51 protein-coding genes (1 of these 51 running past the window's edge) are annotated in these 56,405 nt (G+C 60.3%); 30 read left to right on the top strand and 21 right to left on the bottom strand.

All coding sequences use genetic code 11. The features are described 5' to 3' along the window. From GA0061102_RS03730 to GA0061102_RS03780, 11 genes are all read right to left on the bottom strand, one after another. A protein-coding gene (locus GA0061102_RS03730; protein WP_092844139.1) for a DUF1217 domain-containing protein crosses the window boundary here: on the bottom strand, nt 1-753 show its 5' portion. The gene continues 1,452 nt to the left of window position 1, outside the view; the window shows 753 of its 2,205 coding nt (coding positions 1-753); its start codon is at nt 751-753; the stop codon falls past the left edge of the window. Between the two features lie 331 nt (nt 754-1,084). Next, on the bottom strand, nt 1,085-2,821 hold the full coding sequence (locus GA0061102_RS03735; protein WP_092844141.1) for a pilus assembly protein TadG-related protein: 1,737 nt from the start codon (nt 2,819-2,821) through the stop codon (nt 1,085-1,087). After that, on the bottom strand, nt 2,821-3,243 hold the full coding sequence (locus GA0061102_RS03740; protein ID WP_092844143.1) for a TadE/TadG family type IV pilus assembly protein: 423 nt from the start codon (nt 3,241-3,243) through the stop codon (nt 2,821-2,823). The genes GA0061102_RS03735 and GA0061102_RS03740 overlap by 1 nt, the downstream gene beginning before the upstream one ends. Before the next feature lie 531 nt (nt 3,244-3,774). Beyond that, nucleotides 3,775-3,963: a hypothetical protein gene (locus GA0061102_RS03745; RefSeq protein WP_245297910.1), complete on the bottom strand. Its 189-nt coding sequence runs from the start codon at nt 3,961-3,963 to the stop codon at nt 3,775-3,777. A 94-nt stretch (nt 3,964-4,057) separates the two neighbouring features. Next, a complete protein-coding gene (locus GA0061102_RS03750) occupies nt 4,058-4,858 on the bottom strand; it encodes an ABC transporter permease (protein WP_092844147.1) in 801 nt (266 codons plus the stop codon). Then, a complete protein-coding gene (locus GA0061102_RS03755; RefSeq protein WP_092844149.1) occupies nt 4,855-5,709 on the bottom strand; it encodes an ABC transporter permease in 855 nt (284 codons plus the stop codon). Before GA0061102_RS03755 ends, GA0061102_RS03750 begins: the two co-directional genes overlap by 4 nt. A gap of 92 nt (nt 5,710-5,801) precedes the next feature. Further along, nucleotides 5,802-6,974, bottom strand: a complete 1,173-nt coding sequence (locus tag GA0061102_RS03760; RefSeq protein WP_092844151.1) for an ABC transporter substrate-binding protein — start codon at nt 6,972-6,974, stop codon at nt 5,802-5,804. A gap of 48 nt (nt 6,975-7,022) precedes the next feature. Further along, the gene (locus tag GA0061102_RS03765) at nt 7,023-8,120 is read right to left on the bottom strand and encodes an ABC transporter ATP-binding protein (protein ID WP_092844153.1); all 1,098 of its coding nucleotides are present in this window, start codon (nt 8,118-8,120) and stop codon (nt 7,023-7,025) included. A 1-nt stretch (nt 8,121) separates the two neighbouring features. Then, nucleotides 8,122-10,185 (bottom strand): hydantoinase/oxoprolinase family protein, encoded by a 2,064-nt coding sequence (locus tag GA0061102_RS03770; protein WP_092844155.1) that lies wholly within the window; start codon nt 10,183-10,185, stop codon nt 8,122-8,124. Next, nucleotides 10,182-11,879 (bottom strand): hydantoinase B/oxoprolinase family protein, encoded by a 1,698-nt coding sequence (locus tag GA0061102_RS03775; protein WP_092844157.1) that lies wholly within the window; start codon nt 11,877-11,879, stop codon nt 10,182-10,184. The genes GA0061102_RS03770 and GA0061102_RS03775 overlap by 4 nt, the downstream gene beginning before the upstream one ends. 93 nt (nt 11,880-11,972) lie before the next feature. After that, the gene (locus GA0061102_RS03780) at nt 11,973-14,573 is read right to left on the bottom strand and encodes a winged helix-turn-helix domain-containing protein (RefSeq protein WP_245297911.1); all 2,601 of its coding nucleotides are present in this window, start codon (nt 14,571-14,573) and stop codon (nt 11,973-11,975) included. Between the two features lie 448 nt (nt 14,574-15,021). On the opposite strand from GA0061102_RS03780, the gene GA0061102_RS03785 reads away from it, so the two are divergent. The 3 genes from GA0061102_RS03785 to GA0061102_RS03795 all read left to right on the top strand — a co-directional run bounded on the left by GA0061102_RS03785 (nt 15,022) and on the right by GA0061102_RS03795 (nt 17,090). Next, nucleotides 15,022-16,299, top strand: a complete 1,278-nt coding sequence (locus GA0061102_RS03785) for a peptidoglycan L,D-endopeptidase MepK (protein WP_092844264.1) — start codon at nt 15,022-15,024, stop codon at nt 16,297-16,299. A gap of 321 nt (nt 16,300-16,620) precedes the next feature. Then, the gene (locus GA0061102_RS33095) at nt 16,621-16,995 is read left to right on the top strand and encodes a hypothetical protein (RefSeq protein WP_167667868.1); all 375 of its coding nucleotides are present in this window, start codon (nt 16,621-16,623) and stop codon (nt 16,993-16,995) included. Further along, nucleotides 16,920-17,090, top strand: a complete 171-nt coding sequence (locus tag GA0061102_RS03795; RefSeq protein WP_092844161.1) for an ATP-binding protein — start codon at nt 16,920-16,922, stop codon at nt 17,088-17,090. The genes GA0061102_RS33095 and GA0061102_RS03795 overlap by 76 nt, the downstream gene beginning before the upstream one ends. Before the next feature lie 134 nt (nt 17,091-17,224). Here GA0061102_RS03795 and GA0061102_RS03800 read toward each other — a convergent pair whose 3' ends face one another. The 5 genes from GA0061102_RS03800 to GA0061102_RS33265 form a co-directional block, all read right to left on the bottom strand. Then, nucleotides 17,225-18,784, bottom strand: coding sequence for a D-aminopeptidase (locus GA0061102_RS03800; protein WP_092844163.1), 1,560 nt, complete (start codon nt 18,782-18,784; stop codon nt 17,225-17,227). Nucleotides 18,785-18,787: 3 nt separating this feature from the next. After that, nucleotides 18,788-19,297, bottom strand: coding sequence for a L,D-transpeptidase family protein (locus GA0061102_RS03805; protein WP_092844165.1), 510 nt, complete (start codon nt 19,295-19,297; stop codon nt 18,788-18,790). Between the two features lie 478 nt (nt 19,298-19,775). Beyond that, nucleotides 19,776-20,885 carry an HPP family protein gene (locus GA0061102_RS03815; RefSeq protein ID WP_092844266.1) on the bottom strand — a complete coding sequence of 370 codons (1,110 nt, stop codon included), beginning with the start codon at nt 20,883-20,885 and terminating at the stop codon, nt 19,776-19,778. Nucleotides 20,886-20,934: 49 nt separating this feature from the next. After that, on the bottom strand, nt 20,935-21,840 hold the full coding sequence (locus GA0061102_RS03820; RefSeq protein ID WP_092844167.1) for a LysR family transcriptional regulator: 906 nt from the start codon (nt 21,838-21,840) through the stop codon (nt 20,935-20,937). A gap of 213 nt (nt 21,841-22,053) precedes the next feature. Continuing rightward, a complete protein-coding gene (locus tag GA0061102_RS33265; protein WP_139115020.1) occupies nt 22,054-22,242 on the bottom strand; it encodes a hypothetical protein in 189 nt (62 codons plus the stop codon). A 260-nt stretch (nt 22,243-22,502) separates the two neighbouring features. On the opposite strand from GA0061102_RS33265, the gene GA0061102_RS32885 reads away from it, so the two are divergent. After that, nucleotides 22,503-22,673 carry a hypothetical protein gene (locus tag GA0061102_RS32885; protein ID WP_159432140.1) on the top strand — a complete coding sequence of 57 codons (171 nt, stop codon included), beginning with the start codon at nt 22,503-22,505 and terminating at the stop codon, nt 22,671-22,673. 51 nt (nt 22,674-22,724) lie between these two features. Here the strand turns inward: GA0061102_RS32885 and GA0061102_RS32510 are convergent, their stop codons facing one another. After that, on the bottom strand, nt 22,725-22,940 hold the full coding sequence (locus tag GA0061102_RS32510) for a hypothetical protein (protein ID WP_139115021.1): 216 nt from the start codon (nt 22,938-22,940) through the stop codon (nt 22,725-22,727). Nucleotides 22,941-23,312: 372 nt separating this feature from the next. Here GA0061102_RS32510 and GA0061102_RS03830 point away from each other — a divergent pair, with 372 nt between their 5' ends. The 13 genes from GA0061102_RS03830 (at nt 23,313) to GA0061102_RS03890 (ending at nt 36,962) form a co-directional block, all read left to right on the top strand. Then, entirely contained in the window at nt 23,313-23,750 is a 438-nt protein-coding gene (locus GA0061102_RS03830; RefSeq protein ID WP_092844171.1) for an SH3 domain-containing protein, read from the top strand. A gap of 269 nt (nt 23,751-24,019) precedes the next feature. Beyond that, nucleotides 24,020-25,399 carry a TolC family protein gene (locus GA0061102_RS03835; protein WP_245297912.1) on the top strand — a complete coding sequence of 460 codons (1,380 nt, stop codon included), beginning with the start codon at nt 24,020-24,022 and terminating at the stop codon, nt 25,397-25,399. A 2-nt stretch (nt 25,400-25,401) separates the two neighbouring features. Beyond that, the gene (locus GA0061102_RS03840) at nt 25,402-26,538 is read left to right on the top strand and encodes an FtsX-like permease family protein (RefSeq protein WP_092844175.1); all 1,137 of its coding nucleotides are present in this window, start codon (nt 25,402-25,404) and stop codon (nt 26,536-26,538) included. Nucleotides 26,539-26,542: 4 nt separating this feature from the next. Further along, the gene (locus GA0061102_RS33400) at nt 26,543-27,271 is read left to right on the top strand and encodes an ABC transporter ATP-binding protein (protein WP_092844177.1); all 729 of its coding nucleotides are present in this window, start codon (nt 26,543-26,545) and stop codon (nt 27,269-27,271) included. Continuing rightward, nucleotides 27,264-28,196, top strand: a complete 933-nt coding sequence (locus GA0061102_RS03850; protein WP_245297913.1) for an efflux RND transporter periplasmic adaptor subunit — start codon at nt 27,264-27,266, stop codon at nt 28,194-28,196. The genes GA0061102_RS33400 and GA0061102_RS03850 overlap by 8 nt, the downstream gene beginning before the upstream one ends. A 610-nt stretch (nt 28,197-28,806) precedes the next feature. Continuing rightward, on the top strand, nt 28,807-29,523 hold the full coding sequence (locus GA0061102_RS03855; protein ID WP_245297914.1) for a FadR/GntR family transcriptional regulator: 717 nt from the start codon (nt 28,807-28,809) through the stop codon (nt 29,521-29,523). Next, nucleotides 29,520-31,247 (top strand): IlvD/Edd family dehydratase, encoded by a 1,728-nt coding sequence (locus GA0061102_RS03860; protein WP_092844183.1) that lies wholly within the window; start codon nt 29,520-29,522, stop codon nt 31,245-31,247. Before GA0061102_RS03855 ends, GA0061102_RS03860 begins: the two co-directional genes overlap by 4 nt. 11 nt (nt 31,248-31,258) lie before the next feature. Continuing rightward, nucleotides 31,259-32,038: an SDR family NAD(P)-dependent oxidoreductase gene (locus GA0061102_RS03865; RefSeq protein ID WP_092844185.1), complete on the top strand. Its 780-nt coding sequence runs from the start codon at nt 31,259-31,261 to the stop codon at nt 32,036-32,038. 32 nt (nt 32,039-32,070) lie between these two features. Beyond that, a complete protein-coding gene (araD1, locus tag GA0061102_RS03870) occupies nt 32,071-33,069 on the top strand; it encodes an AraD1 family protein (protein WP_092844187.1) in 999 nt (332 codons plus the stop codon). A 52-nt stretch (nt 33,070-33,121) separates the two neighbouring features. Next, nucleotides 33,122-34,147 (top strand): ABC transporter substrate-binding protein, encoded by a 1,026-nt coding sequence (locus GA0061102_RS03875; RefSeq protein WP_092844189.1) that lies wholly within the window; start codon nt 33,122-33,124, stop codon nt 34,145-34,147. A gap of 75 nt (nt 34,148-34,222) precedes the next feature. Further along, nucleotides 34,223-35,314, top strand: coding sequence for an ABC transporter ATP-binding protein (locus tag GA0061102_RS03880; protein ID WP_092844191.1), 1,092 nt, complete (start codon nt 34,223-34,225; stop codon nt 35,312-35,314). Further along, complete coding sequence (locus GA0061102_RS03885; RefSeq protein ID WP_092844193.1) at nt 35,311-36,165, top strand: ABC transporter permease; 855 nt, start codon at nt 35,311-35,313, stop codon at nt 36,163-36,165. Before GA0061102_RS03880 ends, GA0061102_RS03885 begins: the two co-directional genes overlap by 4 nt. Then, the gene (locus tag GA0061102_RS03890) at nt 36,162-36,962 is read left to right on the top strand and encodes an ABC transporter permease (RefSeq protein ID WP_092844195.1); all 801 of its coding nucleotides are present in this window, start codon (nt 36,162-36,164) and stop codon (nt 36,960-36,962) included. The genes GA0061102_RS03885 and GA0061102_RS03890 overlap by 4 nt, the downstream gene beginning before the upstream one ends. 166 nt (nt 36,963-37,128) lie before the next feature. On the opposite strand, the gene GA0061102_RS03895 is transcribed toward GA0061102_RS03890, so the two are convergent. From GA0061102_RS03895 to GA0061102_RS03905, 3 genes are all read right to left on the bottom strand, one after another. Continuing rightward, complete coding sequence (locus tag GA0061102_RS03895; RefSeq protein WP_092844197.1) at nt 37,129-38,307, bottom strand: M20 aminoacylase family protein; 1,179 nt, start codon at nt 38,305-38,307, stop codon at nt 37,129-37,131. 12 nt (nt 38,308-38,319) lie between these two features. Beyond that, entirely contained in the window at nt 38,320-38,517 is a 198-nt protein-coding gene (locus tag GA0061102_RS03900) for an ABC transporter ATP-binding protein (protein ID WP_245297915.1), read from the bottom strand. An 88-nt stretch (nt 38,518-38,605) separates the two neighbouring features. Then, nucleotides 38,606-39,304 (bottom strand): GntR family transcriptional regulator, encoded by a 699-nt coding sequence (locus GA0061102_RS03905; protein WP_092844199.1) that lies wholly within the window; start codon nt 39,302-39,304, stop codon nt 38,606-38,608. Nucleotides 39,305-39,532: 228 nt separating this feature from the next. Here GA0061102_RS03905 and GA0061102_RS03910 point away from each other — a divergent pair, with 228 nt between their 5' ends. From GA0061102_RS03910 to GA0061102_RS03970, 13 genes are all read left to right on the top strand, one after another. Beyond that, on the top strand, nt 39,533-40,474 hold the full coding sequence (locus GA0061102_RS03910) for an ABC transporter permease (protein WP_092844201.1): 942 nt from the start codon (nt 39,533-39,535) through the stop codon (nt 40,472-40,474). Nucleotides 40,475-40,509: 35 nt separating this feature from the next. Further along, nucleotides 40,510-41,346, top strand: coding sequence for an ABC transporter permease (locus GA0061102_RS03915; protein ID WP_425348509.1), 837 nt, complete (start codon nt 40,510-40,512; stop codon nt 41,344-41,346). A gap of 3 nt (nt 41,347-41,349) precedes the next feature. Further along, on the top strand, nt 41,350-42,954 hold the full coding sequence (locus GA0061102_RS03920) for a dipeptide ABC transporter ATP-binding protein (protein WP_245297916.1): 1,605 nt from the start codon (nt 41,350-41,352) through the stop codon (nt 42,952-42,954). 25 nt (nt 42,955-42,979) lie between these two features. Continuing rightward, complete coding sequence (locus GA0061102_RS03925) at nt 42,980-44,575, top strand: ABC transporter substrate-binding protein (RefSeq protein ID WP_245297917.1); 1,596 nt, start codon at nt 42,980-42,982, stop codon at nt 44,573-44,575. Between the two features lie 132 nt (nt 44,576-44,707). Then, nucleotides 44,708-45,799: a M24 family metallopeptidase gene (locus tag GA0061102_RS03930; RefSeq protein ID WP_245297918.1), complete on the top strand. Its 1,092-nt coding sequence runs from the start codon at nt 44,708-44,710 to the stop codon at nt 45,797-45,799. 11 nt (nt 45,800-45,810) lie between these two features. After that, complete coding sequence (locus GA0061102_RS03935; protein WP_092844207.1) at nt 45,811-46,455, top strand: flavin reductase family protein; 645 nt, start codon at nt 45,811-45,813, stop codon at nt 46,453-46,455. Between the two features lie 26 nt (nt 46,456-46,481). Next, a complete protein-coding gene (locus GA0061102_RS03940; protein ID WP_092844209.1) occupies nt 46,482-46,955 on the top strand; it encodes a nucleoside deaminase in 474 nt (157 codons plus the stop codon). Nucleotides 46,956-46,958: 3 nt separating this feature from the next. Then, complete coding sequence (locus GA0061102_RS03945; protein ID WP_092844211.1) at nt 46,959-48,191, top strand: cyanate transporter; 1,233 nt, start codon at nt 46,959-46,961, stop codon at nt 48,189-48,191. Nucleotides 48,192-48,670: 479 nt separating this feature from the next. Beyond that, a complete protein-coding gene (locus GA0061102_RS03950) occupies nt 48,671-50,791 on the top strand; it encodes a carboxy terminal-processing peptidase (RefSeq protein WP_092844213.1) in 2,121 nt (706 codons plus the stop codon). Between the two features lie 240 nt (nt 50,792-51,031). After that, a complete protein-coding gene (locus GA0061102_RS03955; protein WP_092844215.1) occupies nt 51,032-51,889 on the top strand; it encodes a helix-turn-helix domain-containing protein in 858 nt (285 codons plus the stop codon). A 100-nt stretch (nt 51,890-51,989) separates the two neighbouring features. After that, nucleotides 51,990-52,862, top strand: coding sequence for an NmrA family NAD(P)-binding protein (locus GA0061102_RS03960; RefSeq protein ID WP_092844217.1), 873 nt, complete (start codon nt 51,990-51,992; stop codon nt 52,860-52,862). A 375-nt stretch (nt 52,863-53,237) separates the two neighbouring features. Continuing rightward, nucleotides 53,238-53,918: a redoxin domain-containing protein gene (locus GA0061102_RS03965; RefSeq protein ID WP_092844219.1), complete on the top strand. Its 681-nt coding sequence runs from the start codon at nt 53,238-53,240 to the stop codon at nt 53,916-53,918. Nucleotides 53,919-54,245: 327 nt separating this feature from the next. Further along, nucleotides 54,246-55,955: an IS66 family transposase gene (locus tag GA0061102_RS03970; RefSeq protein ID WP_092844222.1), complete on the top strand. Its 1,710-nt coding sequence runs from the start codon at nt 54,246-54,248 to the stop codon at nt 55,953-55,955. A gap of 2 nt (nt 55,956-55,957) precedes the next feature. Here GA0061102_RS03970 and GA0061102_RS03975 read toward each other — a convergent pair whose 3' ends face one another. Continuing rightward, on the bottom strand, nt 55,958-56,278 hold the full coding sequence (locus GA0061102_RS03975; protein ID WP_092844224.1) for a hypothetical protein: 321 nt from the start codon (nt 56,276-56,278) through the stop codon (nt 55,958-55,960). Between the last annotated feature and the right edge of the window lie 127 nt (nt 56,279-56,405).

Below are 56,405 nucleotides of genomic sequence, written 5' to 3' on the forward strand. Positions count from 1 at the left end.
CGTGTTATCGTAGCGGGATATCAGCGCCTCTTTCTGCTGTGCCGTTTGGGCGGTGGCGCCGGAAAGCGTGCCATCCGGCTTGAAGCCGAATTCCGAGGCGATCAGCTTGTATGTTGCCTGGGCCGAAGTCGACGAGAAATTGCTCGCTGTATTGACGAAGCTGTTGGGATCATTGAGATCGCTGGTCAGAACAGACTTCAGGAAGCTCTTCGATATATGGGTCGCATCGAGACCATGAGCGGTAAGCACATAATCCCGCATCCTGGTACTGTTGACGATATCATCGACATTCGTCGCCTTGTCGATCCACGAGCTGTAAAATGCGCTCTCCTTCTTCGCCAACGTCGCTTCGTTGGCGAAAGACCGCTCGTAAAGACCGATGGTATCGTTCTTCTGCGCGTCGCTTTGAGCCGCTGGCTTGGTGGAATTGGCGGTGAAATTGAAGGCAGCCGCGAATTGCCGATAGCGATTGTCGTTGAGCTTGTTTGCAAAGCTGCTGCTGTTGCTGAGATCGCTCGTCAGCACCTTCTTCATGAAGGCTTTGGCGTAGGTCATGTCCTCGAGGCCGTAGGCCTTCATCGCATAGCTGTATAGCTTTTGATCGGCGAGGAATTCGTCGACGTTTTTGATCTTGCCGATGTGAGTATCGTAATACTGCTGGTCACTTTTGACGCTGGCCTGCTTGGCGACACGCGCAAGCGTTGTCGCCATGTCCTTTGTCGCAGTCACGTAGCCGAGATACGTTGAAATCATGGATCGCCCCCACAGCGCGCAATTCACCAACACTAGCCCCGATGCACACAATCGCAACCAGACCTTGCGCGAGGCTAGATCGACAATCTCTGGGCCTGTTCGCTATACCGCTGGCTGTCTTAAGGCTGTCTAAAAGGCCGCATCTGCCGACAATGGAAGAATGCACCTGGCCGGCTCACATGGAGGCGCAAAATCCGAAGAGCAAGGTTTTCGGTTAAGAATCAACCGATCATGGCCTGCCCGGAGGTGCTGCCTCAGAGTGCATCCGAACTTGGCTCCGGCAGCAGCGCAGACTCACGGCCATGACTGGGTATATCCCTGAATTCCGCGATTACTGTACGAGGACCGGCTGCATGCAGCGGGCATCGGTGACTTGTATATCGGCCTGCCCGATGCCGATGCCGAGGAGCCCCAGCAGGTTGTAGAGGAGCTGGTCGAGGGGCGCAGTGACGGCGGAAAGCGTGTCAGCAACTCCCGACAGTACCCCGCTCGGCGTCCCGATCGTCAGGATGAGCAGCTGGATGCTGATGTTGGCGTTCTTCAAGAGGGACTGGACCAGGGATGTCGTGATATCCCTGGTCGAGACCGTTTTGATCGTACCGGCCGAGATTTCCGAGGGCTGATAGGTCAGCCGCGTGGGGCTCATGTTGGCGATGTCGATCTGGGCGCTTGCAAGGACCCTCAGCAGCAGGGAATCGATGATGGCTGCCTGCGTGACCCGCGGTTTAGTGCCGAAATTGACGAAGGCGGAGGTATCCACGTCTCCCAGCGCTATCTCGGCGACGCCAGGCACGGCATCAACGCCGACGACCGCATTGGGCATATTTCCACCCACACAGGTGATCGAAGCCAGCCTGGCCTCGGCGGGAGCAACCTCAACATAGAGCGGCACCCGGAGCTTCAGCCCCGCGATCGCAGACAATCCCGTCACCGAAACTTCGATGGCGGCACGCACCTGCGGCGTACGGATGGTGGTGCCCGGCGCGCCGACCGCAGCGGACGGTGTCTGCTGTGCCATCTCGCCGATCGCCAGCGTCAATTTGGCCGTGGCAAGACTGGGCAGTGCAACCCCGAGATCGACAGCAATCTGCTTTTGCTGATTGGCCGCCATTGCGGTCAGGGAGAGGAAGCTCATCAGGCTGATATTGGAGGTCAGGTTCGGTCCTGTGCCGATGATATTTTTGCCCTCGGGGCCGAGGTTCAAGATATCCTGGAGCTTGACGGTGAGCTTCGTCGTGCCGAGCGATTTGCCCAAGCTGTTGATAATGCGAATGACCGCGGGCGACAAGTTGGTTGACTTGCCGAGCGCACCTAGAAGCTTGTCGTAGGGGACATCGGTCGCCAGGAGATCGTTGTAGCTGCCCGCCGTGAGATTGAGATCGGTCGCCAGAAGATTGAGGTAGCTCAGGAGGTTTACGTTCGCAGAGATGAGCGACTGATAATCGACGAGATTCAGAGATATCTGCGTTCCTAGAAGAGAACCCAGGAGCTGGTTCAGAATGCCGCCATTGAGACTGGCGAGCCGTGATCCAATGGAAAACGCTGCCAAACGCTCGCTGGAGGCGGTGCCTGTGGCGCTTAGCGTCGGCGCTGTGGCAAAGGCGGAAGCGAAGGGCATCACGGCCTGTTGCGTGAGCGTCACTCTGACGGAATCATAGGGGGCGCTTCCTGATGAAGAAAAGCGGCTCTGGGGCGCGATCGATGCGTCAGCCGTGTAGGTTCCGAGAACCATGTTGGCGAGCGTTTCATATTGACCTGAATTGGCCGAAGCCGTCGAAATGGTCCCGTTGGACGTCAGATAGCTGGTGCCCGAAGCAAGAGCTGCAGTCGTTCCGTTGGACTGGAGATTGTTAAGAAGCGCGGTATTGGCGTTCGTAATATCGGAAGCGGCCGTGATTGCGCCGATGTCGCTGAGCTGCTGCAGGCGCTGCTGCTGCAGCGTCATCATGCCGTAGTCGATACCGAGACCAAGGCAATAAAGGATCAGGGGCGAGACAAGCGCCGTTGTGATGGCAACATTTCCCCTCCGGTCGCGGCAAAAGGCGAGCCGCCTGAGAAATTCTTTCATTACATTCCCCCGATCCTGATCGTGGAATAGCGGCGGATGGTCTGATCGGGCATGGCGAAGGTGTAGAGATTCCAGATCGGGAGGGCGGAGGCATCGTAGCTGGCGCTGACGGTAAACTGGTTCGCATTGGTCGGGTCGGTCGCGACCGTGACGGTCAGCTTGTCCTTCGTCAGGAATGCGTCGTTGATCGTCGAGCGATTGACGTAATCCTGAACGAGTTGCGTCCGCTCACTCGAAGAAATACCTGCGATCGCGGTGCGTGCAGCGTCGGCCGTAAGCTGCTGCAGGGAATGGGCGGCAGTGAGATAGATGGCAAAGGCAACGAGCGTTAGGAGCAGAAGGACAAAGAGCGGCGCGATGAGGGCAAACTCGACTGCGGCCGCGCCCCCTTCTGCCCTATTGAAATCAGAAACACGAGCCATGATCCTGTCTCCTCCAATCGACTGCTCATCCGTGATGATGACGATCGAGGAAACCTTAGATTGCGGATGTTAATTTTATATTTCTAAATATACTATTTTCTAATGTTTTTACATCTAAAGGACGTTGGTTTGATTGATAAAAATGGTGTCGTCGCAATGACTTGGCCGCATTTTCCGAGAGAATCCGATCTTTTATACCGGCCAATAAGTCGCTGAGATCAAAGGCCCCGCAGCTGGGGAACTTTCTCCGCTCATAGGTTGCTCCACCGGCGCTTGGCCGCATCGAAATAATAGGGGGCGACCCTCCACGGATGTCTTGAAGGCAAGGGGCGATATGCACCCGCGCAAGGCTATGAGGCAGAGTAAGAAAGAAGAGCGCCGCCACTCGATTGGCGATTTGGACGTTCCGGTTGTAATTGGCCCTGACAGGGATGGTCAGGATACCGTGCGGCCTCGACGATACAGCTCGCGCGACGCATCACAGGCCGATGGCATATCGGGTGAGCACCCGGATGCCGGCATGAGAACGATCTATTTCTTCTTCGGCACCAGATCCCAGCCGCCTTGCGTATTCTTCACAAAGCGGCGATTGCCCTTGTAGTAGCTGACGGCGCCTGTCCGATCCACCTTGATCGCAGTGGGCAGCAATTGCGCCGCCGCCTTCAGGCGTTCGACCATATCAAACGCTTCCTGCCGTTTTCCCGCACGGATCAGCGCCATCAATCTGGACTCTCGCTTCATCCTTTATACTCCCGTTCATGGAGGATTGGGGGCCGACGGAACTTGCAGCTTTGCAGTCTTATTCGCATATCGATCACCCCGCTCGGCGTTGCATGAGCAGCGCGCGCAGGGCCACGGCCACCACGCAAACGCTGGAAACAAGAAAGATTGCGCCCGACATCGCATAAATCGTCGGCGAGGCGCCGGCATTCATCTTGCCGAACAACACCACCGGCAACGTGTTCTGCCGGCCTGCCAGATAGAAGGCGCGCGTAAACTCGTTGAGCGACAGCAGGAACGAAAAGATGAAAGCGCTGATGAGGCCCGGCCGGATGAGTGGCAGGGTAATATCGCAGAACTGTCTGAAACGGCTGGCGCCGAGATCGTCCGCCGCCATCAGATAGGTCCTTTTGACAGCAGCAAAGCTCGTCAAAATCACGATGAAGGCGAAGGGCATCGCCCATAGCAGATGGCCGGCAATGACGGTCAAGGCCGAGGCCTTGACGCCAACCCGGCTAATAACCGTCGAGAGCGCCAGCCCCTGGATGACACCCGGCACGAACATCGGCAAAAGCATGGTCAGAAACCATAGGCTTCGGCTGCGGTGAAGTTCGCGGTATGCGAGAGCAGCCCCGAGCGACAACACCGTCGCGATCACAGCCGTCGCAAACGCAATGATGAGCGATTGGACGAGCGCGGCAATGAGCGCGCTTTCTCCTCCCAAAGCGATATACCATTTCAAGGTCAGATCAGCGAAGTGCGGCAATCCGGGCTGCAAGGACGGATTGAACGAAACGCCGAGGAGATAGAGCGGCGGCGCATAGATCATCGCAAGGCCGACGACGGTCAGCGTCCAGATGATGATGCGTGGGCTCGTTCCTTCCCGGACGATCATTGGCTGCGATCCTCGAACAGGGAGGAGAGGCCGAATATGGCATCTCCGATCAGCACCAAACCGAAGACGATAACGAGCATGAGCGTCGAAATCGCAAAGGCGAGCGGGAAGTTGGCGACCCGCATGACGTCGTTGATCATCACGGAAACGATCGATGCGCCGGCGCCGCCGAGCATCTGCACCTCCGTCGAGGAGCCGGCAACCATGACGAAAACGAACAGGAATCCCGCGAAAACGCCCGAATAGGTCAGCGGCAGCAAGACGGTGCGCGCCATCGTCCAGAAGCCGGCGCCAAGATCGCGCGAAGCCGCCAGCACGATCGGATCGACGCGGCGCATCGAGAGCAGAACGGGGAAGGTTGCGAACGGCAGATACGAGGCGACGAGCCCGACGATCACGGCGAAATCGCTGAACAGCAACCAATCGAGCGGGGCGTCGGTGATCCCGGCTTGCTGGAGAAGCGTGTTGATGACGCCTGTGCGGCCAAGCAGCAACCGCCAGGAGAAGGAGCGGATGAGATAGGAGGTAAAGAACGGGATGGTCAAGAGAGCCGCGAGCACGACCGACGACGTGCGGCCGGCGAGAAAATGCATCGCGTAAGCCGTGGGATAGGCGATCACGAGGCAAATGGCAGCCGTCAGAAACGCCTTGCCGAGCGTGGACAGGAACACGCTCCAGCGCCCGGCCTCCAGAATGGCGCCGTAGGCGGCGAGACTGAATTCGGGCTTGATCCAATAGGTCGCCGGATCCCAGGCGCAGAAACTCCACACCACGACGAGAACCAACGGCGCAAGGCCGAACACGAGGATCGCCGCGAGCGGAGCAGCCAGCAATGGAACTGATGTCTTCATGGTCTGGTTCCGCTTCAATCGGCGTTGATCCCATCGGCTCGGGGCCGGCCTGTCCCTGGACAGATGCGCCAGCCCCGGTCCATCGCGTTACATCAGGCGTTGCGCAGCTTCTGCCACCACTCCTCGTAGAGTTGGAAATTGTCCGGGCGGCAATTCTGCCAGTAGACCTTTCCGGAGAACTTGGCCTTCACATGGTCGGCGAGCTTGGCGACATCGTCGGCCTTGTATTCGTCCGGGTGAGCCTTGGCATAGGCGAGATTGTTGTCGGTCGGCACGAGATAGCCGCGCGCCTTGCCCAATTCGCAACCATAGAGGCCGGCAAGCAGGCCATCGACGAACTTGTGGGCGACATCGGCCTTGCCGCGATCTGCCGCACCCTTGAGCAACACCGTGTTGTTGCCCCATCCCTCATAGCCTTCGACGGGAGCGGCATATTCCACCTGAAGCCCGCGCTTGCGGCCTTCGTAGACGATCGGCTCCCAGCCGGTCATGGCATCGACTTCCTCATTGGCCACGAGCTGAACGCCCTGTTCCCAGCCGTTCCAGAAGGTGCGGAACTGGCCGTCCTTCTTGTGCTTGATCAGGAACTCCATGACGAGGCCGAGCTCCGATTCGGAAAGGTTGCCGGGATCCTTGATCGGCTTGTTTTCCGCTCCCTTGAGGTAGATGGCCGTAAAGATGGCGCTATTGATCCAGGCGTCTTCCATCGCCACCCGGCCTTTGAGCTTGGGATCGAAGATCACGCCATAACTGTCGACCTTGCCGAGCTTGTCGGGGCGATAGATGATGGAGTCGGCGTTGACCACAGTCGGAATGCCGTACTGCTTCCCCTCGTAGGTCAAGGTCGGGATATCCTTGGCCCATTGCCAGATGCCGGCGAAATTCGGGATCTTGGAAACATCCCAAGGAGCGATCAGCCCCTGCTTGGCAAGCTCCCGTTCGGCGCCGCCCTGAAAGCCGCCGACATCGAAAAGATCGTTGGCATTGCCGGCGGCAAGGCGCGCAACCACCGGGCCGACGTCGTTGCCGTTATCGGTAAATTCGGGCGAAACGCCGCTCTGACGGGCAAATTCCTGCCATTTGTCACCGATGTCGAGCGTAGCCGTGGCCCAGAATGCAACCGTTGCGTCAGCGGCCATGGCGGGCGTAGCAGCCGATCCGCCAAAAGACAGCGCGGCCGCACCCGCACCCATCAGCTTGAGCATGTCACGGCGCTGCATGTTGCTCCTCAAAGCGGAGGAGACGAGATCATTGCGTTTGTTCATCGTGTCATTCCCTTCCCTTATTTTTCGCTTATGTCGGCTATTCGGGTTCTACTCGTCGCCTCCAGCCAAGGCCGGTATTCCGGAACGATCGATCAGGAGCGCAGCACCCGGCTTCAGACGCACACGCACGCTCTCGCCCGGCAAGGGCGGAGTTGCATCCGCGCTAGTCGTTAACACCACACGCTGGCTGTCGGCAAAAGCGAGCGTAACGTCATGACTCAATCCGCGATAGATGCTTTCGACAACCTTAAGTTCAATTGTTTCGGCTGCCTCTTCGGCAGTCGGGACAAAGTCAATTCGGTCAGGTCGGATTGCGACAAGAGCGTCGGACGGCGGTGCTACCCCGAAAAAGGTCACGTTCACCCGCTGGCCGGCAATCGTAGCGACAGCCTTGCCACCGGAAAGCGAAATGTTTTCAGGCTTCAAAAGCGTATCGATGCCGACAAAGCGCGCCACGAAGGCATTGGCCGGTGCCTCGAAGAAGCGCGCCGGCGCATCGGTCTGCTCGATCCGCCCCTTGTGCATCACCGCCATCCGGTCGGAAAGGCTGAGGGCTTCGTCCTGATTGTGGGTGACGAGAATAAAGGTTGCGCCGGTGCGCTTGTGGAGCCGTCCAAATTCGTCGCGCATCTGCTGGCGCAGCCGCTCGTCGAGTCCGGTCAGAGGTTCGTCAAGCAGAAGGATGCCCGGCTCCATCACAAGCGCACGGGCAAGCGCGACGCGCTGGCGCTGGCCGCCTGAAAGAAGATTGACGTCGCGATCCGCAAACCCGGAAAGCTCGACGAGCTCAAGAGCATCCTCAACCTTGGCCTTCAGAGCAGTTCCCGAGAGCCCGCGCAGCTTCAGTCCATAACCGACATTCTGCGCGACATTCATATGTGGGAAGAGCCCGAGCGACTGGAAGACGGTATTGACCGGTCGGCGATTGGCCGGAATACCAGCCATATCCTTTCCGTCGAAAAGCACACGGCCCGAAGTGGGCTTGTCGAAACCGCCGATCAGCTTCAAGAGCGAGCTCTTGCCGCAACCGGACGAGCCGAGCAGCGTGAAGAACTCCCCCGCCCGGATGTCGAGCGTCACGTCGTCGACGGCGCGCATCGCCTCGTAACTTCTGACGATATGGTCGAGACTGATCGCGATCGCCATATCAGACGCTTCTCCCGTCGCGTTCGCGGATGAGCAGCAAGCCCTCCTCGCTCACTTCAAGTACCTGCCCGGCAATCACCAGCAATGTTGCGGTCGCCTCCTCGATGATAACAGGGCCGGCGATCTTCTCCGAAGACGGCAGCCGCGTGCGCTCGTAGACGGGGCAGGACACCCAACCGGTCGTCCCCCCGAAATAGACTTCTCGATGCCCTTTAAAAGCCGTGTCCAGCGATCGGCCGGCATCATCGAGTTTCGGGATGGCGATGACTGGGCCGTGAAGCACGGCCTCCAAGTGGATCATCGTGATCTCGACCGGCGAATTGGGCAGACAGAACGTATAGGCACGTTCATGGGCAGCGTGGAAGCGTTCTGCAAAGCTTTCGGCGTTGTCCTCCATGTCAAAGAGGGCGAAGACGCCGTGCTCCTGTCCGCGATAACGCGCTTCGACGCGGCAGACATAGCGTATTTCGGCCGCATCTCCCTTGGCGAAATAGGTAACTGCCTCCCGCTTCAATTCGTCGAAACGACGCTTGAGATTGCTGATGGCCTCCGATTCGAGAGGCGAGAACCAGGTGCCGCGAAAATCGGCGCGGGGTTCGGCCGCCAGCATCCCCCAGGCCGAAAAGATGCCGGGATGCGGCGGTACGACCGTCATCTTCACGCCGAGATCGCGTCCGAGGCGAGCGGCCAGCGCCGGCCCCGCACCGCCGGAAATGACGAAGGCGGCATCGCGCGGATCGTGTCCGCGCTGCACGGTCACGAGCTTCAGCGCATTGATCATCGAGGCATGGGCGATCTCGACGATGGCGAGCGCCGCATCCTCGACCGATAGCCCGAGCGGCTTGGCAACCGTCGTAATGGCCGCTGCCGCCTTGTCCTTGTCGAGCTGCATCTGGCCGCCGGCAAAGCTTGCGGGATCGAAAATACCGAGCGTCAGCAAGGCGTCTGAGAGCGTCGGCTTGTCGCCGCCGCGTCCGTAGCAGGCCGGCCCAGGCGTCGAGCCAGCACTTTCCGGCCCCACCCGAAGCGCGCCGCGCTCATCGATGTGGGCAATGGAACCGCCGCCCGCACCAATTTCGACGATGTCGACCACTGGCACCTGGACGGGATAGCCTGGGACGATACGGGTATGCTCGAGCTTGTACTCGCTGTCCAGCGTCGGACGGCTGTCATGGATCAGAGAGCATTTTGCCGTCGTGCCGCCGACATCGAGCGAAAGCACTTCCGACTGACCGAGCACGGCGCCGATGCGCGCAGCACCCGCAACGCCGCCGGCCGGGCCGGATTCGACCAATGTCAGCGGACTCATCTGCGCCTGATCGAAAGTCGAAATGCCGCCGTTGGATTGCATCGCGTAATAGGGGCAAGTGAGATCGCGCTCCGTCAAAGCGCGTTCGAGCCGCGCGAAGTAGCGCTTGATGATCGGCTGCACGTAAGCGTTGAGCACGGCGGTATTGGAGCGCTCATATTCGCGCCACTGGCGGGAGACCTCGTGGCTGGCGCAGATCGTTACATCGGGAAGAGCCTCGGCAAGCGCCCTGGCGCAGGTAATCTCATGATGGGGATTGACGTAGCTGTGGAGAAAGATGACGGCCACGGCCTCGACGTTGCGCGCCCGGCATTCGCGGATGATCGGCTCGATGTCGCTAAGTTCGATCGGCGTCAGAACCCGCCCCTTGGCATCCATGCGCTCGCGCACCTCGAAGCGAAGGCTGCGCGGCACGAAGGGCTCCGGGCTTCTGAATTGGAGATTATAGAGATCGGGACGATTGCCGCGGCCGATTTCCAGCACGTCGCGAAAGCCGGCCGTTGTGACGAGCGCCGTCTTGACACCCTTGCGCTCGGTAATCGCGTTGATCACGGTCGTTCCGCCATGCGCGAAGAAGATGACGTCGCGCGTGGAAAGCCCATCCTTCCGTTCGGCAAGGTCGATAGCGGAAAGCACGCCTTCGGACTGGTCTTGAACGGTCGTCAGGCTTTTGGCGGTGAAAATCTCGCCGGTCCGCTCGTCGTAGCCGACGAGGTCGGTGAAAGTGCCGCCCACATCCGTCGCCAGCCTGATCATCCCGTCATCCTCTCGTCAAATCCATACAGCTCCCGCGCCGCCTCCTTCGACACGTAACCATCTTCGATATCGCGGCGGACATGCTCGGCCTCGCGGGAGCGCGCCTCGCCCCAGCCGCCGCCGCCGCCAGTTATGATGCGCACGAGATCGCCGCGCTTAAGCGCAATATGCGGCTCCCGGCCAAAATTCCTGACCTCACCGGCAGGATCTTCCACCTGCAGCAGGTTGGCAGAGCCGGAAGTGCCTCCCTCGATCCCCCAGGGAGCTGTTTCGGTCCGCCCGAAGCTGCAATAGGCCGATGACCCGTCCTCGAGAAGCTCATAATCGCGGATGACGCCGAAACCGCCGCGACGGCGACCCGCGCCCGATCCGCCCTCGATGTTGAGCGCATAACGGCGTACCATCAGAGGGAACCGCGCCTCGATGACCTCGACGGAATAATTGTAGGTGTCACCATCGGTCAGTGCGATCAAGGCATTCGCGCCATCGGCGTCCTTGCTTGCGCCCCAGCCGCCATGTTGCGGCTCGATGTGGATGAAGGGCTGGCCGGCAGCATCCTTGCCCGAGATATAAACGACGCAGAGGCTCGTGTAAGAGCCTGCGGAGAACCGCTCCGGCATCAGCTTCGCAAGCGCTTTCCAGACAAGCTCGGAGGCGTGGACGGAGCCCTCATAGTACCAACCCGTCGGAGACGGCTTTTCGGCGGTAAAGACGGACCCTTGCGGCGCGATGACGATGAGCGGCCGAAACCAGCCTTCGTTGGAAGGCGCCTGCGGCGCCACCAATGCCTTGAATATGGTGCGCACAGCCGATTGCAGCGCACCCGCTGCACAATTGATCGGCCCCGCAACCGCTGGCGGGCAGCCGGTGAAGTCGGCAGTCAGCCGATCCCCCGCGATCGTAATGGCCACTCTCACCTCGATCGGGTCGGTGGTCACGCCGTCGCCGTCGATGATGTCTTGCGCTTCATAGATCCCGTCCGGCAAGGCGGCGATGGCAGCACGCGCCTGCCTCTCGCTGGTCGCAAGCAGGTGATCGAAGGCGGCCTCGACGGTGTCCACGCTATATTTCCGCGAGAGCTCGGCCATTCGTCGAGCCGCAACCCGAACCGTTGCCACCTGGGCCGTGAGATCGCCGATGGCGATGTCAGGCAGACGAACATTCTCGCGGATAATGCGCAGGACTTCGCCCGAGAAGCGGTCGTTGCGCACCACCTTGATCCCTGGCAGCCGCAATCCCTCCTGAAAAACCGAGGTGGCATCGGGCGCGAGCGAGCCGGGAACCGAGCCGCCGACATCGAGATAGTGCGCGACATTGATGGCATAGGCCAGAATCCGGCCATCGAAGAAGATCGGCTTGACGATGGCGAAGTCGCAGGCATGCGTGCCGCCGGAATAGGGATCGTTCGTCAGAAGGATGTCGCCGTCTTCGAGGTCGTCACCATAGAGCGCGATCAGCGATTTGACCTGCGTGCCGAAGGTGCCGGTGAACAAGGTGATGCCGTTCATCTGCGCCACCAGCTCTCCCTCACGCGTCAGGAGACCGCAGGCGAAATCCAGCACCTCATAGATCACGGGGCTCATCGAGGTCCGGGCCATGACCACGCCCATCTCGTCGACGGTGGCGGCGAGCTTGCCCTCTATTATCTCCTGAGTCACCGGATCGACGATGATCACGAATCTGCCCCTCGTCATCTGTTCGCACCAAAGCAGACTAGGCGTTTTTTCAGGCCCCGATAGCCTTCACAATGGGTGGGTGAATAAACAGACCCTACCCGTTCGGGTAGGTTAGCGATTGAGCATGCCCTTTTGCCGGGCTGCCGTCACCGCCGCCGTCCGTGTCGAAACATTGAGCTTGGTAAAGATGTTTCGCAGATGGAACTTGATGGTGTTGTCTGAAAGCGAGAGCGTTCGACCGATTTCCTTGTTGGAAAGCCCGGCGCTCAGCAATTCCATGACCATGCGCTCGCGTCCGGTAAAAAGAGACAGGTCATCGCTGCCGGCAGGCTGTTGCGCCGAGCCGGCGCTGCCAAGCAGGGGTTGGAGGCGTTTGCGGGTAACGCTGGCGATGGCCGGATGGTTGGCGAGTGTGCGAAGTTCGTCGAGCCCTGCTGCGTGATCGAGATGAAACAGGGCGCGATAGTCGCTGAGCGGCATCGAAACAGCGAGATCGGAAAGGCGGGCCGCAGCCTGATCATCGCGGCCCTCGGCGATCAAGATCCGCATTTCGATGAGAGCAAGCTCAATCCTGCGCGGGATATGCGGGAGTTGTGCCTGACGCGTGGTCAGCTGATCAAAAACCTCGCGCGCCTTTGGAATTTCGCCGAGCGCCAGATAGGCACGGGTCCAGAAAATAGCCGGCGTCGCACCGCGCAGATGAATGGACAGCATATTGGCGCGGTCGGATCCGATCGCCTGCGTGCCGAAACCGCTGGCCTCGGCATGGCGGATCGCCTGATCGAGATCTCCCGACGCCATCAGAAGCATGGCCCGTTCTCGATCGATCAGCCGGGTAAGCCGATCGAAACCGCGCCGCCGGGCCACCGCGCGGATGCGGTCCATCGCTATGTGAGCGGCGACGGGATCCTCTCCCATCCGCAAAATCCGCTGCTCGGCCATGAAGCCGGCGGCGAGAAGATCAAACCAGGTATCGTGGCGCTCAAGATGCGGCAGCGCCCAGCCGAGCATCCCGGCCGCCGCCTCCGTCTCACCACGCATCGAGAGAATTTCCGCCTTCAACACCTGACCGACGGCATCCAGATCGCTACCCGGGGCGATATTGGCCTGAGCCTCGCTGATCAGCTCGTCATAGGCCGTCAGCGCGCTTGCGCAATCGCCGGAAAAAAAGAAAGCCTGACCGATATGAGTGTAGAGGTGCATCGCGCCGAAATCGGCGCCGCCATCGCGAAAGGCACGCAAGGCGAGATGGCCATAATGCAATGCCCGATCAAGCTCGCTGCGGATCAGGAAATTATAGGAGAGCATGTTGAGCGCCAGCGCCCGGTGGATGAGTTCCATACCGTCGGGCTGCTGCAGATCGTTCTCCAATGCGGAAAGATCGGCCGCACTTGCCCAATGATCGGTGTAGAGGGCCAGAAGGATGCGCACCACACGCAAGTCTTTTGCCAGGATTTCGTCACCGGCGGCAGCGCGCTCTGCTATGACCAGATAATGATTGGCGGCGGCAAGCTGCGCGGCTTTGGCATTGAAGATCGAAAGCCCTAGGGTAGCCAGCGGAAAGCGGCTGAGGTCGATTTCCGAGGCACGCCCGCTCAATGCCTGGAAGAGCGTCGTACCGCCGCGCGTGGTAGCATAGACGCGCCGCCAGCCTCCGGCTGTTTCGACGATGCGCGCTGCCAGATCGGCGTCACCCGCCGAAAGCGCATGCTGAACTGCCCGGTCGATATCACCCCGAGCCTCGAACCATCGCGCTGCCCGGTTCAGGGCGCGTTTGGCGTCGACGCCGCGCCGGCTGGCGGTCTGCTTGAGGAACTCGTTGAAGACCGGATGATAGCGCATCCAGTTGCCGGGTCCGGCAAGCAGCGTGACTGGAAGAGCATAATCGTTGAGGCGCTCGATCAGGCCTGCATTCCCGCTGTCTTCGAGAACAGCCTCGATAAGCGAGTGGTTGAACGCAGGCAGTGCAGCGGTCTCGGTCAAAAACTGACGAATCTCCTCGGGCAGATGTTCAAACACCTGCTCTGAAAGATAGGCGCCCATGTCCGCGCCGCCGCCATCGAAGGAGGCCAGAATGGCGTCGCTTTCCTCCGATTCCGATACAAGCAGGCTCACCATCTGCAACGCGACGGCCCAGCCCTCGGTCCGGCGGTTGAAAGCGCCTACCTGCTCCTCGGTCAGATGCGTTCCCTTGCCGGTGAACAATTCGCAGGCTTCGGCATCGGAAAAGCCGAGCTCGGCGACGCCAAACTGCTTGAACTCGCCGCGAAGGCGCAATGCCGACAACGGAAATCGCGGCGGGCTACGGCTCACGAGCACCAGTTTGACATGCTCGAGGGTAGGATCTGCAAGGATCTTCGCCATCAGCGCTTCGATCGCATCCGTCTGAGCGAAATGATAGTCGTCAAGGAAGAAGGCGAAGGGGCCTGGAATCTTGCGCAGTCGTGTTGCGAGCACGGAGAGAAGCGCGCCAGCCGGCAGGTTGCCGGCATCGCCGCCATCCTCATCCAGAAGCGTCTGCAGCGCATCGATAAGCGCAAGCAGAAATGTTTCCTGGTTCGTATGCTCCGCATCGAGCGATACCCAGCACAGGTTGACCCCGTCTTCCTTCAGCAACTCATACCATTGGACGGCAAGGGAGGTTTTGCCATAACCCGCGGGCGCGACGATCGTCGTCAAACGGCGCAGCCCGGCGCGCCGGAGCTGCCGCAACAGGTCGCTTCGTCTAATGGTTTGCTGCCCGCTGGACGGGGGAGCAAATCGATTCTGTCCGCTCATGACGCGGGATGATGCTGTCTTGGCAGGCAGTTGGCAACCCAAGAGAAAACGTTTGCAAAGCTCCTAAATCGTTATTTTTTTATGTCTCTCATCATGTTGTCGGCGACATGCCCTAGACACGCTCGCAGAGGCGATCGCAACGTCTTCACCGGATCCTTAACGAGAGGAAGGCCGGCGCAAGATTGCCGCGCGGAACCGGCACGCAAGCCGCCCAGGCTGCCCCGCTTTGGGCCATAAACGGTCCGTTAGGAATTTATTGACCATAATGCGAGGTATATCGATGCCGCGGACGCGGCGCCTCTGATCTCTGTGTCTATTAGCAAGGGCGAAAGTCGTATCTGTGCATCAAGCGATCCTTTCCATTCCGGCGGCAACCCTCGCCATGAGTTTCTCGTTCGTCGCTTGCCGGCTGGCTATGATCGCGATGCTGATGGTTTGCGCATTTGCCGGCTCCGCAGCGGCCGAGGACCGGGCGCTCAAGCTCTTTTTTACGCATACCGGCGAGAGAGCGACCATCGTCTTCAAGCGTAACGGCCAATATGATGCGCGCGGCCTCGCCCAGATCAACCGCTTCCTGCGCGACTGGCGAAAGAACGAGCCGACCAGGATCGATCCGAGTCTGCTCGACCTGGTCTGGGAAGTCTATGGCCGCAGTGGTGCCAGGGAGCCAATTCACGTCGTCTCCGCCTATCGCTCGCCGTCCACCAACGGCATGTTGCGCAATCGCTCGCGCAGCTCCGGCGTCGCAAAACACAGCCAGCACACGCTTGGCAAGGCGATGGATTTCTATATTCCGGGCGTAAAACTCGCGACTCTGCGAGGGATCGCCATGCAGATGCAGATCGGCGGGGTCGGCTTCTATCCCAACTCCGGATCTCCCTTCGTCCATTTGGACGTCGGCCGTGTCCGCGCCTGGCCCAGAATGTCGCGTCAGGAGCTTGCAAGGCTGTTCCCAAGCGGACGAACCCTTCACATGCCGACTGACGGCCGACCGCTTCCCGGCTATGAGCTGGCGCTTGCGCAGTCGAAGAGGCGTCCGAAGGGGATCGTGGCCGTTGCGGACGATGATGACGACGATGCCGGATCACCGGCGCCGTCTCAGGTCGCAAACTCGAGCGCAAGCCTTCTGACGACCATGTTGCCGATACCGCAAAGCCGGGCCGCGAACGTGCTGGAGCTTCAGCTCGGCAAGCGAGTTGCCGAGGAAGACAAGGTACAACCCTTCACCGACCTGACATCCTATGCTGTCCCGCTCCCGGCATCGCGACCGATGAGCATTGCAGTGATCCCCATGGCGGCGCCTGAAAGGCCGGCTCGCACAGTCCTTGCAAGCCTGGTGGTCGGGCGGAACGATGCTGGCAACCTGCTCGTTGCAGAGAACTCGAAGAATTCGATCGGCAATGCCATGGAGAAGATGCAGCCCGTGGCAGCCCTGCCCGCCTCCGCTGCTCAGGACGTGTCCGGCGGCGTCGGCGCCATGTCCACTGGAGCGCTTGTCGCCTGGGCTTTGCAGACTCCGGGCATCGCGATCGACATGAAGCTCCCGGGCATGATCGGCGCTCCTATTCCTGTGGAACAGGACGCGGCCAATATTCAGAGCCGCGCCGTTAGAGTGGACGACGACGATTTCGATATCGAAAGGTTCGGCTTCGAAGGCTGAAAGATGGCGGCGTCCCACGACGCCACCGAGGTCACTTCGCGAGACTGCTGCTCATCCGCACTCGAATCGCTCAGGCGTCGCCAATTCGTCGCGGAAAAGCGCATCCTCGGGGATTTTCGGCGGTGCACCTTCACCTTTGATCTCGTCCAGGCAACAGCCGCGCTCGCCCGGGTGGGGCCAGTCGGCATGTGTAATGCCGACGTAATCTTCCGACTCTAGAGCCTGCACTCCAAACTGGATTGCTCCATGCTCCTTCGTCGCTCCCTCCCCGTTCTATTTGCCATCGGTGCTTTGGCGCTCATGGGGTGGGTTTTCGTCGTCATGAAGGATTATGTCGGCCGGCCGGCTCATGCGGCGATGCTGCATTTTGCAGCGCCGATCGGCATGCTCGACCTCAAACACGGCCGGCGCATCCAGCAATGGCACCGGGTTTCCGGCAATGTTGTGCAGCCTTCACAAAGCAACAAGGTTGTGCGGGATAGAGAGGCTGCCAATACCGAAACGGCACCATCGGGAGGCTATATCAAGCGGGCAAAAATGCTCCTATTCCTTATACGCACTCGCCATTGGCGAACTTTGGCTTATGACCAGACTCCACAAACCACGCCTGGAACAAGAACGTGTTCGAGCCTTTCTACCGCCTGCATCCGTATTCCCGCGGCGCCGGTCTCGGGCTCAATCTCGCGCGCCAGATAGCGCAGCTGCATGGCGGCAGCATTGCGATCCTGAACGGCCCATGGAAGGGAGCTCGCGTGCGCATTCAGCTTCCCTTGTATCGCCGAGCGGCATGAGCCGACGCCAACACGGCGATCGAATATTATCTTGAGCAGTTTGGAACCATGACGGAAAAAGGGTAGTGTTCGCGCATCCGGGTCCTATGCCGGCTACGCGAACCAAGCTGCGGGCTGCTTTACGCCAGGCGGCCTTAGACCCGTCGGTAGTCGATGTTGCGGGCAAGCCAGCAACCGAGCCTCAAGTTGGACACCTTGCCGGAGGAATCGCGCCGGATTTGCACGGTCCAGTCTCCCGGCGGGGCGGCATCCATCGAGCGGCGGGTTGTGATCACCCAAAGATCATCCGCCAGCGGATACATGCGCTCCACCGGCCCCTTGCCCAGCATACCCTCGAAACCGACATAGGTGGCGCCATCACGGGCTTCGATTTCAAGCCGCGCACCGATCTCTTCTGAACGGTACAATCCGGCAATCCCGGCACCATCAGCCCATTCGACCGGCGAGACAGGCTTTGCAACGACACGGAGATTCTCGCCCGGCCGCTCCATGAGCAACCTTCCCTCTTCCCGCCGCAGCACTATGTCGCGCGCACGCGCGGTTCCGTCCGGCGCAGGCGTGCACAGGCCAGGGGCGGTAGCGTAGAGCAGCCGCACGCCCTCCTTCTGGTCTTCCGTGCGCAGATAAAGCCCCTGCGTCTCATCCAGCCAGAGACCCGTCCAGCCTTCGGCCGGAACGGTATCGTCGCCGACGCGGCAACCAAAGGCAGCCTCCATCAGCGACCAGGCCGCCCGCATGGCGCTGGCCTCGTGATTGAAGATCACCACGATCGACAGCCGCTCGGAGGCAATATGCATCCTGTAGGAACAGAAGCCGCGCAAGGCGCCGCCATGGGCGGTGATATCATAACCGCCGATCCGGTCACGGCGTATTCCATAGCCATAGGGAGCGGGCTTGCCATCGGCAAAGCTGACGGGAACGCTGATGCGATTGTAAAGGCTCGCTGGATCGTCGCGCGTGGCGTCGATATGGCGCTCCCATGCCAGCATATCGTCAAGCGAGGCGGAGATGCCGGCATCGCCAAACCAGAAGATGCCGCTCTTGGCGGGCAGGAAGCCCACCGTGTCATTGCCCTCATAGCCTATGACGCCATCCAGCGTCTGGCGCGTATCGGAAGCAAGCACCGCACCGGTCATTGCCGCGGGGCCGAAGATACGTTTGCGCAGCAATTCGCCGAAATCGCGGCCGCTGGCGCGACGGATCAGCTCTGCCAGCAGGCGGAAGTTGCCGTTGCTATAGGAATAGTTCGCGCCCGGCGCAAAATGTCCGGATTTTGCCTGCGACAGCAGGCGCAGGCCGTCTTCCTCGGTGAAGAGAGCTTCGGGCACTGCACCTTGCAGCACGGTCAAAGCCCAATAATCGCGTAGGCCGGACTGGTTGTGACAGAGATCGGCCACCCGCGGCAGCGGGCCTTTGAAATTCGGCAGGAGTTCCGGCAGCAGCGGATCGAGTGCTTCCGGACTGCCGAACATGTCCAGCAGCAACGCGCAGGTCATATGCTTCGAAATCGAGCAGATCGGCAGGCGGCTCGCCGCAGTCATCGGTAGGCGCCGCTCCATGTCGGCAAAACCCCAGGCACGGCGGGCGATCACCTCGCCATCCTTCACCACGCCCACCACTCCGGCCGGACCGCGATAGCGATCCGGCAGCACGTTCAGCGCCTGCTCCAGCGCCGCATGATCAATTCCACTCATGATTCAACCCTGAAAGCAGAGCCGCGTGCCGGGCTCGGCCATAGCCAGAAATTCCTGCAGGTGCTCAAGCGTCAGCGCGGCGCAGCCTGCAGTCGGACCGTAGCCCTTGCTGGCGACGTGCAGAAAGATGGCGCTCCCGCCCCCCGGCACTACCGGATCATCGTTTTGACCAAGCACCACGACGATGTCGTAGAGATCGTCCTTGCGCCACATCTCTTCGTGGCCTGCGGCAAAGGGCAAGCGCACCGGGCCATTGTAGTCGGGATGATCGGCCGCATCGCACCAGCCGTCCTGCGGGTCTATAACAGCGGTTTCGAATACCGAGACGGGAGCAGCCTTCAGCTTGTCGGCGCGATAGAGCACCCGGCGGATCGGCCAGCAGCCGATGGGGCTCACGCCATCGCCCTCGGTCTTCTCGGCGCGGATGCCGCTGCGTCCCACCGCCGCGCGCCAGACCTTGTCGCCATAGCTCGCCTGCCAGCCTTCGCCGGCACGTTTCACGATCAGATCCAAAGCCATCTCCTTCAAGTCGCCAGCGGAAAATAACAGGCGACCATCCGGCCATCCCGCTGCTGTGGGGCAGGGTCTTCTACCCGACAAATATCCTTGGCAAAAGGACAACATGTATGAAACCGACAACCGAAGGCAGGTTTATCGGGCTTGGAATTTCGCGCTTCAGCACCGGCCTATCGGTAGGTCCGGCCTATTTCATTCGAACGGCCCTCTTCGTGCAGAAAGCCAAAACCAATAAGGGCCGAAGCGAAAACCCAAGCCTTTACCTGGCTAATTATTCTGAGCAGCTCGGTTATTCAAAGCGCCGCCGACGATGGCACCAAGCGCCAAGGCGGCTGCGGGATAGCAGAGGCCGTTACGGCGACATTGGCCACCGGTGCACGTCTCATCAAGGCGGCCGATCCGCTCGAATGAGCCGGGCACCTTCACTCTATCCCGATCTATCTTGCCAGAAACGGCTCAGGCCCGGCGACCGGTCTCAAGCAACATCAGCATTCTTGGTCGGCAGAAGCCGCGCCATGGCACTCAATAGATCCGTCTGCGATATCAAGCCGAGCACTCGCCAATCGGCATCGACGACGATGACGGCATGCGTGCGGCCATCGGTCAGGACAGGTAGCAGCGAGAGCGCGGGATCGCCCGCATTTGCTATGGCGGGTTCAGAGAGTGTCCGCTCGATGCTGCCGATGCCTTCCGACAGCTCGCGCAGCCCGACCGTCCCGATCAGTCGGCCTTCCCTGTCTTTCACCGGCAGGGTGCGAATATTATGCTTCAGAAGAAGATACCGGGCATGATCCGGATCGGCATCCTCGCTGATGGCAATGACATCGCGCGACATGATGTCGGCGCAGCGGATATCCCCATGCGATCGCACGGTGGCCTGCAGTTCGACCTGCCGCAGAAGGCGGCTGAGGTCTGCACGGTCGATATCGAAGGTTTCGTCAAACACTTCCAAAGCGGAATCGACGTCCTCCTCGCGAAAGCCCACCCTCAAAGGCGGCGGCAAGTCGCGAGTCTGATGGGTATTCTCGACCGGCTTTGCGACATGCGGATAATTGCGCCTTGAAAGTTTGTGGAACACCAGCCCCAGGCCAACGAGTATGCAGGAATTGAGCGCAACCGGCACAAACGGGAACAGGAACCCCCAGCTCGCAACAACCGGACCTCCGAGAACGGCCGTCAGGGCCGCAGCTCCGCCCGGCGGATGAAGGCATCGCGTGAACGACATCGCGCCGATCGCCATCGAAACGCCGACGCCGATCGCGATGATCGGATCGTGAACGAGATAGGCGGCGATGATGCCCATCAAGGCGGAAATCGTATTGCCCCCAATGATCGACCAGGGTTGGGCAAGCGGACTTGCAGGAACCGCGAAAAGCAGCACCGCGGACGCCCCCATTGGCGCAACGATGAACGGCAGATACGGCCCCTGCCCGAAGAAATAGCCGCTGATGGCGCCGGTCAGGCCGATGCCGATCAAGGCGCCGAGACAAGCCATCAATCGTTCGCGTAGGGTCGCGCCGGCAAGGATCGGGGAAAACAAGCGGAGCCGGCTGAATCCCGCTTTATGGGGGTCTGGATGCTGCATGATGAAACCAGTTTTGAGGGGCATTGTCGTAAGGAAGGATGGATGTCGGCTAATGCGTCGCCAGGCGCAAATCCCTGCCTTTGACGATGCCGAGCACTTCGCGAAACGCGTTGAACGCGCTCGGCCGATCCCTTTTACGGTAGACGAGGATCGTATCGACGACGGCAAGCTGATGGGTAGGCGAGGTCATCGGCCAATGCATGAGATCGAGAACCGACTTGGGCATGACACCGGCCGCGTTGCCGGTCGCCACACTTGCGAGGATAGCGTGATAGGAGCCAAGCTCGGTCGTCTGCAAAACGCTCGACTTGCGCGCCCAGCTTTCGGCGATCCTTCGATAGGTGCATCCGGGCTCCAGGGCGGCAATCGATCCGACCCGCAAGTCGGCAGCCGTTCGGACCGCCGGATGGCCGGATGGCAGCACGAGCAATAGATCCTCGACAAACACCGGCTCGGCCTCGAGCCGCTGTAGTTCGTCATCAAAACCGGCGTCTTCATCCAGCATCGCTTCAGGTGGCCGGGCGATCAGCGCGCAATCCAAGGCGTCGCGCAGAACATCGCGGGCAAGATCGCGGGATGCGCCAAGGGTTAGCTGCAGCGACACATCCGGCCACATCTGATTGAATTGGCTGAGCGCTGCAGGCAACCGGCTTGCCGCCGTGCTCTCCATCGTTCCCAGACGCAATGTGCCTGTTGGGCGCCGTGGCCGCACCGCCTGGCGCGCTTCGAGCGCTAGTGCCGCAAGCCGATTAGCATAGGTGAGAAACGTTTCACCTTCTTTCGTCAGCGTCATCTTCTTTCCATCGCGGCTGAAGAGCAAGACGCCAAGATAGTTCTCCAGCTGCTGGATCCGCGTCGTCACATTCGACGGCACGCGCCCGATCGTCTTTGCAGCCTTCGTCACGCTGCGGTCGCTGGCAACAGCGAGGAATATTTCGATTGATGAAAGGTCCAATGAAAGGATCTCGATTCAAGAATTAAGATGACTTATCATTCCCTATATAAAAATCATTATCGCAGCTCAAGCATGTTTCGACACCGGGCTGGGGCGCATACGCGGACAAAGCGATTGGCAAGATCCGATCGACCTCAAACGGGAGCAGAAACCCGCGAATACGCTTCCCCTGCCTGCGTGCTGCATGAGGTCGATCCGACCTGCACCGGCATCTCAAGCAAAGCCGGCCGCAAGCTTCGCGATCGCGACAAGAATGATTGCGCATCCGAAACCATAGAGCGCGAGGGCCGATCCATCATTGATTAGGGCATTTCCGGCGGGTTTGCAGTAGCTGCGCCCGCTTCTTTGCCCCGCGAAACGACTTAGCGACGCGTGCTCTCGATATTCATCCTCTTCCTCCACGAAACCTCCACATATTATCGATCAGGCCGCAACACTTAGGGTGTCTTATCGACCCTAGCGCCTCGACCGCAATCTTTTGGACGAGCGCTCAGATATGAGACGGCGGGAGCCCTGAACGAACAACCTCCTGCCTCGCATCCAACGGGATACCTCGATGCCCATAGAGAGCATGGACCAAGGTTCTGCGGCTCGTTCCTTGCCGCCGCTGCTTCGCCGATGGGAACCCGAAGGCCTCCCAAATAAGCGGAAGGGACACCCCAATGTTCAAGTTGCTGATGCTCGCGCTACTGGCTGCGATGCTGCTGACCGCGCTGCTGCTGCTCGGCGCGATGGCGGCGCTGACCGGAAGCTGGGTTCGACTCGCGGTCCCGGTTATCATTCTGGTTGCAACCGTAGTCGCCGTAGGGTTCGCGCTAAGCGAACAGCCGTGAACGACGTCTCTCTGAAAAGCGAGGACGCCCGATTGCGGAGGCACATGATGTTCAGCTATGAGTATAGTGGAAGATGATGTTCCGGAAGGTTTTCGATGCCCGAATGCACCCGAAATCGGCCACCTCAAGCGGCCATATATCGCTCATGACGATGAATTCTGCGCAGTTCATCGGCAGATCGGGAGCTTCTGGCATGATGTCGGAATCGCGGCAGGACGGACTGTGGCGCGGAAATTCTGTGGATCGTTCTTTCTTGGTCGTTTCCACCGGAGGTCGCCAGTTTGCAAGAAAGCCTGCGGCCGCAATGCCCGGCCGCGCCGGGCTCTTCTGTCGCCGACTGAACTTGTCTCCGTTCCCTCAACCGGCGGCAACGGTCATGAAGCTGTTCAACTTCACGGGTCGTGCGCAAAGTCTCCACGAAATCCACACAAACAAGGGTTATGCAACCGGCCGTAGGGGGTCGCCATATTGTTTCGGGCCTCGCCGGAGCCTGACGATTTGCAAAGACAGTTCTTTCACCATAACCGAAGCAATCGCGATCTTTGCAGTGGATCGGCCGGAACGCAGGCGCCAGCGTCATGGCGCAGCGCATGTGAAGGCAATTGATCTTTGATCGGTCGAGAAGGACATCGCCCAGACATGAAAGTCGAATCCGGAATTCAACGGGCACTTTTTGCGGCCGCGCTGGCGACGGCCTCCCTCGCATTCGTCCATTCGGCTGCCGCAGGATATGTGCGCACCAACGTCGTTCTTCGGTCGGGACCAAATGCTCACGTTCCGGCGGTAGGAATGGTGCTGGCCGGCTCGCGCGTCCATCTTTACGGATGCGAGAAAGACTATAGGTGGTGCGACGTCAGCGTAGCGGGCCGACGGGGCTGGATGTCTTCCCGCTATGTCAACGTTGCGTATCACGATGAAACAGTATTGCTTCCGACCTATATCCGCATGATGCAAGGGCCGAACATCGCGGTTGTGCCTTTCAACATTGATTCCTACTGGTCCAGCAATTATTCAGATTTATACTTCTATAATGAGATCGGCACCTGGCGCAATGTCGACTGGGGTCACGATGAATAGCATCGAAGATCTACGCCGATTCTTCTCCTGCTTTTCCGGGCAGGACCGCAGCCGTTGAACGTATGGAGCCAGGCAGTGGTGCGAAGACAACAACCTGCCCATGTTCGCGCCGACGGCTGCGAGATGGATTGCTTAGTGATGACGTTATGAAGAATGAAGCAAATAGTATCGAGTACCGCTCGCGCAGAACAGATCACACAAGCAGAGTCGACAGGCCAGGCATCGGGCGAAAGTCTTGCCGGGTTCTTCTGTCCATGGCGGGCTTGGTCTTGGCATTGTCAGCCTGCCAGTCGTCAGATCTCGCGCTGCAGGTAACGCCGCCACCGCTGCCCAATGCCTATGATGGAGCGCCTTATAAGACCTCCACAGCCAGGTCGAACACCTCGGCCTGGTGGGAAGGCTTCCATGACAAGACACTGTCCTCACTTGTTTCCCGCGCCGAGAGCATGAATCTGACGGTCGCCATGGCACATCAGAGCCTGACGTCGGCCAGAGCCCTGGCGAATTCCGCGATGTCGGCCTATCAGCTGGACGCGTCTGTCTCCGGGATGGCCAACGCCGCGACCGGCTCGCGAATTAAGGACGACTTTACCCGCCGGCCTGTTCAGCTCAATCTGGACGCGAGTTGGGAAATCCCGCTCTTCGGCCAGGACAAGCAAGCGCAAAAGATGGCCGACCTCAGCGTAGCAATGGCGACGGAAGATGTTGCCGCGGCCAAAGTCGCCGTGACGGCGGAGATTGCCAGCAACTATGTCCACCTGCGCGCACTTCAGAAGCGCCGCTTCGACACGGCAGAGCTGGTTGGTCTTCTGGAGAACAACACAAAGATCGCCGGCGTGAAGGAACAAGCGGGGCTCGCGACTTCGATCGAAAACGAGCCCATGCGAGCAGGCCTCGATACCGCCAAATCCACGCTGCTGCTTCTGGATAGTGAGATCGCCAGCACGCGTCAGCAGATCGCCACGCTCTTGGGAAGCTCCACTCCGGATCCTGCCCTTTTCAGGTACGAACCACAGCCGATCGCGGTCGCAGGCATGGCGGAAGGCAAGCCGGCCGATCTCCTGCGCGCGCGGCCCGACGTGTTGCGAGCCGAATACGCGGTGGGGCAAACCGCTGCGCAAGTCGGCATCGCCAAGGCCGATCTCTATCCGAAGCTGCGACTGAACGGCACCATTGGGATCGGGACCCCGGTATCGAATTCTATCCTGGGAGCCTTCGCTGGTCCCTCCGTGCAATTGCCCATTTTCGACTACGGTCGGCGCAAGGACGCTGTCGCGGCCCGCGAAGCCGAGTTCCGCCAGTCGGTGCTCATTTACAAACAGGCCGTGCTCGTTGCCTATGAAGAAGCCTCTCGCGCCCTGCATGAGGTCAACGCCGCGCGAGCACGTACGGCCATTTTGCGGGCGCGGTTGCAGCGCGTCTCAAAACTCAAAGCCAGCACCGACGTCCTCGTTCGGGAGGGACTTGCAGAAAAATCGAAATCGATCACTGGAGCCATCGATCTTCTGGAGCTGCGCTCGTCCTTGACCGAGAGCATCGAAAACGAGGCCCGCGCCACGATCGCCTTCTATAAGGCGACGCGTGGCGTGCAGCCCGTCGCCACTGTCGACGATGTGAAGCGTCCCACCAAGGCGGAAGGGCGCAAGTAACCATGGCAGTTGCGATCGCACGCAAGACGCTTCTCTACGAATGGCGCCGGTTTCTGCCGGCTGTCGCGGCAGTGGCGTTTTCCGGACTGTTGATGACAGCTCAAGGAGCGCTGCTGCTCGGCATCGTCAGCGCGAACTCGCTCTATGTCACCCAGTCGAATGCGAGCTACTGGCTCGGCTTTCCCGGCACGCAAAGCGTCGAACTGGGGCGCACCGTTCCGGCCAGCGTGCTGACGAACCTTTATGCGGAGCCTGCTATCTCGCATGTCGAGCCGTTTCTTCTGGGCTCGGGAGATTGGCGTGGCATTCATGGCGGCGGTGGCATCAGCGTCACAGTCGTCGGCATCGACGCACAATCCGACAGCATAGGGCTGGCACGGGTGGTTCCGCCGAACCTGCGTGCTCGGCTCCGCGAGCCGGCAGCAGTTGTCGTCGACTCGGCCGATAGCGACAAGCTTTCGATCGGAGCTGGCGATCTTGCCGAAGTGAACGGCCATACCGTGCATGTCATCGGCTTCATCGATGGTCTGCGTGGTCTGGGAGGGGTCAATGTCGTGGGCTCGCTCGACACGGCGCGCATCCTCGACCAGACACTGCCCGCCGACGGCGGCGCCACCTATTTCCTGTTTAATATCGGCAAGGAAAGCGAACAGTCGCGCGTTTTGAGCCACTTGAACAAGCGCGCCCCGATCGAGCGTTTCGAGATCTGGCCTGCAAAGGAACTCGCGGATATGTCGACCAGCTACATGCTGTTTGATTCCGGCGCCGGCATCGCATTCGTGTTTGCGACGCTGATTGCGGCCACCATCGGCGCGCTCATTACCAGCCAGACCTTGATGGCCGCCGTTGCCGGAACGATCCCGCAATATGCGACGCTTCGCGCCCTGGGCGTGCCGTTTAGCGGACTGAGGAAAATCGTCATAGAGCAAGCCGCCTGGGTTGGATTTTCGGGGCTGGTCATCAACGGGGTGCTGAGCGTCGCCATTGGCGTCATCGCCATGATCTACAAGGTTCCCTTCGAACTTGACGGCGCGGTGTTAGTGTCGGCATCGTTGGTCGTACTTGTCGTGGCCATCTTGGCATGCCTTCTGGCCATACACCGGCTTCGCCAGGCCGATCCTGCAACCTTGTTGAGGTGATATCATGCTTCCCGCTATATCAGCCTCGAACCTATACAAGTCGTTCACCGTGCAGGGCATGCGCACGAACGCGCTCATCGACGTTTCTGTCGACATTTTCAGCGGTGAGTTCACCGTGCTCAGCGGCCCCTCGGGATGCGGAAAAAGCACGCTTCTGGCGATGCTCGGCGGCATGACGGAACCGGATAGCGGCCGCATTCGGGCTGGAAACACCGACCTGTCGTCCTCGACCGACAATGAACGAGATGCGTTTCGTCTCCAGAACTGCGGCTTCATCTTCCAGGGCTTCAACCTGTTTCCTGCCCTTTCGGCTCTCGAGCAGGTGCAAGTGCCGCTCGATTATCTGAACGTGCCGGAGGAGGACGCCCGGCTCAAAGCGCGCGATGCGCTGCAACGCGTCGGTCTGCTCGAGCGGCAGCACCTGCGGCCCTCGCATCTGTCGGGTGGCGAAAAACAGCGCGTCGCGATTGCCAGAGCGATCGTCAAAGACCCGGCGATCCTGTTTGCCGACGAACCGACGAGCGCTCTGGATAGCAGCAATGGCTTTAGGATCGTCGAGATCCTGCGTGAGACGGCGAGGCAATTGGGAACGGCGGTGCTGTGCGTTTCCCACGACGCGCGTCTCTTTTCAAAGGCAGACCGTGTCCTCAAGATGGAGGACGGACGGCTGCTGTCTGACCTGCGGCCCGTTTCCGGGCGCGGCATCGATACACGAGAGGACTGGCATGGATAGGCTGAAGCGTTCCCACCGCGTTTTCGCGACCGCATTATTGGGCACGTCCGTGACCCTGTGCGTCCTATGGCTGACCGTCGGCATGCCAAGGGCCGGCGAAAATCCCGACACCGTCGAGGCGCAATCGCCGACACCTGCGATCGCGGCTGCCGCACGCGGCACGGTCGACGTCGAAGGCGGGCTGTATCGAATAACTGCCATGCGCGATGGGGTCGTTGCCTCGGTTGAAGCCCCGGAAGGCGCCTATGTCCGCAAGGGCGACGTTCTCGCCGTCCTCGACGGCCGGCAGGAGGAATCCGCCGTCCGTATCGCCGAGGCGGAGCTGTCCCAGGCAGAAGACCGATACAAGCTCCTTCAGCTCAAGTCGAAGAACCTGGCGAAAACGCTTGAAAGAATGCAGCGGGCCGCTGCCGGCAAAGCTGTTTCCGATCAGGCGCTCAGCGATGCTCAAGACGCTTATGAGACGCAGGCGATCGAAACCAATTCCGCATCATCGATGGTGTCGGTTGCGCGTGAACGCCTCGAAATCGCCAAGCGCGAGGTGACCCAGCGGTCGATCAAGGCGCCCGCCGACGGCGTTGTCGTACGCCAGGCCGTCAAGGCAGGCGAAGCCGTTTCTGTCCAGGCAATGACCGAGATGTTCGTCCTGCTGCCCGATGGACCGAAGATCGTGCGTGCAGATATTCCCGAGGAATATCTTAACCTTGTCGGCCCCGGAATGGCCGTCGAAATCGCCGCCGAAGGACGAACGACCCAATCCGTTCCCGGCAAGATCACGCGAATTTCCAAGGTGCTGTCGCGTCCGAAATCGGCGGAGAATTCCGGCGAGCGAAACGATGTCAGGGCAGCGAACTGCATCATCACCATCGCACGTGACACGCCATTGGCGATCGGGCAGCGCGTCGTTGTCCGGGTGCTTAAATAAGGCAGCCAAATGCCGCCGCAACGGCCATCCCTGGCCGGAGCCTCGAGCGGCAGTTCAGAATGGACGAGCGCTGAAACCCCTTTGGCAAGAGAGCCTCGGGAATGGCATTTTCGCGCTGTTGCAAATTGCGACGATCCACTCCGGATCCTTACCGACAGTTTTATGAGCCGACTGCCATTTGGTTCGAGTGAGCGACAATCATCTCCACCTGCGGCGCCATAGGCTGCCGCTCATAGAGATGAATTCCCCTTCCATGCTTCGTCCAAACTCCTGCGACTGATATCGCAGGGACGCGCTGCAGCGATCCGGCCCCGAAAGCCCGGAACCGTTCTGGAAACGCCGTGTCAGCCGACGGCAAAGGACGCGGGCGCTCGGTAACAAGCCATCGATCCCGCCTCCTGCACCACTGGCTCTCATCCCTTCACATCCAATCTGACCATCCCCTCGGGTAGATCCCGTCGGTTGCAATTCGCGATCGATTCCTCCTTGACAACGGAAAGCTTCGCAATAATGTAATAGTATGAATAATAGCATTAATCAAAAAAGACCAGTCGTCGTATCGAGGCTCCCCTCGCCGACATCCGTTGGCTTTCAAAACCTCAACAGCAGCATGCATGCCGCTGCCGTTGAGCAGATCGGAAGCTGGATCCTGCAGGGGCGCCTACTCCCCGGCGAGGCGCTTCCCAATGCCGATGGCTCTAAGGATACGCTCGGGATCAGCCGATCCGTGCTGCGCGACGCAATCAAGGTTCTGGCGGGCAAGGGGCTCGTCGAATCCCGCCCGAAGACCGGCACGCGCGTTCGTCCGCGATCGGAATGGAATTTCCTCGACCCGGACGTGCTATCCTGGCGCTATTCCGGCGCGGTGAACCACGAAGATGTCAAGGCATTGTTCGAGCTGCGTCGGGCCATCGAGCCGATGTCGGCAGCATTGGCAGCGCAGCGCGCAACACCCGAGCAGCTCGCTGAACTCAACGACGCGCTTGCCGAAATGGAAGCTTTTGGCGACGACGGTGAGCGGTTTGCCGAACCCGATCTCATTTTCCATCAGACCATCTTGCGGATGACCGGTAACGAGCTGATTGGCTCGCTCGCCGCCCTCATCCAAACCGCTCTGGTGATGAGCTTTCGCCTCTCGAACGACAATCCGACGGGGCAACGTCCCTCGCTGCCTTTGCATCGCGAGGTTGCCGAAAGGATCGCGGCAGGGGATGGGCAAGGCGCCCAACAGGCGCTGCTGGTCCTCCTCGATCATGCCGAAGATGATGTCAGGCGCGCCGTCGAAAGCCGCAATCAACGCCGCAAATCGCAGGAGCCGAAAACATGAGCAAGCCCAAGCGCAGGTTGCGCTCTTCCGCATGGTTCGGCGGGGACGGAAAAAACGCCTTCATGCATCGCAGCTGGATGAAGAACCAGGGGCTACCCGACCATGTTTTCGACGGTCGGCCTGTCATCGGCATCTGCAATACATGGTCGGAGCTTACCCCCTGCAATGCGCATCTGCGCGGCATAGCGGAACATGTGAAGCGCGGCGTCTACGAGGCCGGCGGTTTTCCGTTGGAGTTCCCCGTCATGTCGCTCGGCGAAAGCAATATGCGCCCGACGGCGATGCTCTTTCGCAACCTGGCCAGCATGGATGTCGAGGAATCGATCCGCAGCAACCCGATCGACGGCGTTATCCTTCTTGCCGGTTGCGACAAGACCACGCCGGCATTGTTAATGGGCGCCGCATCGGCCAATCTCCCGTCGATCGTCGTATCCGGCGGCCCGATGCTGAACGGAAAGTTCCGCGGCCAGGACATAGGCTCCGGCACGCATGTGTGGAAATTCGCGGAGGACGTCAAAGCCGGCCGGATGGCCGTGAGCGATTTCCTGTCTGCGGAACAGGGTCAGAGCCGCTCCGCGGGAAGCTGCATGACGATGGGCACCGCCTCCACCATGGCCAGCATGGTTGAAGCACTCGGGATCGGCATGCCCGACAATGCCGCCATCCCTGCCGTCGATGCGCGCCGCGGCGTTCTCGCCCACATGGCCGGTCGGCGTATCGTCGAACTCGTCAATCAGGACATCAATATCTCGGATATCCTTACGAAGACCGCTTTCGAAAACGCGATCCGCGTGAATGGCGCAATCGGCGGTTCCACCAACGCGGTCCTTCATCTGATCGCCATTGCCCGGCGCGTCGGCGTCGAGCTTAACCTCGACGATTGGGACAGGCTCGGACGCGGTGTGCCGACGATCGTCGACCTGATGCCGTCGGGGCGCTTCCTGATGGAGGACTTCTATTACGCAGGCGGCCTTACGACCGTCATGGCAGCGCTCGATGACGCCGGCCTCCTGGATCGTAGCGCAATGACGGTCAGCGGCAGGACGGTAGGCGACATCATCGAGAATGCACCGAACTACAACGAAGAGGTCATTCGGCCGGTCGGCAATCCGCTCACCAAGGAAGGCGGCATTGCCGTGCTGCGCGGCAATCTTGCGCCGAGCGGCGCCGTCATCAAGCCATCGGCCGCCACGCCGGATCTGATGCAGCATCGCGGCAAGGCGGTCGTCTTCGAGAATATCGAGCACTATTACGAGCGCATCGACGATCCCGATCTCGACATCGATGCGACCTCAGTAATGGTGCTGAAGAACTGCGGTCCGCGCGGCTATCCGGGCATGGCCGAGGTCGGCAACATGCCGCTGCCGGCAAAGCTCTTAAAGCAGGGCGTGTCCGACATGGTGCGCATTTCCGATGCCCGCATGAGTGGCACTGCCTATGGCACCGTCGTTCTCCATGTCGCGCCGGAGGCCGCCGCAGGCGGCGCTCTGGCGCTAGTGCGAGACGGTGACATCATCGAACTCGACGTTGCCGGCCGCCGGCTGGAGCTGATGGTATCGGATGCGGAACTGGCCAAGAGACGGGCAGAATGGCAACCGCCGGAACCGCCGCAAGGGGGCTATCAAAGCCTCTATGTCGAGCGTGTCACCCAAGCCGATGCCGGTTGCGATTTCGATTTTCTCGTGGGGCGCCGCGATGCCGGTATTCCCCGCCACTCTCACTAGGCGGTTTTACAATGAGTAGCCAGCAAAACAATTTCGCGATTTATCCCAGCCTCAAGGGGCGAAGCGTCTTCATCACCGGCGGCGGCAGCGGCATCGGCGAGAGTCTCGTCCGGCACTTCTGCGCCCAGGGCAGCCATGTCGCTTTCGTCGATATCGCCGAAGAGCCCTCCCGGCAGCTCGTTGCAGCCATAGCCGACGAGGGCACCGAGCCGCCGCTTTTCATTCCCTGCGATCTCCGCGACATTGAAGCACTGCGTACGGCGCTCGAAGCGGCCGCGGCCCGAAACGGGCCGATCCAGGTTCTCTGCAACAATGCCGGCAGTGACGATCGGCATCAGACCGAGGATGTGACGGTTGCCTACTGGGACGACCGGATGGCCGTCAACCTTCGTCATCAGTTCTTCGCCGCCCAGGCCGCGAGACCCTACATGAAGGCGCTGGGCGGAGGCTCCATCATCAATTTCGGCTCCATCACCTGGATGGTCGGCGATCCCGACTGTCCCGCCTATGTCACGAGCAAAGCGGCGGTCTACGGCATGACGCGGGCGCTCGCCCGCGAGCTCGGGCCTGAGCGTATCCGCGTTAACTGCATGGTCCCCGGCTGGGTGATGACCGAGCGGCAGATGCGTCTCTGGCTCACGCCCGCCGGCGAAAGGCAGATCGAAGAACGCCAATGTCTGCCGGACCGGCTTCAACCATCAGACATCGCCCGCATGGCGCTTTTCCTCGCGGCCGATGACAGCGCCATGTGCACAAGCCAGCAGTTCATCGTCGACGGTGGCTGGGTATGACAAATCAACTTACGACAGGGAAAGGTGCAACCATGCGTCTCGTTCAATTTAAAACGCCCGAGGGCGAGCGCAAGGTCGGCCGCGTCTCGGCCGGTGGCAATCACCTTCATCCGCTCAAGGACACGCATTCCATCCGCGAACTTGCCGAAGCGGCAATCGCGCGCCGTGTTCCGATCGCTGCGCTGGTCGAAGAGCGCGCGACGACGGAACTGGTGGATTACGATCACCTGCTTCGCGAAAACCTAGTGCTGGCACCGCTCGATCACGAGGAGCCCAGCCGTTTCCTTGTGACCGGCACGGGCCTCACTCATACCGGCAGCGCCAATGCGCGCGACAAGATGCATGTCCTCACCCATGGCGAAGACGCAGCGGGGTCCGACTCGCTGAAGATCTTCCGTATGGGTCTCGAAGGTGGGAAACCGGCCGGTGGTCCGCCGGGCGTGCAGCCGGAATGGTTCTTCAAGGGCGTCGGCACCTGTGTCGTCGCGCCGGGCGCGGCCTTGCCGATGCCTGCTTTCGCACTTGCCGGCGCCGAAGAGGCCGAAATCGTCGGTCTCTATGTCGTCGGACCGGATGGTAGCCCCTTCCGGATCGGCTACGCGCTCGGAAATGAATATTCGGACCATGTCACCGAAGCGGAAAACTACCTCTACCTCGCTCATTCCAAACTGCGTTCGTGCTCGATCGGACCGGAACTGCTGGTCGGCGATCTGCCCGACGAGGTTCGCGGCCTTTCGCGCATCCGCCGCAACGGAGAGGTGATCTGGGAAGAGGAATTCCTATCGGGCGAGACGCACATGTCTCACTCGATCGCCAACCTCGAACACTATCACTTCCGCTACCCCATGCACCGCAGGCCGGGAGACCTGCATGCCTATTTCTTCGGAGCGGCCGTGATGAGCTATGCCTTCGGCGTCCAGACCGGCCCGGGGGATGAATACGAAATCGAAGCGGGCGTATTCGGCAAGCCGCTGCGCAATCGGGTGGAACTGACGCCCGACGAAGGGCTGGTGACCGTCACGCAGCTATAGCCGAAACCTGCGCCGATCGCATTGACAACCAACAACAATAAAGGGAACGGAAATGGGATTGAAAAAACTTCTGACAGCCATGGCAACCGCCGGCTTCATGGTGTCGATGATGGCATCATCGGCATTGGCTGAAAACCTTCGCGTGCTGGCCTGGGACGGCTATGCCGACAAGGACTGGGTCAAGGAATTCACCGCATCGACGGGCATTGGCGTCGATGTGGTCTTCATCGGCAGCGATGACGAGGCCTGGGCGAAGATCAAGGGCAGCGAAGGCAAGGACTTCGACGTCTTTGCGGTCAACACCGCCCAGTTGCAGCGATACATAGCCGCCGATCTCGTCACGCCCATCGATACCGCCAACCTGCCGAACCAGAAGGACGTGCTGCCGCGCTTCCGCGATCTGACCGCGATCCGCGGCGACACCAAGGACGGCAAGGTCTACGGCATTCCTTTCTGCTTCGATTCGATCGGCCTCATCTACGATACCGACAAGGTCAAGCCGGCACCGACCTCCATGTCGGCTCTCTGGGATCCGGCCTATCGCGGCAAGGTGCTCGCCTACGACAATGGCGAACACAACGTGTCCTTCACCGCACTGACCCTCGGCTACAAGGATCCCTTCCATTTGAGCGATGACCAGATCGCCTCCGTGAAAGCCAAACTGATCGACTTCAAGCACAATGTGCTGAGCTTCTATACGACGGCCGATGAAGCCCAGCAGATCTACAAGAATAACGATGTCGCCCTCATCTGGGCCAATTACGGCCAGCAGCAGCTGAAGGCACTCAAGGATGCGGGCGCCCACGTCGCCTATATCAATCCAAGCGAAGGTGCGCTTGCCTGGCTCGACAACTGGGTGATCTCCAAGGGCGTGCATGACAAGGCGGCCGCGGAGAAATGGATCAACTTCATGATCTCCAAGACCGTGAGCTCGCAGCTCTCCGAACGGACCGGCTTCGGCAATACAGTCACGGAAACCGCCAGCGCCCATGGCGCCGACAAGCTGATCTGGCTCGACAATGTCGAAGATCCGTTGAAGCGTTCGGATCTCTGGAACGAAATCAAGGCCACGCCTTGATCCCTATGTCGGATTTGCTTCAAAGCGGCGGTCCGATCGCTTTCGGACCGCTTCCGAACCATATCGAGTGAAAAAATGACCCAATCGCTGGACCTGCTTAGTCTGCAGTCCGTCTCGAAGTCCTATGGCGCGGTGCCGGTGCTTCACGAAATCGATCTCTCGATCCGAGATGGCGAATTTCTGACCGTGCTCGGCCCTTCCGGCTCCGGCAAGACGACGGTGCTGCGCCTCATTGGCGGCCTTGAAGCCATGACATCGGGGCGCATCGTCCTTGATGGCCAAGACATCGGCCGCATGCCGATCAACCGTCGACCGTTCAACACCGTCTTTCAGGATTATGCGCTTTTCCCGCATATGTCGGTCGCGGCCAATGTCGGCTATGGCCTGTCCATTCGCCACAGGCCCCGCCAGGAAATCAGGCAGCGTGTCGGCGAGGCCCTCGATCTGGTCCAGCTCGGCAAATTCGCCGATCGTTATCCGGCGCAGCTTTCTGGCGGCCAGCGCCAGCGCGTAGCGCTGGCCCGCGCCCTGATCTGCCAGCCTCGCCTCGTCCTGCTGGACGAACCGCTCGCCGCACTCGATCTCGAACTGCGCCGCCAGATGCAGGAGTTCCTGAAATCGATCCAGCGCGAGGTCAAGACGACCTTCCTGTTCGTCACCCACGATCAGGAAGAGGCGATCGGCATGGCCGACCGCATTTGCGTCATGCAAGCAGGCCGCATCCGCCAATTGGGCACGCCGCATGATCTTTATTACCGGCCGAGCTGCAAGTTCGTCGCGAAGTTCTTTGGCGAAAACAATCTTGTGTGCGGAAAGCTGGCTGCCGGCGATGGAAGCACGCGTGCCATAGATACCGCGCTCGGTCGCCTTCATTGCTCTATCGAGGGACAGCCGGAACTGCGGTCCGCGCCACACGGAGCTACGGCCTTCGCTGTCTTCCGCCCGGAGGCGTTACGCGCTGCCGAAACAAATGAAGACTTGAACCGCTTCTCGGGCATCGTCGAAGAACTCGCTTTCGCCGGCTCCTCGACGGTCGCCCATATCAATTCGAGCGGCGAACGCCTGCGTCTGCGTCAGCCGAGCCGTGTAACAGGAAGCGCTCTGCGACCAGGCGAAACGATGGATCTATCCTTTGCGCCTGGCGACTCCTATCTGGTGCTATCATGAACCAACGTGGCGCCGGCTATTCCATCCTCGTGACGCTGCTCGCCTTCGCGATACCGGTCTTCTTCATATTGCTGCCGCTGATCCTCTTTCTTGGCTACAGCTTCCTGAGCGTCGCTCAAGGCACGATCAACTACACGCTCACGCTCACAAATTACGCGCGCTTCCTCACAGATCCCGTATTCCTGCCGGTATTCTGGAGTACCTGCATCCTCTGCCTCTCGGTGGCAGTCATCTGCGTGGCTCTCGGCTATCCTGCAGCCTATTTCCTCACCACGCTGCAGGGCAGATGGCGATACATCATGCTGATGCTAATGCTGGTGCCGCTGCTGATGAGCTACGTCATCAAGATATATGCCATCCGCAGCATCCTCGGCCAGAATGGCGTGCTCAATTCGATGCTGGTCGGCTTGGGCATTCTTGCTCAGCCCTCGACCCTTTTCGTCTTCAACATGAATGCGATCCTGCTGACGCTGACGCTTTTGCTCATCCCCTTCGCGATCTTGCCGATCTTCCTCACGCTCGAGCGCATCCCGCAGGTTCTGCTGCGCGCCTCCGATGATCTCGGCGCCAGCCGGTTCCAGACATTCCTGCGCATCACGCTGCCGCTAAGCCTTCCCGGGATCACATCCGCGGCAAGCTTCGTCTTCGTTCTAGCGATCGGCGACTTTCTGACGCCTCAGATGGTCGGCGGCGTCAGCGGCTTCACATTCGGCCGCATCCTCTACAGCCAGTTCGGCACGGCTTACAACTGGCCCTTCGGCGCTGCGCTTTCCGTCGCGCTGGCGGTGGTCGTGATCGCCGCGATCCTGCTTGGGGAACAGGCCGGCACGCAACGGGGGCTATCACGATGACTGGCCGTATCCATCTTTCCACGATCCTTCTGGCGGCAGTCACCGCCCTCGTCGCGATCCTGCTCTACAGCCCGCTCTTCGTTCCCATCCTGTCCTCGTTTTTCGATCTCCATCACGGCCAGGTCGACTGGTCCCGGCCGACATTATCGGCCTACACGGCGCTGGCGGAAAATGGCGATGTCCTGGCCGCTCTGAGGGCGACGCTGATCGTCGGTGTCTGCACGGTGATCCTCTCCGTCGTGTCAGGCACGCTTCTGGCGCTCTATTATCATGGCCGGCATGCCGGCCGGGGAGCGCTTCAGTTCATCATTTTCCTCCCCTTCCTGATGCCGCCCGTCATCAGCGGCCTCGCGCTCCTGATTTTCTTCCGGGAGATCAATTTCGATCGATCCCTGGTAACGGTCATCATTGGACATACCGTCTTCGTGCTCGCGATCGTCTATCGGACGATCCTCACACGCCTGCAGTCGATGAGCCGCACGCTCGTCGAAGCCTCGTATGATCTGGGAGCGAATAGCTGGCAAACTTTCTGGCGCGTGATCCTGCCGAACTTGTCGAGCGCGATGGCCGGCGGTGCCGTTCTTGCCTTTGCTCTTTCATTCGACGAGACGATGATCACCATCCTCGTCACGGGGACCGAGAGCACGCTGCCGGTACGCCTCTGGGCGATGATGCGATTGGGTTTTTCTCCCGATATCAACGCTCTGGTCGCGCTCATTCTCTTGTTCGCCGTGCTTCTATGCACTTTGACGGCGCGGCTTCTGATCCCGCGGCAGATGGCACGGTATCACGCCTAGAATATCTGCTCGTGAGCTGTCGGCGGACCGGTGCTATTCGTCATGGCGGCTCAAGTCCGCTTCAAGGCGCAGACCTGTTATATCCCGCGAAACCTCGGAGGCGATCGGCGCTGCTCCACTGGCCGTGCCGTCACCTCTTATCGCCGCAGTTCTGCCACCGACCGAGCTACTTCTCTGCCGCAGCGAGCTGCTGCCCAACGATCGCCAGCCAATAGTTGACGCCATGGATGATGGCATCGTCGTTGAAATCATAGGCCGGGTTATGCAGATCGGCGCTGTCGCCATTGCCGAGCCAGATGAAGGCGCCGGGACGCTTTTCCAGCATATAGGAGAAATCTTCCGAGCCCATGGTCGGCGGGTAATTGTCATCGACGCGGGCGTCGCCCGCGACGTGGCGGGCGGCTGCCACCGCGACCTTCGTCTTCTCCGCATCGTTCACGGTGACCGGATAGCCGGGACGCCAATCGATTTCGGCCTCGGCCGAAAACACCTTGGCGGTCATGGTGACCACATCGCGGAAGCGGGTTTCCACCGCCTTGCGCGTCTTCGGTTGCATGGTGCGGATCGTGCCGCCAATCTGGACGGCGGCCGGGATGACGTTCAGCGCCTTGTCGTTGCCGCCGCTGACATAGGTGATCGAGACGACGACCGGGTCGAAGGGATCGGTGAAACGCGAGGCGATCGACTGCAGCGCAGTGATCATGTGAGCCATGACGACGACGGGATCGTGGCTCAGATGCGGCGACGCGGCATGGCCGCCCTTGCCGTTGATCGTAACGACAAACCGATCGCCACCGGCCATGATCGGGCCGCTCCGAATCGCAAAGGAGCCGACGGCAAGGCCCGGCTCGTTATGCATGCCGTAGACTTCTTCGATGCCGAAACGTTCGAGCACACCTTCCTCGATCATCACCCGGCCGCCGCCGCCACCCTCTTCGGCCGGCTGAAAGATCAACACCACCTTGCCGGCAAAGTCACGATTGGCGGCCAGATGCTTGGCGGTCGCAAGCAGCATGGCGGTGTGGCCGTCATGTCCGCAGGCATGCATCATATTCGGCACCTTGGAGGCGTGCGGCAGATTGGTCTGCTCCGACATCGGCAACGCGTCCATGTCGCAACGGAGCGCGATGGTCTTGCCTTTGCCGAGCTTGCCATTGATGACGGCGACGACGCCGGATTTGGCAAGGCCGGTGACCACTTCATCACAACCGAAGGCCTTCAGCTTCTCGATGACGAGAGCCGAGGTCTTCGGCAGATCGAAAAGAAGCTCGGGGTGCTGATGAATGGTCCGGCGCCAGCCCTTGGCTTCTTCGGCAAGGGCTGCAAGAGTGGGATCGAAGGTCATGAGGAACTACTCTTAGAGTGTCTGACGGAACGGCGAACGATCCGGATTCGGATCGAGCATGGCTTCAAGAAGCATACGCGTATAATCACTTTGCGGCCGCTCGAAAATATCAACGGCCGGTCCTGCCTCTACCAATTTGCCGCGATAGGTAACCGCAACATCATCGCAGATATGGCAGATGACGCCAAGATCGTCGCTGATGGGACGCATCGAGCGCTGCATCGCCTTTGAAGGCAGCAGTGAGTTTTCGGCTGAGAGCCCAGGCAGACGGCCGCTGCCTCTGGAAGACGTCAGGTTCCTACGCCAGGCCTTCCGCCAGCGCATAGGTGGCGAGCACGTCCTTGATGCTGTTTTCCGTGGGGAGCAAGGCGCGCGCGGTAATGGAATCGAGATGATGCGCCATGAGCGCTGCCGCTTCCTCGGTCTTGCCAGCAATCAGCTTGTCCAGCAGATCCCGATGCTCCGACACGGCACATTCCGAGGAATGGGGCCTGCCATAAAGGGCAAGGATCAGCGAACTTCTGGCGACCAGCTCGTTCACATAGCGGATGAGGCTGGCATTGTTGGTCATCTGCGCAAGAAGCGTATGGAATTCGCCGGCCAGGCGGATCGAGGCGGCATGCTCGGCTCTGGCGGCTTCCTCACCGGCAATGTGGGCGGAGAGCGTGTCGATTTGCTCTCGCGTCAGGTTTCCCGAAAGCGTTTCCACGACAAGGCGTTCCAATGCCATCCGCGTGAGAAAGAGGTCCCGGCCTTCCTCCAGGCTCGGACGCGCAACCGCAGCCCCCTTGTTGGGGCGCAATTCCACCAAGCCTTCCTGGCTCAAGCGAACCAGCGCTTCTCGAACCAGGGTGCGGCTGACACCCAGCCGCTCGCCGATCGAATCTTCAGGCAACTTTGCCCCAGGCGGAAGAGCCTGGTCGATAATAGCCCGCTTCAGGGCGCGGTGAACGGCCTGAGAGCGGCCACCGCCTGCATCGCTCACTTTCTTCGCCATTCCAGACTCCCAATGTTCAACCGATTTAACACATCGAATTGCATACGAAGATCGTATGTGTCCAGCCATTTGTTGCCTGACGGCACTGACGCACCCGCCAATGCCGAGGATATGCGCGATCACTATTTACGTCATATCAGCAAAAGATGCTTTACGGAACCAAAAATGCATGCATTTATGATATAAGATCGCATACAATAATAGAATTCAAAAATTGGGAACAATCACATGCTCGCCTTCGTCGTCAAACGAATGCTCGGTCTTGTGCCAGTGATCCTGGTCGTCTCGATCGTAGTCTTCCTGCTGCTGCGGCTAAGCCCCGGCGACCCCGCAGTCGTGATCGCCGGCGACAATGCGGACGCTGCAACGATCGAGCGGATCCGCGCGACCCTCGGGCTCGATCAGCCGTTGATAAGCCAGTTCATCATATGGGGCCGCTCGCTCCTGCATGGCGATCTGGGCGTCTCGGTTTTCTCGAACATTCCCGTTACGCAGCTCATTCTTCAGCGCCTTGAACCGACGGCCTCCCTTGCTCTGACGACACTCGTTTTCTCGATCGTGATAGCGGTTCCCCTCGGCACGATTGCCGGCGCCACCGCCGGAAGCTGGCTGGATCGGACGCTGATGCTCGTGTCTGTTCTCGGCTTCTCCATCCCCGTCTTCGTGCTGGGCTATTGCCTGATCTATGTCTTCTCGCTGCACCTGCATCTTCTGCCGGTTCAGGGCTTCTCCAGCATTCGCGACGGCATCGTCCCCTTCCTGTCGAGCATCGCGCTGCCGACGATGACATTGGGGCTTGCCTATCTCGTGCTGATCGCGCGCATCACCCGGGCAAGCGTTCTGGAAATGATGGGCGAGGACTTTATCCGCACCGCCCGGGCCAAGGGCGTCAAGGAGCGCATCGTCGTGACGAGGCATGCCCTGCGCAATTCCGCGATCCCGATCCTGACCGTCATCGGCATCGGCATTGCGCTGCTGATCAGCGGCGTCGTGGTGATCGAAACGGTGTTCAACATTCCCGGCGTCGGACGCCTCGTGGTCGATGCGATCCTGAAACGGGATTATCCGGTGATCCAGGGCGTCATCCTCATGTTTTCCGGAGTCTATGTCCTGATCAATCTGATCATCGACATCGCCTATGCGTTCCTCGATCCAAGGGTGCGGTACTGATGAACTCTCCTGCTTCTCTCCCCGCGGCGCGGGCTATGACAAAGCACTCGCTACCGCCGTTCTTGCTTCATCCGTCCGTTCTCGTCGGCGGGTTGCTCATCGCGACGATCGTTCTGGTGGCGATCGTCGCCCCTTATCTCGGCACGGTCGATCCGGGCCGCATCGCCCCTAGCATGCGCCTGAAGCCGCCATCGGAACTTGCCTGGTTCGGCACCGACCTGTTCGGTCGCGACGTCTATAGCCGCGCCATCTACGGCGCGCGCAGCTCGATGCTCATCGGGCTCTGCGTCGCAACGGCAGCGCTGGTCATCGGCGTTACGATCGGTCTGGTGGGAGGCTATTTCCGTTGGGTCGATGTCGTGGTCATGCGCATCATGGACGGCCTCATGGCAATCCCGACATTCCTGTTGGCGATTGCGCTCGTCTCGCTCACCCGTGCCAGCATCGCAACCGTTGTCGTCGCGCTTACCGTTCCCGAAATCCCCCGCGTCGTGCGGCTTGTGCGCAGCGTCGTGCTGACGGTGCGTGAGGAGCCCTATGTCGAAGCGGCGATCTCCGTCGGAACATCGATACCGGCAATCCTTTTCCGCCACCTGCTTCCCAGCACCTACGCCCCCTTGATGGTGCTTGGCACCTATATCTGCGCCTCCGCCATTCTGATCGAAGCTGGTCTCAGCTTCCTTGGAACGGGCCTGCCGCCGGAAATTCCCAGCTGGGGCAACATGATTTCGGAGGGGCGCACCTTCTTCCAGGTCGCACCGCGTCTGGTCTTTCTGCCGAGCCTTTTCCTGGCTCTCACGGTGCTTGGGATCAATCTGCTCGGGGATGGATTGCGCGATGCGCTCGACCCTCGAATTGCAAAGAGGATGTGAGGGATGCTGATGAAAACGGCGACGCCTGTCATTGAGGTCCAGGACCTTGCCATTCCTCTTCCGGGCGGAGGCGATCGCGGTTTTGCGGTCGATCACATCTCTCTTTCCGTCGCGCCAGGTGAAATCGTGTGCGTGGTGGGCGAATCCGGCTCCGGCAAATCGGTCACCGCCCAGTCCATCATGGGCCTGCTGCCTAAGGTGTTCCCGAAGCCTGCCGGCCGCATTCTGTTCGAGGGCAAGAACATTACCGAGGCAACTCCTGCGGAGATGCGGGATCTGCGCGGCCGCGGCATCGGCATGATCTTCCAGGAGACGATGACCGCATTGAACCCTGTGCAGGCGGTCGGCAAGCAGATCGACGAGGTCTTGCGGACCCATCTGTCACTGTCGCGCAAGGAGCGCTTCGACAAGGTTATCGCCGCCATGGCCGAAGTTCGCCTGCCCGATCCGGAAACGCTCTATCACGCCTTTCCGCACCAGCTCTCCGGCGGCCAGCGCCAGCGTGTTCTCATCGCGGCGGCGCTGATCCTCCAGCCCAAACTGCTGATTGCCGACGAGCCGACGACGGCGCTCGATGTGACCACCCAAGCGCAAATCCTGTCACAAGTTCGCGAGTTGCAACGCGAACGCGGCATGGGCGTGCTGTTCATCACCCATGACATTGGCGTCGTGCGCGAGATTGCCGACCGTGTGGTGGTCATGAAAGCCGGCAAAATGATCGAGCAAGGTACAGCCGATCAGGTGCTCAATGCGCCGGCCTCGGACTATACGCGCATGCTGATCGCCTCAGTTCCGACGCTTGAGCCGAAGCGAAGCGGCCATGTCGTCACCGGCACCGTCGCGCTTGAGATGACGGCCGTGACAAAGACCTACCACAGCGGCGGCCTGTTCCGCGACCACCGCACTGTCCAAGCCCTGCGGGAAGCCTCGCTTTCCGTAAGGCACGGAGAGACGCTCGGCATTATCGGCGAATCCGGCTCCGGCAAGTCTACGCTTGCGCGCTGCGTCATGCAGCTGATCGAGCCGTCATCCGGCAGCATTGAATTGCCCGATGCCACGGACGGCCGCACCTTGCGGCAGCGCATGCAGATGGTGTTCCAAGATCCGTACAGATCGCTCAATCCGCGGCGAACGGTGGGACAATCGATCATCGAAGGCCCGATGAATTTCGGCCAAAGCAAAAGCGAAGCCCTGGAACGGGCACGCGAACTGATGCAGCTCGTCGGGCTGGAGCCCCATGCCGTCGACCGCTTTCCGCATCAATTTTCCGGTGGCCAGCGGCAGCGCATCTCGATCGCACGGGCGCTGGCGATGGAACCCGACATCCTGGTGGCGGACGAGGCTGTGTCTGCCCTCGACGTCTCGGTCCAGGCGCAGGTCCTGCGCCTGATCGACGACATACAGAAACGCTTCGATCTGGCCATTCTTTTCATCACGCACGATCTGCGCGTGGCAGCTGAGATCTGCGATCGGCTGATCGTCATGCACCGCGGGGAAATCGTCGAGCAGGGAGCTGTGTCGACCGTCTTTACCGCGCCTGCCCACCGATACACGCGCGAACTGCTCGCCTCGATACCCGGCAGGGCGGAACAAAAGGTTCCGGCTTGAGAAAAGCTCTCGAATAGAAAGGGGAATGACCATGTTTAATCCGATGAAAGCCACCCGCCAGGCCCTGCTCGCTTCGGCCGTCCTCCTATCGTGCCTCGGGACGGCCTGGGCGGAAAACACCCTCAAGATCGTGCCAAGCGCCGACCTTCAGGTGCTCGACCCGATGGGCTCGACCGCCGACATCGTGAAGATGCACGGCTTCATGATCTACGACACGCTCTACGCGCTCGATGAGCATTTCAAGCCGCAGCCGGAAATGGTCCAGGACCTGCAGCTTTCGGCAGACAAGAAGACCTATCGTTTCACCCTGCGCGACGGGCTGAAATGGCATGATGGCCAGCCGGTCAAGGCCGAGGATTGCGTGGCCTCATTGAAGCGCTGGCAAGCTCGCGACGCGGCCGGGCAGCTGATGGCCCGCGAGATCAAAGAAATGCGGGTCGTCGACGACAAGACCTTCGAGCTCGAATTCAAGGAACCCTACGGCATCGTGCTGGAATCCCTCAGCAAGGTGGCGTCGAACGTCCCATTCATGATGCCGAAGCGGATCGCAGAGACCGATCCCTACAAGGAAATCACCGATCAAACCGGCTCCGGCCCTTACAAATTCGCCAAGGACAAATGGGTCCCCGGCAGCAAAGTGGTCTATGAGATGTTCGCCGACTATGTTCCGCGCAAGGAACCGGCAAGTGGCCTGGCCGGCGGCAAGGTGGCGCAGTTCGACAGCGTCGAATGGGATATCATCAAGGACCAGCAGACGGCGTTATCGGCGCTGATGAGCGGCGAGATCGACTTCTGGCAGAATCCCTCGCTCGACCTTCTTCCGGTTATCGAAGCCGCAGGCAATCTGCAAACCAAGGTCATCAACCAGACCGGCACGCAGGGCACGCTCTTCTTCAATCACACACAGCCACCCTTCGACAATCCAAAGGCCCGCCAGGCCATGTTCTACCTGACCAACCAGCAGGCCTATCTGCAGGCGGTCAACGGCAATCCCGACTATTTCAAAACCTGCGCCTCTTTCTTCATCTGCGGCAGCCCGATGGAGACGGAAGCCGGGCTGGACGCACTGAAGGCACCCAATCCGGAAAAGGCCAAGGCGCTGTTCAAGGAGGCCGGCTGGGACTTTTCCAAGCCGATCGTCATTCTCGACCCGACCGATGAAAGCATCGTTCATCCCGAAACCGTCGTCACCGTGCAGGCGATGCGGGATATCGGATTGACTGTCGATGTGCAGGCCATGGACTGGGCAACCGTCCTGAAGCGTCGCAATTCCAAGGAGCCGGCCGACAAGGGCGGCTGGAACCTGCTTCATTCTTATGTCGGCGGACAGGTGGTCGCCAATCCGGTCTGGAGCATCACCTTCTCGGCAGCCTGCGAGAAGGGCATCTTCGGCTGGCCATGCGACAAGACACTTGAGGATCTGCGCCTTAGATGGGCGCTCGCCGATGGCGTCGAGGCGCAGAAGACCGTCGCGGCTGAATATTCCAAGCGCGCTTTCGAGATCGGTCATCATATCCCGCTCGGCCAATGGAACACCTTTGTCGCGTTCTCGAACAAGCTTTCCGGCGTGCTCACGACGCAGGACGTGCCGGTGTTCTGGAACATTAAGAAGAGCAATTGACGCGATCTCGATGAAGGATACCCCGACACGCCCTTTCAACCGATTTCCCTAGAATAGTGAGCCGATAACATGTCGACCGATTACGATCGTTTACCTTTCCAACCTCAAGAATATCTGGCGCGCAGGGATTCCTTGAGAAAACTCATGGCCGAGCGCGGCATCGATGCCTGCGTGCTCAATTCGGCTGAGAACATGTACTATCTGACCGGGTTCGGATCGCTCGCCTACGGCGCGACATCCCTGATCGTTCGAGCAGATGGCAAGGCAATCTGGGTGATGCGCCTGACCGAACTCAGCAACATCCGGGCGCTCAAGGGCAAGATCTGGGCGGACGAAGGCGTCGGTGTCCGGGACGGACAGGACTATACGGCCGTTCTCGAACGGACGCTCGCCGATTTCGTACCCGCCAAGGCCACGATCGCCGTCGAATATGCGACGGTGCAGACTGCCTTGCGGGGCTTCGTTCGTGCGAAGGACGATGCTGTTCTCAACGCATCCGGGCTTGTCGAGCAGCTGCGTCGCATCAAGAGCCCGGCGGAAATCGACCTTCTGCGCAAAGCGGGGCAGATCGCGGCTCAGTCTTGCCGCGATGGCTTCGAGGCATTGCACGAGGGCATGACCGACACCGAGCTTGCCGCTGTCGTCACTAACAGTATGCTCGCCAACGGCAGCCACCGGCCGGTCAAGATGGCGAACGTTTGCGCCGGGCCTCGCACCGCACGCGCCCACGTCACCTGGTGCGGTGCTCCGATCTCGCGCGGCGAGCTGGTCAATATCGAACCAGCCGCATCGATCCACGACTATCACACGCCGATCTTCCGGTTCTATTCGATCGGCGAGCCGGTGGACCGGGTGCGGCGTATGTTCGAGGTGTGCAAGGAAGCGCTCGACGAGGGCTTTGCGCGCGTTCGTCCCGGCATGACCTCGCATGAAGCCGCACGCATATTCGAAGGCGTGATCGAAAGCCGCGGCTTTGCCGAATGGATGGTCACACGGCCTGCCTACAGCATCGGCGCCTCCTTCCCGCCCGGCTGGGGCGAGGACGATGTGATGGCGATCCGCCGCCATCACGATGTCGTTCTCGAAGAGGGCATGTGCTTCCACGTGACCCCCTGCCTTTACGAGGATGGGATCGGCTGCGTCGGCGCCAGCATGCCGGCGGTATTGACCGCCGGCGGATTTGAATCCCTGAGCGGCGACGAAGCGATTTTTGGTGTCAAATGAACGAGGGCACTATGGATATAGGCGAGCATAGCGACGCCTCGGGCAGCAGGACCGCTTTTGATTTCACGAAGCTTACTGCACGCGAGCGCTACAAGCTGATGATCGGCACGATCATTCCGCGCCCGATCGCGCTGGTGACCACGGTCGACGAACATGGCCGCTTCAATGCCGCCCCGTTCAGCTTCTTCAACTGCCTTTCGGCCGATCCGCCCATCGTGGCGATCGGTGTCGAGAACAATCCCGACATCTCCTTCAAGGATACCGGCCACAATATCAGGATGACCGAGGTCTTCACGGTCAACATCGTTTCGCATGCCATCGCCGAAGCGATGCATATCTGCGGCACAAAATATCCGCGCGGGGTCGACGAAATGAAAGAGGCAGGCCTGACTGCCATGCCCGGCGAAAAGGTTGCCTCGCCCTGGATAAAGGAGGCTCCGGCCGCATTCGAATGCCGCCGGCATCTGACGCTGGAGCTTGGCAAATCGCGCCAGATCATCATGGGCGAGATCATCTTTGCCCATTATCACGCGGGCGCCGTCGATGAAGGCTTGCATGTCGATCCCGGCATTATCGATTCAATCGCGCGGCTCGGCGGCGACACCTGTTCCACGATCCGGGACAGATTCGAAATGCTGACCCCGAAGCTGGCGTGATGGGGGTTAAAGCAAGAGAGAACATTATGGACAATGAATCGCGTTTCCTCTGCGAAGCGATCGAGCTTGCGCGCACGAACTCCCAAAATGGCGGCCGCCCGTTCGGCGCGCTCGTCGTCAAGGACGGCGAAGTGGTCGCAACCGGCGTGAACGAGATCCTCAACACGAACGATCCGACCGCGCATGCGGAGATGATGGCGATCCGTCTCGCCAGCCAGAAGCTGAAGTCGCCGAACCTTCAGGGATGTGCGGTCTATGCCAGCGGCCACCCCTGCCCGATGTGCATGGCAGCGATGCGGCTGGCGGGTGTGGGCGCAGTTGCTTACGCTTATTCCAACGACGATGGCGCGCCATTCGGGCTATCTACCGCCGCGATCTACGAGGATCTGGCCAAACCCTTCGCCGAGCAATCGATGAAGATCCGCTACGTTCGGACCCGTCTGGAATCGCAGCCCGACCTCTATGCCGATTGGAAACGCCGGCAGGACGAGCGGCTCTGAATCATGAAGAATACCGTGTCCGCCTCCACGCGCCCGCTATTGTTCGTCGTTGCCATCGTCGGGCTCAATCTGAGGCCATTCATCACCGCCGTCGGGCCGCTTGCCGGGGACATCCGGACGGAAACCGGCCTTGGCCTTCAGGGCATGTCGCTTCTGACCATGGTGCCGATGATCTTGATGGGGATGGTCGCCTTCATCGGACCGTCCCTTCAAAATGCGATGGGCGCACGCCGGTTGATCCTGGCAGCTCTGGCCGTGCTGGGCCTCGGATCGCTTCTGCGCTTCTATTCCGCCACGGACTGGCAATTGGTAGGAACGGCAGCCGTCATCGGCTTTGGGGTCGCAATCATCCAGGCGGTATTTCCCGGCGTCATCAAACGGATATTCCCCACGCGCGTCGCCGTCGTGATGGGGCTCTACTCCTCGATGCTGATGGGCGGCGGCGCGCTCGGAGCCAAGGCTGCGCCCGTCGTCGCCGGGGCGGCGGGGACCTGGCATGCGGGCCTTGCGTGGCTTGCCGCACCGGCCGTCATCGCGCTTCTGCTTGCCTTCATCTATTTGCCGACCGACCATCGCAGGACCTCCGGCGGCAATGTGACGACCCATTTGTTGAAGCGGCCGCGCGCCTGGCTCCTGATGGCGTGTTTCGGGCTCGTCAATGGCGGCTATTCCTCTGCGGTCGCGTGGTTGTCGCCGTACTATCAGGCACAGGGATGGAGCGGCGCAGCGACGGGGAACCTGCTGGCGGTCATGGCTGTCAGTCAGGCGATATCTGCTCTCGTCCTGCCTTTGTTCATCGGCCGTGAAGGCGACCGCCGGATCTGGCTATGGTTGACGCTGATCTTTCAGGCGACGGGTTTCGCCGGTCTCGCCTTCTGGCCGCAGCTGGCGCCTTTCGCCTGGGCGGCACTGGTCGGCGCCGGGTTGGGCGGCTGCTTTGCCCTGTCGCTGGTGGTGGCGCTCGACCATCTCGCCGATCCCGCACATGCGGGTGCCCTATCGGCTCTGATGCAGGGTGGCGGATTTCTCATCGCCGCAATACCGCCGTGGATCGTCGCGGTTCTGCACGATCTAACAGGCGGCTTCCAGTCAGGGTGGCTGCTCCATCTGACTTGCGTGGTCGTCGTGATAGCCCTGGTGCAGCGTCTCGCTCCGCACACTTACGAGAGAACGATGCCGGTGATGAGCGTGGAACCATTGGCAAATCAAGAAAGCAGCGCGCCAGTATCGAGCTAGGAGATTTGGCACCTCCGGCCTGCTCTTTCAGACCGACATAGCCGATAGCAAACGGCGCTTCGGCAAATTGCCATTGGTCTGAAGATTATTCATACCGCCACGTGCTGGCGGAATGAATTGAGTCCCTAAAAAGGCCACTAGGAACCATTTTTGAACCTTATCCATGGTTTTGGACGGCAACCCTCGACAAAAAGAAGGCGGTTCGGCGATTTATGGTGGGCCAAGCGATTGCTCAGCGCATCAGGCGCAGTAAGCTCCTCAGAGGCCGTATTCTTTTATTGACAACAACCGCTTAGACGCTTCCGCAAAATCCGGATATGGCGGGCGCCTGTCTTGATAGGACCATCTGTCTCAAACAGAAAGCCGCTTCACAGCTGCTCTGGAAACGATACAGTTGCCAAAAATCCATAATTGCTCCACGAACATCACACATTAAATACGCAATACACACTCAACGTCGAGAATCGGATCAGAGCTTAATGCGCGTAAAATATGGTTTCCTCTGCATGTTCCTGGCAATTGCCCCATCGGCATATGCTCTGGAAGGCACCTCGCCACCGATTTTGGCGCCGCTGCAGCAGCAGGCGCAGGCGGCGATTTTGAGCTCACAGTTTCTCGCTCGGTTCCATTACAAGCCCGTTCCGCTTGACGATGCTTTGTCCGCCAAGATCATGGACCGGTTTATCAAGTCCCTGGATCCGGATCGTGCCCTCTTCGCACAGGCGGATATCGACAAGTTCATGGCTGATAGCACCAAGATCGACGATGCCATCAACCATGAGGACTTGCGGATCCCGTTTTCGATCTTCAACACCTATGAGCAGCGCGTTGTTGACCGGATGACCTATGCACGCAGCCTGCTCAAGCAGAACTTCGATTTCAATGTGCAGGAAGAATATTCCTTGCAGCGTGACAAGGAGCCCTGGCCGCAATCCGACGCGGAAAGCAACGAGCTGTGGCGCAAGCGCGTCAAGAGCGACTGGTTGCGCCTGAAGCTGGCGGGCAAGGCTGATGACGCCATTCGCACGACGCTCGACAAGCGCTATCAAAACTCCCTGGAGCGCGCCTACAAGTACAAGAGCGACGATGTGTTCCAGATGTTCATGGACGCCTACACGAAGTCGCTCGACCCCCATACCGACTATTTCGGCGCGGCTGCTTCTGCCGAATTCGATATTTCCATGAAGCTCTCGCTGGTCGGCATCGGCGCGGTCCTGCAGGAACGGGATGACTATACGACGATCCGCGAGCTCGTGCCCGGCGGCCCGGCACAATCGTCGGGCAAGCTTGCGGTCGGAGATCGTATCACCGGCGTCGGCCAGGGTGAGAGCGGTGCGATCAAGGAAGTGGTCGGCACGCGCCTCGATGAAATCGTGCAAATGATCCGGGGCGCCAAGGGTTCCGTCGTGCGTCTGGACATTTTGCCGGCGGATGCCGGACCGGACGGCAAACACAACATCATCAGCCTGGTGCGCGACAAGATCAGCCTCGATAAGCAGGCTGCCAAGAAGACGGTTCTCTCCGTCAAGGCTGACGGCGTCACGCGCAAGATCGGCGTGATCACCCTGCCGGCCTTCTATGAGGACTTCGAAGCACGCCGCAGGGGCGACAAGGACTACCGAAGCGCAAGCCGCGACGTCGCCAAGCTTCTTGCTGAACTGAAACAGGACAAGGTCGACGGCGTTCTGGTGGATTTGCGCAACAACGGCGGCGGTTCGCTCTCCGAGGCGATTGACCTGACGGGTCTGTTTGTCGGCAAGGGTCCGGTCGTTCAGCAACGCGATGCGGGCGGCAAGGTGGAGGTGGAAAGCGATGACCTTTCCGCGCCTGCCTGGACAGGCCCGGTTGGCGTGCTGATCAATCGCGGCTCGGCATCCGCTTCCGAGATTTTTGCCGCAGCCATACAGGATTATGGCCGAGGCGTGATTGTCGGTGAGCCGAGCTTCGGCAAAGGCAGCGTGCAGACCGTGGTCAATCTCGACCAGGTGGCCCATAACAGCAAGCCGAAATTCGGTGAGCTGAAATTGACCGTTGCCCAGTTCTTCCGTGTCAACGGCGGGACGACGCAGCTGCGCGGCGTGACACCCGACATCGGCCTGCCAGGCCTTTCGGACCCCAAGAGTTTCGGCGAGTCGAGCTATGACAACGCTCTACCGTGGACCGAAGTCAAGCCGGCTAAATATGTTCCTTCCGCCAATATGGCACCGTTGCTGCCGCAGCTGCAGGGCCGTCACGACGCGCGTGTGCAGAGCGATCAGGATTTCCAGCGCTTCGTAGAAGACGTCGCGGAACTCAAGGTGCAGCGCGAGAAGCGGGCTATCTCCCTCAACGAAACCCAGCGCCGCAATGAGATGGCCGCCCAGGCGAAACGCGTGAAATCGCGCGAGCAGATAAACGATGGCGTGGACAATGGCGAGGACGATGGCCTGCAGGCAAACGAGCGCAGCCTGAGTGCCGATATCGCCATGGAGAAGGCCCGCAAAAATGCAAAGGATGTCCTGTTGAAGGAGGCAGCTGCCATCGTAGCCGACGAGGCGGATCTGCAGTCGGGCGGGCTGAAGGCGACCGCGCAGCGGTCGGGAAGCACGGACGGAAAATAGTCTTTTCCTGATGGCCGCAACCATGGCGGCCGGATGTGTGCCATCGGATTGCAGGCCGGCGCAAGCGATGCTGCGGCAAGATTTCGTGTTCAACGGCCCGCGGCGTGATCCATGACGCCGCGGGCCGTTGTCGCTCGTAGACGATATGCCGGCATCTCGACCGGCCGGGCGAGTTTCCCTATAATTTCGGTATCCGGGCTCTCCAGCCTGTGAGACACGAAGTTGCAGGAATGCGAAATCATGGATCAGCTTAGCAATGCCGCCGCCACTCTTCTTTCCAGCAGGGATCGCGGCTGGAGGGGTTTGGATGCCGAGTTCCTTCACATTCGCGCCGGTCGCACGCATGTACCGGGATTGCAGACCCATCGGCTCGGCATTCATTTCGGACCGACGGTGAACGCCCACTGCCAATGCGATGGCCGGGATCTGCGCCGCCAACAGAAACATGGCGATATCGACATCGTGCCCGCAGGGCTGGAAGGCTGGTGGGAGGATGATCGCGATTGCACCATTCTGCGACTGACCATCCGGCCGGAACTTCTTGAAACAGCCGCGCGAGAACTTGGCCAGGATCCCGAAGGAGTTTCACTCACGCCGCAATTCCAGCTTCGAGATGCCCGGCTCGAATCGATCGCCTGGGCCATCAAGGCCGAGATCGAGGCGACCGTACCATCCGACAGAACCTATGCTGACACCTTGGGCATGGCTCTGGCGATCCGCCTGCTGGAAAGCAATGGGCAGAGGCGGATAGGGACGGCTGCAACCGGCAGCACGCTGACCAGCCGGCAACAACGACGCCTGGCGGAGTTCATCGAAGACCATATCGATCAATCGCTGTCTCTTGCCGATCTGGCAATCGTTGCCGGGCTCAGCGTATCGCATCTAAAACCGCTGTTTCACGGCAGCTTCGGCATGCCGGTCCACAAATATGTGCTGGCCCGCCGTGTCGAGCGTGCCAAATTGCTGCTTATGACGACGGATATGCCGCCTGCCCAGGTCGCCCTCGAAACCGGCTTTGCCCATCAAAGCCACATGGCCCATTGGATGCGGCGGATCACGGGCTTCACCCCCAGCATGATCACCCGAATGCATTCCTGACATCGATTGTCGTCCGAACCTGCGATAGATCGTCCGAACCTGTGCGAGCCATCGCTCGCCGACGGGTAGAGCTGCGAGCGGACGAACAGGAGAAGACACGATGCACGTCATTCTAGGCGCCACCGGAAAAGTTGGCCGCACCACGATTGCCTCTTTGCTCGACGCCGGTGTGCCGGTTCGCGCTGTCCTTCGCGATCCGGCAAAAGCACAGGCATTTTCGGACCTCGGCTGCGAGATCGCCATTGCCGACTTGAACGATCATCAAGCCCTGGTCGCTGCGATGAACGGCGCCAGCGCCGTTCAGGTGATCTGCCCGGTCGATGTCCGCGTCGAACACGCCTACTCTAAAATGCTGGTAACGATAGAGGCCTTGGGCGAGGCTCTGGCAGCAGCCAATCCCCCGCTCGTCCTCGCCATCTCCGACTATGGCGCAGAACAGAGCTCCGGCACGGGTGTTACCATGATTTTCCATGCGCTGGAGGCACGGCTGAGGAAACTGCAATCCAAGCTCATCTTCCTGCGATCGGCCGAGCACATGGAAAACTGGGCACGTCTGGCAAAAGCCGCTGCCGGAAGCGGCGTATTGCCGAGTTTCTACCATCCCCTTACCAAACTGCTTCCCACCGTCTCCGCCTTCGACGTCGGCTCCATCGCCGCTGAACTGCTCCAGGAAAAATGGGACGCAAAACTGCGCATCGTCCATGCCGAAGGTCCGCGTCGCTACACGCCGAACGACGTTGCGGCGGCCATTGGCCTGCTCGCCGGTCGCGATGTCGTCGCCCGGCCCCTGCCCGAAACCGAATGGCAGACAGCGCTGATGCGCGCGGGTCTTTCCGAGAGCTATGCCGAGTTGCTCGTCGAGCTCTACACCGCCCATAATGCCGGCAAGATAGATGCGGAGAGCGATGTAGGCCAGATTCGCCGGGGCCGGACCGAACTGCTGGATGCGCTGCGACCGCTTCTCGGCGCATGAAGGTGAGCCTAGGGGAGAACGAACTATCATAGTCGGTAGAACGGGACAGGCCGCCAGCATCCCCTGAGGATCACGACGGCCCGCGTTTCGGATAGCCGGAGGCTTGCCGCAAGGAAATCCTTCTGCTTCGCGAGCGCCGCTGAACATTGACCGGGCCGCTGTCAGCTTCTGAAGCCGCCTTCGTCCGGCGCTACTCGGATTGAGGGGGATCGCATCACCACGCAATCGAATACAAGATTTGCGTTGTCGCCGGTCGGAGCGGCGAATGGCATGCCGGACCGCAGATCTCACCATCGGGCGCTGGGCCTTCTTGCGACAAGTGGTATAGTTAAATCTCGGTCGTTCACCTGGACGATACGAGAAAGGAATTATTCCATGGGAGACCAGAAGCGCCCGCTGCAACCGGGAGAAACCGCGCCCGCGTTCGCGCTAGCCACGGCCAACTTCGACGGAACGGTCTCTTTCGCCGACTTGAGCGGCCGTCCGTTCTTGATCGGCTTCTTTCGCGGGCTGCACTGCCCGTTCTGCCGGCGTCAGGTGGAACAGCTTGCCGGCGTACAGCCGACGCTGCGCGCCGCCGGGGTGGAGACCGTGGCCGTAATAAACACGCCGGTGGAACGCGCCCGCCTATATTTCCGCCACCGGCCGACGCCAGTAACGCTTCTATGCGACCCGGACTGCCGCACGCATCGGGCCTATGGCGTGCCGCATGCCGAGTTCCTGCCCGATGGGAGCAGCGAGCAGCCCGAATGGCCATATGGCGCAACGATGGCGCAGTTCCAGGCGGCACGCATCAACCCCACGGGCGAGCTGCCGGAACCGCTACATCCGATGGAAGCCAACACGGTACTCAACGCCAAGGACCACTTCGAGCTTGACGAAGCCGATAATGCGATTTTCGCGAACCACGCTACCCAGCTCGTCGGGCACTTCCTGGTCGATGCGAACGGCATCATCGGCTGGGCACAAATTGAGTCGCTCGATGGACCGAACAGCCTCTCCATTTTCCCGACCGCGGCGGAGATCATCGCCGCCGCCGGCGGCCTTGGACGCTGACCCGCAGTGAACAGTCTGCCAGCGTTGCTGCTCGATGGCGAATGAGGGCGACGACACGCATTGATCCGGCCGATCACCGCGCTTGGCGCGCATTGCAGTCAAGCTGTGATCGATCACATTTGGCGTTCGTTCTGAAAATTCGGGTGCGCCAACAAATGTGCCCCGGTTACACGGAATACTAGTACGCGGAGCAAAAGGGGTGGCGCCGGTGGAGTTTTCGGGAAGATAAAACGTGCAGTTAGTTAGCTGTGCATAAAGATCTGCCTGGAATCCGAAAGGCGGTGGTGGGCGATTCCGCCAGTGGGCAAATCATGATTCTTTCTCGCCATGGGGAAGAAGCCGCTGCCATCCGTTGAGCATGTTGAGACGCTGTCGCTGGTGGCGATGCGCCGGCTCGTCGGCGGGTTTGTCGAAGAGCTAAATGCGCTGAAGGCCGACGTCGCGGCGCTGCGATCTGAGAACGAAGCCCTGCGCCAAGACAATACAGAACTGCGGTTGGAAAATGTCCGCCTGAAGGTCGAGAACCAGCAACTGCGTGATGAGATCGCGCGGCTGAAGAAACTGCCGCCGCGTCCCCCGTTTCGACCATCAGGTATGGACAAGGCAACAGATCCCGCCAAGGACAATCCCAAGGATGATCGAACAACCGGTAAGCCGCCCCGCGGCCCTAAGCGCGACAAGAACCGGATCACCCGCACCGTGACGCTGAAGGCCGACGTACCCGAAGGCTCACGCTTCAAAGGATACAAGAACTTCCTGGTGCGCGATCTGGTTCTGTCGGCGGAGCTCGTGAACTATCGCCGGGAACGCTGGCTGACGCCCCAGGGCAAACTGATCACTGCTCCCTTGCCAGACGGGGTTGCCAGCGGCTTTGGTCGCAATTTGCGTCGGATATGTCTGGCGCTCCATGCGCAGGGACAGGTCACGACGCCCAGGCTGACCGAGATTCTCAACAGCATCGGCGTCGAGATCGCAGCGTCATCGCTGGCGATGATCGCGTCGAAACGGCAGGTTGTGCGGTTGCTCACGACAGACCTTATGCCATTCGTCGAGGAAGACAGTGCGGTTCTGCGTGCCGGACTGGTTTCGGCGCCCTTCATCACTGTCGACGATACTGGTGCTCGCCACGTCAGGCGCAACGCCTACACGACCCAGATCGGTGGCGAGCGCTTTTCCGCCTTCCGCACCAGCTTTTCCAAATCGCGGCTCAACTTCCTGTCCATCCTGAAAGCGGGCCATCAGGACTATATCCTCAATGACGAGGCGATGAATTGGCTGCGGACACAGGGCGCCGAGCAGGCGCTCATGGAGAAGCTCCAGAGCAGATCCGCCATTATCTTTGCCGACCAGGTTGCCTTCCTGGAATATTTGACCGGCAGAGGCATCGACATCTTTGATCGACAATTGATGCGCCTGCTCGCCGAAGCCGGCAGTTGGGGCGCAATCCGCCATCACGGTCTGCTCGGCAACACGGTCATTGTCTCCGACGATGCCGGTCAGTTCCGCGTCGGCAATCACGCTTTGTGTTGGATCCATTGCGAGCGCCTGTTGCAAAAGCTGATGCCGGCAAAGGCGAAAGAGGTTCGATCGCTCGCACTGGTTCGCGACCTCGTCTGGCGCTTCTACAAGGCGCTCAAGGTCTGGAAGCAACAGCCATCACCGCAGGCAGCCCATGCCTTCCGGCGCAGGTTCGATCGCATCTTCACCCTACGCACCGGCTATAACGCCCTCGATACGCTGTTGGCGCGCTTGCATCGGCGGCGACGGGAGCTTCTCAAAGTCCTCGAACATCCCGAGATTCCACTGCATACCAATGCCTCGGAGAACGATCTGCGGACCTTCGTCACCAAGCGAAAGATCTCCGGTGGCACGATGAGCCTTGACGGTCGTATCGCTCGCGACGTCATGCTCGGCTTACTGAAGACCTGCCAGAAGCTCGGCATCTCATATTACACTTATCTTGGTGACCGCCTCGGTCTTGTCCCCGCCGGATCGACAATACCGCCGCTGGCTGACCTTGTCCTGGCGACAAACTGAGATCAGCCTTTTCTCGAAAACGGCACCAGCTTGCCGGACCGTGTTTCTTCAACCCGGCTTTCTTTCCGCAGCAGCTGCGGGGAAACATTCCACTGGCGGCCGTTGTCGGCGTGCACCGTCACTGTCTTACGGTTCCGACGGATCACGATGCCCGCCTGCGTCTGGCCGCTGTTGTCTTCGAACATGACGCGCTCACCAATCGCCAGCTCGAGCAGCGCGTGGGTGGTCTTTTGCTGATGCAGAAAATGCAGTCGATCAACGACCTGATCGTGCAGCTCGATCAGTTCCGCTTCACTCAAGCCGTCAAGGGTGATCCCGTGCATCCCGATGCCTCCACATAAGGAAATCGTCGCTCCGGAAAAGCACCAAAGCAATCCCGTATTATCGACGACCCACAAGATCCTTTATCAAGCAGAATTCCGCCCGGGCCACCCATTTTGCTCCGCGTAC

Source organism: Martinezella miluonensis, assembly GCF_900094545.1.
In the GTDB taxonomy this organism is placed as follows: domain Bacteria; phylum Pseudomonadota; class Alphaproteobacteria; order Rhizobiales; family Rhizobiaceae; genus Rhizobium; species Rhizobium miluonense.

What these genes read in the sequence shown, in the direction of transcription:
- GA0061102_RS03735 (WP_092844141.1), bottom strand. Translation starts at nt 2,821, where the DNA reads ATGAAAGAATTTCTCAGGCGGCTCGCCTTTTGCCGCGACCGGAGGGGA.
- GA0061102_RS03740 (WP_092844143.1), bottom strand. Translation starts at nt 3,243, where the DNA reads ATGGCTCGTGTTTCTGATTTCAATAGGGCAGAAGGGGGCGCGGCCGCA.
- GA0061102_RS03745 (WP_245297910.1), bottom strand. Translation starts at nt 3,963, where the DNA reads ATGGCGCTGATCCGTGCGGGAAAACGGCAGGAAGCGTTTGATATGGTC.
- GA0061102_RS03750 (WP_092844147.1), bottom strand. Translation starts at nt 4,858, where the DNA reads ATGATCGTCCGGGAAGGAACGAGCCCACGCATCATCATCTGGACGCTG.
- GA0061102_RS03755 (WP_092844149.1), bottom strand. Translation starts at nt 5,709, where the DNA reads ATGAAGACATCAGTTCCATTGCTGGCTGCTCCGCTCGCGGCGATCCTC.
- GA0061102_RS03760 (WP_092844151.1), bottom strand. Translation starts at nt 6,974, where the DNA reads ATGAACAAACGCAATGATCTCGTCTCCTCCGCTTTGAGGAGCAACATG.
- GA0061102_RS03765 (WP_092844153.1), bottom strand. Translation starts at nt 8,120, where the DNA reads ATGGCGATCGCGATCAGTCTCGACCATATCGTCAGAAGTTACGAGGCG.
- GA0061102_RS03770 (WP_092844155.1), bottom strand. Translation starts at nt 10,185, where the DNA reads ATGATCAGGCTGGCGACGGATGTGGGCGGCACTTTCACCGACCTCGTC.
- GA0061102_RS03775 (WP_092844157.1), bottom strand. Translation starts at nt 11,879, where the DNA reads ATGACGAGGGGCAGATTCGTGATCATCGTCGATCCGGTGACTCAGGAG.
- GA0061102_RS03785 (WP_092844264.1), top strand. Translation starts at nt 15,022, where the DNA reads ATGAGTTTCTCGTTCGTCGCTTGCCGGCTGGCTATGATCGCGATGCTG.
- GA0061102_RS33095 (WP_167667868.1), top strand. Translation starts at nt 16,621, where the DNA reads ATGAAGGATTATGTCGGCCGGCCGGCTCATGCGGCGATGCTGCATTTT.
- GA0061102_RS03800 (WP_092844163.1), bottom strand. Translation starts at nt 18,784, where the DNA reads ATGAGTGGAATTGATCATGCGGCGCTGGAGCAGGCGCTGAACGTGCTG.
- GA0061102_RS03815 (WP_092844266.1), bottom strand. Translation starts at nt 20,885, where the DNA reads ATGCAGCATCCAGACCCCCATAAAGCGGGATTCAGCCGGCTCCGCTTG.
- GA0061102_RS32885 (WP_159432140.1), top strand. Translation starts at nt 22,503, where the DNA reads ATGTTCAAGTTGCTGATGCTCGCGCTACTGGCTGCGATGCTGCTGACC.
- GA0061102_RS03830 (WP_092844171.1), top strand. Translation starts at nt 23,313, where the DNA reads ATGAAAGTCGAATCCGGAATTCAACGGGCACTTTTTGCGGCCGCGCTG.
- GA0061102_RS03840 (WP_092844175.1), top strand. Translation starts at nt 25,402, where the DNA reads ATGGCAGTTGCGATCGCACGCAAGACGCTTCTCTACGAATGGCGCCGG.
- GA0061102_RS33400 (WP_092844177.1), top strand. Translation starts at nt 26,543, where the DNA reads ATGCTTCCCGCTATATCAGCCTCGAACCTATACAAGTCGTTCACCGTG.
- GA0061102_RS03850 (WP_245297913.1), top strand. Translation starts at nt 27,264, where the DNA reads ATGGATAGGCTGAAGCGTTCCCACCGCGTTTTCGCGACCGCATTATTG.
- GA0061102_RS03855 (WP_245297914.1), top strand. Translation starts at nt 28,807, where the DNA reads ATGCATGCCGCTGCCGTTGAGCAGATCGGAAGCTGGATCCTGCAGGGG.
- GA0061102_RS03860 (WP_092844183.1), top strand. Translation starts at nt 29,520, where the DNA reads ATGAGCAAGCCCAAGCGCAGGTTGCGCTCTTCCGCATGGTTCGGCGGG.
- GA0061102_RS03865 (WP_092844185.1), top strand. Translation starts at nt 31,259, where the DNA reads ATGAGTAGCCAGCAAAACAATTTCGCGATTTATCCCAGCCTCAAGGGG.
- araD1 (WP_092844187.1), top strand. Translation starts at nt 32,071, where the DNA reads ATGCGTCTCGTTCAATTTAAAACGCCCGAGGGCGAGCGCAAGGTCGGC.
- GA0061102_RS03875 (WP_092844189.1), top strand. Translation starts at nt 33,122, where the DNA reads ATGGGATTGAAAAAACTTCTGACAGCCATGGCAACCGCCGGCTTCATG.
- GA0061102_RS03880 (WP_092844191.1), top strand. Translation starts at nt 34,223, where the DNA reads ATGACCCAATCGCTGGACCTGCTTAGTCTGCAGTCCGTCTCGAAGTCC.
- GA0061102_RS03885 (WP_092844193.1), top strand. Translation starts at nt 35,311, where the DNA reads ATGAACCAACGTGGCGCCGGCTATTCCATCCTCGTGACGCTGCTCGCC.
- GA0061102_RS03890 (WP_092844195.1), top strand. Translation starts at nt 36,162, where the DNA reads ATGACTGGCCGTATCCATCTTTCCACGATCCTTCTGGCGGCAGTCACC.
- GA0061102_RS03895 (WP_092844197.1), bottom strand. Translation starts at nt 38,307, where the DNA reads ATGACCTTCGATCCCACTCTTGCAGCCCTTGCCGAAGAAGCCAAGGGC.
- GA0061102_RS03900 (WP_245297915.1), bottom strand. Translation starts at nt 38,517, where the DNA reads ATGCGTCCCATCAGCGACGATCTTGGCGTCATCTGCCATATCTGCGAT.
- GA0061102_RS03905 (WP_092844199.1), bottom strand. Translation starts at nt 39,304, where the DNA reads ATGGCGAAGAAAGTGAGCGATGCAGGCGGTGGCCGCTCTCAGGCCGTT.
- GA0061102_RS03910 (WP_092844201.1), top strand. Translation starts at nt 39,533, where the DNA reads ATGCTCGCCTTCGTCGTCAAACGAATGCTCGGTCTTGTGCCAGTGATC.
- GA0061102_RS03915 (WP_425348509.1), top strand. Translation starts at nt 40,510, where the DNA reads ATGACAAAGCACTCGCTACCGCCGTTCTTGCTTCATCCGTCCGTTCTC.
- GA0061102_RS03920 (WP_245297916.1), top strand. Translation starts at nt 41,350, where the DNA reads ATGCTGATGAAAACGGCGACGCCTGTCATTGAGGTCCAGGACCTTGCC.
- GA0061102_RS03925 (WP_245297917.1), top strand. Translation starts at nt 42,980, where the DNA reads ATGACCATGTTTAATCCGATGAAAGCCACCCGCCAGGCCCTGCTCGCT.
- GA0061102_RS03935 (WP_092844207.1), top strand. Translation starts at nt 45,811, where the DNA reads ATGGATATAGGCGAGCATAGCGACGCCTCGGGCAGCAGGACCGCTTTT.
- GA0061102_RS03940 (WP_092844209.1), top strand. Translation starts at nt 46,482, where the DNA reads ATGGACAATGAATCGCGTTTCCTCTGCGAAGCGATCGAGCTTGCGCGC.
- GA0061102_RS03945 (WP_092844211.1), top strand. Translation starts at nt 46,959, where the DNA reads ATGAAGAATACCGTGTCCGCCTCCACGCGCCCGCTATTGTTCGTCGTT.
- GA0061102_RS03950 (WP_092844213.1), top strand. Translation starts at nt 48,671, where the DNA reads ATGCGCGTAAAATATGGTTTCCTCTGCATGTTCCTGGCAATTGCCCCA.
- GA0061102_RS03955 (WP_092844215.1), top strand. Translation starts at nt 51,032, where the DNA reads ATGGATCAGCTTAGCAATGCCGCCGCCACTCTTCTTTCCAGCAGGGAT.
- GA0061102_RS03960 (WP_092844217.1), top strand. Translation starts at nt 51,990, where the DNA reads ATGCACGTCATTCTAGGCGCCACCGGAAAAGTTGGCCGCACCACGATT.
- GA0061102_RS03965 (WP_092844219.1), top strand. Translation starts at nt 53,238, where the DNA reads ATGGGAGACCAGAAGCGCCCGCTGCAACCGGGAGAAACCGCGCCCGCG.
- GA0061102_RS03970 (WP_092844222.1), top strand. Translation starts at nt 54,246, where the DNA reads ATGGGGAAGAAGCCGCTGCCATCCGTTGAGCATGTTGAGACGCTGTCG.
- GA0061102_RS03975 (WP_092844224.1), bottom strand. Translation starts at nt 56,278, where the DNA reads ATGCACGGGATCACCCTTGACGGCTTGAGTGAAGCGGAACTGATCGAG.